Annotated in this window: 45 protein-coding genes and 1 rRNA gene (1 of these 46 cut by a window edge); 36 read left to right on the forward strand and 10 right to left on the reverse strand. The window is 62.5% G+C overall.

Annotated features, from left to right (window positions below; translation table 11 throughout):
• The 3 genes in view from priA to ACFVSJ_RS02620 are tightly spaced (at most 51 nt apart) and all read left to right on the forward strand, a layout consistent with a single transcriptional unit that may run on beyond the window.
• A protein-coding gene (gene priA, locus ACFVSJ_RS02610; protein WP_387434018.1) for a bifunctional 1-(5-phosphoribosyl)-5-((5-phosphoribosylamino)methylideneamino)imidazole-4-carboxamide isomerase/phosphoribosylanthranilate isomerase PriA crosses the window boundary here: on the forward strand, positions 1-417 show its 3' portion. Its footprint begins 327 nt before the window's first position; only the last 417 of its 744 coding nucleotides appear in the window; the start codon falls outside the window, past its left edge; the stop codon is at positions 415-417.
• Positions 417-1,304, forward strand: a complete 888-nt coding sequence (locus ACFVSJ_RS02615; RefSeq protein WP_387434021.1) for an SseB family protein — start codon at positions 417-419, stop codon at positions 1,302-1,304. Before priA ends, ACFVSJ_RS02615 begins: the two co-directional genes overlap by 1 nt.
• Positions 1,305-1,355: 51 nt before the next feature.
• Positions 1,356-2,657 (forward strand): MFS transporter, encoded by a 1,302-nt coding sequence (locus ACFVSJ_RS02620; RefSeq protein ID WP_387434024.1) that lies wholly within the window; start codon positions 1,356-1,358, stop codon positions 2,655-2,657.
• Positions 2,658-2,739: 82 nt separating this feature from the next.
• Here the strand turns inward: ACFVSJ_RS02620 and ACFVSJ_RS02625 are convergent, their stop codons facing one another.
• On the reverse strand, positions 2,740-3,129 hold the full coding sequence (locus ACFVSJ_RS02625) for a DUF1844 domain-containing protein (protein WP_387434026.1): 390 nt from the start codon (positions 3,127-3,129) through the stop codon (positions 2,740-2,742).
• 376 nt (positions 3,130-3,505) lie between these two features.
• On the opposite strand from ACFVSJ_RS02625, the gene infC reads away from it, so the two are divergent.
• The 5 genes from infC (at position 3,506) to ACFVSJ_RS02650 (ending at position 7,580) form a co-directional block, all read left to right on the forward strand.
• The gene (gene infC / locus ACFVSJ_RS02630; RefSeq protein WP_387434029.1) at positions 3,506-4,501 is read left to right on the forward strand and encodes a translation initiation factor IF-3; all 996 of its coding nucleotides are present in this window, start codon (positions 3,506-3,508) and stop codon (positions 4,499-4,501) included.
• 117 nt (positions 4,502-4,618) lie between these two features.
• Positions 4,619-4,813, forward strand: coding sequence for a 50S ribosomal protein L35 (gene rpmI / locus ACFVSJ_RS02635; protein ID WP_059387794.1), 195 nt, complete (start codon positions 4,619-4,621; stop codon positions 4,811-4,813).
• 119 nt (positions 4,814-4,932) lie between these two features.
• Positions 4,933-5,607, forward strand: a complete 675-nt coding sequence (rplT, locus tag ACFVSJ_RS02640; protein ID WP_387434032.1) for a 50S ribosomal protein L20 — start codon at positions 4,933-4,935, stop codon at positions 5,605-5,607.
• 26 nt (positions 5,608-5,633) lie between these two features.
• Positions 5,634-6,563, forward strand: coding sequence for a TrmH family RNA methyltransferase (locus ACFVSJ_RS02645; protein ID WP_387434034.1), 930 nt, complete (start codon positions 5,634-5,636; stop codon positions 6,561-6,563).
• A 96-nt stretch (positions 6,564-6,659) separates the two neighbouring features.
• Positions 6,660-7,580, forward strand: coding sequence for a cation diffusion facilitator family transporter (locus ACFVSJ_RS02650; protein WP_387434037.1), 921 nt, complete (start codon positions 6,660-6,662; stop codon positions 7,578-7,580).
• A 63-nt stretch (positions 7,581-7,643) separates the two neighbouring features.
• Here ACFVSJ_RS02650 and ACFVSJ_RS02655 read toward each other — a convergent pair whose 3' ends face one another.
• On the reverse strand, positions 7,644-8,846 hold the full coding sequence (locus tag ACFVSJ_RS02655) for an MFS transporter (protein ID WP_387434040.1): 1,203 nt from the start codon (positions 8,844-8,846) through the stop codon (positions 7,644-7,646).
• Positions 8,847-8,977: 131 nt separating this feature from the next.
• On the opposite strand from ACFVSJ_RS02655, the gene ACFVSJ_RS02660 reads away from it, so the two are divergent.
• Positions 8,978-9,412: a (deoxy)nucleoside triphosphate pyrophosphohydrolase gene (locus tag ACFVSJ_RS02660; RefSeq protein WP_387434043.1), complete on the forward strand. Its 435-nt coding sequence runs from the start codon at positions 8,978-8,980 to the stop codon at positions 9,410-9,412.
• Here the strand turns inward: ACFVSJ_RS02660 and ACFVSJ_RS02665 are convergent.
• Positions 9,409-10,506: an Rv2578c family radical SAM protein gene (locus ACFVSJ_RS02665; RefSeq protein ID WP_387434046.1), complete on the reverse strand. Its 1,098-nt coding sequence runs from the start codon at positions 10,504-10,506 to the stop codon at positions 9,409-9,411. The genes ACFVSJ_RS02660 and ACFVSJ_RS02665 overlap by 4 nt on opposite strands.
• 76 nt (positions 10,507-10,582) lie before the next feature.
• Here ACFVSJ_RS02665 and pcp point away from each other — a divergent pair, with 76 nt between their 5' ends.
• Positions 10,583-11,224 (forward strand): pyroglutamyl-peptidase I, encoded by a 642-nt coding sequence (gene pcp / locus ACFVSJ_RS02670; protein ID WP_387434048.1) that lies wholly within the window; start codon positions 10,583-10,585, stop codon positions 11,222-11,224.
• A gap of 7 nt (positions 11,225-11,231) precedes the next feature.
• Here the strand turns inward: pcp and ACFVSJ_RS02675 are convergent, their stop codons facing one another.
• Together ACFVSJ_RS02675 and ACFVSJ_RS02680 are read right to left on the reverse strand one after the other, a co-directional pair.
• Positions 11,232-11,864, reverse strand: coding sequence for an SIMPL domain-containing protein (locus ACFVSJ_RS02675; RefSeq protein WP_387434051.1), 633 nt, complete (start codon positions 11,862-11,864; stop codon positions 11,232-11,234).
• Positions 11,861-12,304, reverse strand: coding sequence for a hypothetical protein (locus ACFVSJ_RS02680; protein ID WP_387434054.1), 444 nt, complete (start codon positions 12,302-12,304; stop codon positions 11,861-11,863). Before ACFVSJ_RS02680 ends, ACFVSJ_RS02675 begins: the two co-directional genes overlap by 4 nt.
• Before the next feature lie 99 nt (positions 12,305-12,403).
• Between ACFVSJ_RS02680 and ACFVSJ_RS02685 the strand changes: the two genes are divergently transcribed.
• From ACFVSJ_RS02685 to ACFVSJ_RS02745, 13 genes are all read left to right on the forward strand, one after another.
• On the forward strand, positions 12,404-13,237 hold the full coding sequence (locus ACFVSJ_RS02685) for an LppM family (lipo)protein (RefSeq protein WP_387434057.1): 834 nt from the start codon (positions 12,404-12,406) through the stop codon (positions 13,235-13,237).
• A gap of 118 nt (positions 13,238-13,355) precedes the next feature.
• Positions 13,356-14,417, forward strand: coding sequence for a phenylalanine--tRNA ligase subunit alpha (gene pheS, locus ACFVSJ_RS02690; protein ID WP_387434060.1), 1,062 nt, complete (start codon positions 13,356-13,358; stop codon positions 14,415-14,417).
• Positions 14,418-14,419: 2 nt separating this feature from the next.
• On the forward strand, positions 14,420-16,963 hold the full coding sequence (gene pheT, locus ACFVSJ_RS02695; RefSeq protein ID WP_387434063.1) for a phenylalanine--tRNA ligase subunit beta: 2,544 nt from the start codon (positions 14,420-14,422) through the stop codon (positions 16,961-16,963).
• Between the two features lie 649 nt (positions 16,964-17,612).
• Positions 17,613-18,623, forward strand: a complete 1,011-nt coding sequence (sbnA, locus tag ACFVSJ_RS02700) for a 2,3-diaminopropionate biosynthesis protein SbnA (RefSeq protein ID WP_387434066.1) — start codon at positions 17,613-17,615, stop codon at positions 18,621-18,623.
• Positions 18,616-19,608, forward strand: coding sequence for a 2,3-diaminopropionate biosynthesis protein SbnB (sbnB, locus tag ACFVSJ_RS02705; RefSeq protein ID WP_387434069.1), 993 nt, complete (start codon positions 18,616-18,618; stop codon positions 19,606-19,608). Before sbnA ends, sbnB begins: the two co-directional genes overlap by 8 nt.
• A gap of 9 nt (positions 19,609-19,617) precedes the next feature.
• Positions 19,618-22,974 (forward strand): AMP-binding protein, encoded by a 3,357-nt coding sequence (locus tag ACFVSJ_RS02710; RefSeq protein WP_387434072.1) that lies wholly within the window; start codon positions 19,618-19,620, stop codon positions 22,972-22,974.
• Complete coding sequence (locus ACFVSJ_RS02715) at positions 22,958-24,730, forward strand: non-ribosomal peptide synthetase (protein ID WP_387434075.1); 1,773 nt, start codon at positions 22,958-22,960, stop codon at positions 24,728-24,730. Before ACFVSJ_RS02710 ends, ACFVSJ_RS02715 begins: the two co-directional genes overlap by 17 nt.
• Positions 24,731-24,791: 61 nt before the next feature.
• On the forward strand, positions 24,792-25,442 hold the full coding sequence (locus ACFVSJ_RS02720) for a thioesterase II family protein (RefSeq protein ID WP_387434078.1): 651 nt from the start codon (positions 24,792-24,794) through the stop codon (positions 25,440-25,442).
• Positions 25,443-25,569: 127 nt separating this feature from the next.
• The gene (locus tag ACFVSJ_RS02725; RefSeq protein ID WP_387434081.1) at positions 25,570-26,742 is read left to right on the forward strand and encodes an acetyl-CoA carboxylase biotin carboxylase subunit family protein; all 1,173 of its coding nucleotides are present in this window, start codon (positions 25,570-25,572) and stop codon (positions 26,740-26,742) included.
• Positions 26,739-27,986: an ATP-grasp domain-containing protein gene (locus ACFVSJ_RS02730; RefSeq protein ID WP_387434084.1), complete on the forward strand. Its 1,248-nt coding sequence runs from the start codon at positions 26,739-26,741 to the stop codon at positions 27,984-27,986. The genes ACFVSJ_RS02725 and ACFVSJ_RS02730 overlap by 4 nt, the downstream gene beginning before the upstream one ends.
• A 2-nt stretch (positions 27,987-27,988) precedes the next feature.
• Positions 27,989-29,227 carry an MFS transporter gene (locus ACFVSJ_RS02735; RefSeq protein WP_387434179.1) on the forward strand — a complete coding sequence of 413 codons (1,239 nt, stop codon included), beginning with the start codon at positions 27,989-27,991 and terminating at the stop codon, positions 29,225-29,227.
• 420 nt (positions 29,228-29,647) lie between these two features.
• Positions 29,648-30,064, forward strand: coding sequence for a GNAT family N-acetyltransferase (locus ACFVSJ_RS02740; protein WP_387434087.1), 417 nt, complete (start codon positions 29,648-29,650; stop codon positions 30,062-30,064).
• 563 nt (positions 30,065-30,627) lie between these two features.
• Positions 30,628-31,134, forward strand: coding sequence for a 4'-phosphopantetheinyl transferase family protein (locus ACFVSJ_RS02745; RefSeq protein WP_387434089.1), 507 nt, complete (start codon positions 30,628-30,630; stop codon positions 31,132-31,134).
• 18 nt (positions 31,135-31,152) lie between these two features.
• Here ACFVSJ_RS02745 and ACFVSJ_RS02750 read toward each other — a convergent pair whose 3' ends face one another.
• From ACFVSJ_RS02750 to ACFVSJ_RS02765, 4 genes are all read right to left on the reverse strand, one after another.
• Positions 31,153-32,478: a M1 family metallopeptidase gene (locus tag ACFVSJ_RS02750; protein ID WP_387434091.1), complete on the reverse strand. Its 1,326-nt coding sequence runs from the start codon at positions 32,476-32,478 to the stop codon at positions 31,153-31,155.
• Positions 32,479-32,529: 51 nt separating this feature from the next.
• A complete protein-coding gene (locus ACFVSJ_RS02755) occupies positions 32,530-36,486 on the reverse strand; it encodes a Pls/PosA family non-ribosomal peptide synthetase (protein ID WP_387434093.1) in 3,957 nt (1,318 codons plus the stop codon).
• A gap of 107 nt (positions 36,487-36,593) precedes the next feature.
• Positions 36,594-37,559, reverse strand: coding sequence for a quinone oxidoreductase family protein (locus ACFVSJ_RS02760; protein ID WP_387434096.1), 966 nt, complete (start codon positions 37,557-37,559; stop codon positions 36,594-36,596).
• An 85-nt stretch (positions 37,560-37,644) separates the two neighbouring features.
• Positions 37,645-38,733, reverse strand: coding sequence for a fatty acid desaturase family protein (locus ACFVSJ_RS02765; RefSeq protein WP_387434099.1), 1,089 nt, complete (start codon positions 38,731-38,733; stop codon positions 37,645-37,647).
• 161 nt (positions 38,734-38,894) lie between these two features.
• Between ACFVSJ_RS02765 and argC the strand changes: the two genes are divergently transcribed.
• From argC to ACFVSJ_RS02810, 9 genes are all read left to right on the forward strand, one after another.
• Positions 38,895-39,926 (forward strand): N-acetyl-gamma-glutamyl-phosphate reductase, encoded by a 1,032-nt coding sequence (argC, locus tag ACFVSJ_RS02770; protein ID WP_387434102.1) that lies wholly within the window; start codon positions 38,895-38,897, stop codon positions 39,924-39,926.
• Positions 39,923-41,089 (forward strand): bifunctional glutamate N-acetyltransferase/amino-acid acetyltransferase ArgJ, encoded by a 1,167-nt coding sequence (argJ, locus tag ACFVSJ_RS02775; protein ID WP_387434105.1) that lies wholly within the window; start codon positions 39,923-39,925, stop codon positions 41,087-41,089. Before argC ends, argJ begins: the two co-directional genes overlap by 4 nt.
• 11 nt (positions 41,090-41,100) lie before the next feature.
• The gene (gene argB / locus ACFVSJ_RS02780) at positions 41,101-42,042 is read left to right on the forward strand and encodes an acetylglutamate kinase (protein WP_387434108.1); all 942 of its coding nucleotides are present in this window, start codon (positions 41,101-41,103) and stop codon (positions 42,040-42,042) included.
• Complete coding sequence (locus ACFVSJ_RS02785; RefSeq protein WP_387434111.1) at positions 42,039-43,307, forward strand: acetylornithine transaminase; 1,269 nt, start codon at positions 42,039-42,041, stop codon at positions 43,305-43,307. Before argB ends, ACFVSJ_RS02785 begins: the two co-directional genes overlap by 4 nt.
• A complete protein-coding gene (gene argF, locus ACFVSJ_RS02790; RefSeq protein WP_387434113.1) occupies positions 43,304-44,311 on the forward strand; it encodes an ornithine carbamoyltransferase in 1,008 nt (335 codons plus the stop codon). Before ACFVSJ_RS02785 ends, argF begins: the two co-directional genes overlap by 4 nt.
• Complete coding sequence (locus ACFVSJ_RS02795) at positions 44,311-44,847, forward strand: arginine repressor (RefSeq protein WP_387434116.1); 537 nt, start codon at positions 44,311-44,313, stop codon at positions 44,845-44,847. The genes argF and ACFVSJ_RS02795 overlap by 1 nt, the downstream gene beginning before the upstream one ends.
• A 53-nt stretch (positions 44,848-44,900) precedes the next feature.
• Positions 44,901-46,106 (forward strand): argininosuccinate synthase, encoded by a 1,206-nt coding sequence (locus ACFVSJ_RS02800; protein WP_387434119.1) that lies wholly within the window; start codon positions 44,901-44,903, stop codon positions 46,104-46,106.
• The gene (gene argH, locus ACFVSJ_RS02805) at positions 46,106-47,521 is read left to right on the forward strand and encodes an argininosuccinate lyase (protein ID WP_387434121.1); all 1,416 of its coding nucleotides are present in this window, start codon (positions 46,106-46,108) and stop codon (positions 47,519-47,521) included. The genes ACFVSJ_RS02800 and argH overlap by 1 nt, the downstream gene beginning before the upstream one ends.
• 77 nt (positions 47,522-47,598) lie before the next feature.
• Positions 47,599-48,345, forward strand: coding sequence for a maleylpyruvate isomerase family mycothiol-dependent enzyme (locus tag ACFVSJ_RS02810; protein WP_387434123.1), 747 nt, complete (start codon positions 47,599-47,601; stop codon positions 48,343-48,345).
• A 256-nt stretch (positions 48,346-48,601) separates the two neighbouring features.
• Here ACFVSJ_RS02810 and ACFVSJ_RS02815 read toward each other — a convergent pair whose 3' ends face one another.
• Positions 48,602-50,089: a DNA-3-methyladenine glycosylase 2 family protein gene (locus ACFVSJ_RS02815; protein ID WP_387434126.1), complete on the reverse strand. Its 1,488-nt coding sequence runs from the start codon at positions 50,087-50,089 to the stop codon at positions 48,602-48,604.
• An 81-nt stretch (positions 50,090-50,170) separates the two neighbouring features.
• Here ACFVSJ_RS02815 and ACFVSJ_RS02820 point away from each other — a divergent pair, with 81 nt between their 5' ends.
• From ACFVSJ_RS02820 to ACFVSJ_RS02835, 4 genes are all read left to right on the forward strand, one after another.
• Complete coding sequence (locus tag ACFVSJ_RS02820) at positions 50,171-50,821, forward strand: DNA-3-methyladenine glycosylase (RefSeq protein ID WP_387434128.1); 651 nt, start codon at positions 50,171-50,173, stop codon at positions 50,819-50,821.
• A 119-nt stretch (positions 50,822-50,940) separates the two neighbouring features.
• Positions 50,941-53,169, forward strand: a complete 2,229-nt coding sequence (locus ACFVSJ_RS02825; protein ID WP_387434130.1) for an AAA family ATPase — start codon at positions 50,941-50,943, stop codon at positions 53,167-53,169.
• A 37-nt stretch (positions 53,170-53,206) separates the two neighbouring features.
• The gene (tyrS, locus tag ACFVSJ_RS02830) at positions 53,207-54,517 is read left to right on the forward strand and encodes a tyrosine--tRNA ligase (RefSeq protein WP_387434132.1); all 1,311 of its coding nucleotides are present in this window, start codon (positions 53,207-53,209) and stop codon (positions 54,515-54,517) included.
• Positions 54,518-55,093: 576 nt separating this feature from the next.
• Positions 55,094-56,621: ribosomal RNA gene (locus tag ACFVSJ_RS02835) — 16S ribosomal RNA — on the forward strand.
• Positions 56,622-56,961 lie beyond the last annotated feature (340 nt).

The raw sequence follows: 56,961 nt of genomic DNA on the forward strand, positions 1-56,961 counted from the left end.
ACGGCCGCACTGGAAAACCCGGAGTGGACCCGCCGTGCCATTGAGCGCTTCGGCGACAAGATCGCCGTCGGGCTTGACGTCCGCGGAACCACGCTGGCCGGCCGCGGGTGGACCAAAGAAGGTGGCGACCTCTGGGAGGTCCTGGCCCGCCTGGAGGACGCCGGCTGTGCCCGCTACGTGGTCACTGACGTGACCAAGGACGGCACGCTGCAGGGTCCCAACGTTGACCTGCTCCGCCAGATGGTGGAGAAGACCGGCAAGCCCGTGGTTGCATCCGGTGGTATTTCCAGCCTCGAGGATCTGCGGGTCCTCCGCGAGTTGGTCCCGCTGGGCGTTGAAGGTGCGATTGTGGGCAAGGCGCTGTACGCCGGTGCCTTCACGCTTCCCGAAGCGCTGGACGTCGCCGGCCGCCGCTGATGGCCGGACACCAGGAACACCGCCGCGAGCTTCCCGGGCACATTGCCGCCGCCTTGGCCGGAGCGGGCGGTGCCACTGACTCTGCCGGGCAGCCCTGGGCGGGACGCAGCCTGAGCGGCGAGGCTGCAAAGATCCACAACTTCGAGGACGACGACGGCTCGGCCGATTCCGGTTACCTGGCTGCAGTCGCGGCCCTCCTTGCCGGCGCGGGAAGCGAAGCCGGGGTAGTGGCGTCGCTTGCCACGGCCCGGGTATTTGTGCCGGTGGTCGCGACGCTCGCCGAAGAAGCCGACGGCGTGGATGGCCTCCACGCGGACAAGCAGGCCGATATGGCGTTGGTCACGCTCAAGGCCCCTGATGGGCGCACGGCCATGCCGGTCTTTACATCCTCGGCCGCTCTGGAGAGGTGGCATCCGGAAGCCCGTCCTGTGGCTGTATACGCGGCCCGGGCGGCGCTTTCCGCGGTGTCCGAGGGCGCACAACTGCTGGTCTTGGACCCGGGCTCCGATTTCACCTTCGTGGTGCGGCGGCCGGCCATGTGGGCGCTTGCCCGGCAGCAGGACTGGACGCCGTCCTACCTGGATGATCAACTGGAGGCTGCTCTCGCTTCCACGGTTTCCGGTTTCCGCTCGGTCCGCAGGCTTGAGACGCAGCCCGGTGGCGGCGTCGCATCCCTGACGGCCGATGGTCGCCAGGTGCCGGGCGGCGGAGCGGGGCCGGAGTTGCGCGTCGTGCTGTTCCTTGAGGACGGGCTTGACGCGGCGGCGGTGCAAGCGCTCGTGGCCCAACTGAACGACGCCTGGGCAAGGATGGATTCCTTTGCCGAGTGCGTTGATTCCATTGAAGTGAAACTGCAGCGTGCAGCACAGGAGCCCGCGCAGCATTGACGGCGGTACCCGTTCCCCGGGGCTGCCTTGGGGAACAAGAGGAAACTGGCTGTGAATTTCGCTCTCTACAAAGAGATGCTGTCCATCCGCCCTGTGCGGCGGCTGTTGTTGGTGGGCATGATTGCCCGCATACCGCATTCGGCGGCGGGCGTCCTTCTGACGTTGCACATTGTGCTGACGCTGGGGGAGGGGTACGCGGCAGCTGGAGCTGCCGCTGCCATCATGACCATCGGGATCGCCCTGGGTGCTCCCTGGCGCGGCCGCCGAGTGGACATGGTGGGCCTCCGGAAGGCACTGATTCCTTCCGTCATTTCCGAGACCGTGATCTGGTCGGTGGTGCCGCACGTCTCGTACCAGTGGCTGCTTCCGTTGGTTTTCGTGGGCGGCCTGTTCACGCTGCCCATCTTCAGCGTGGTCCGGCAATCGCTGGGTGTCATGGTGGATGGGGAACAGCGTCGCGGCGCCTTCGCCCTGGACTCGATCGCCACCGAACTCGTCTTCATGATCGGTCCGGCCATCGGTGCAATCGTGGCCACGAGTGGATTCTCCGCACTTGGCCTGACGGCCGTGGGCGTCTCGGTGTCCGTGGCCGGCCTCTTCCTGATCTGGTTCAATCCGCCGACGCGCAGCGTGGATCCCTGTTCGGCTGAGGAATCCGCTGAACGTGCGGCAGACGATCTCTCCGCGGCGGAGGCGGCCATGGTTGCCTCGGCGCCCGGCCATGTCCAGGAGGCCGCTTCCGAAATGGCGCCGTCCGCTTCCAAGCGTGGACTAAGGAACCGGGTGGCACGCAACTTTACGTGGTTCACGGTCTCCGTGGCCGCGCTCTTCGCGGTGGCCGCAGGTTCCGGAATGGTGCTGAGTGGTTCGGATGTCAGCATCGTTGGCCTGCTGGAACGGGGCGGACACCAGAACCAGATCGGCATCGTGTTCTTCTTCTGGTGTGCTGCCTCGGTTGTTGGTGGACTCATCTACGGTGCCATGAACCGTCCTGTCTCGCCCATGCTCCTCCTGTTGGGCATGGCTGCGTTGACCATTCCCATGGGCTTTGCCCGGGACACCTGGACCTTGGCTTTCCTGTCGATTTTGCCCGGACTGCTGTGTGCGCCCGTGTTGTCCGCGTCCTCGGAGAAGGTGGCCGATCTGGTGGACGAGGAGCGACGCGGCGAAGCCATGGGTTGGTATGGCTCGGCCTTGACGGCCGGTGTGGCGCTGGGGTCCCCACTCGCCGGGGTCTTCATTGACACCGTGGGACCGTCCGGTGGCTTCGCGGCGGTGGGCACCGCCGGCGTCGTTTTGTGCGTTGCCGGTTTCGTCCTGATGTCGCTGCGGCGTCGCGCCGCCCGCGTCTGACGCGGCCTGCCGGTTAAACGACGACGGCGACCCTCACCAGCAGGCGAGGGTCGCCGTCGTCGTTTGCCGTCCGGGCGGGACGCTAGTTCACGGGGCCGGTGAACTTTTCGCCCGGGCCCTTGCCCGGTGCGTCCGGGATGAGGGAAGCCTCGCGGAAAGCCAACTGAAGGGATCGCAGGCCATCGCGCAAGGGGCCGGCGTGCTGGGACCCGATCTCCGGCGCGGCCGCGGTAACCAGGCCGGCCAGGGCGGTGATGAGCTTGCGGGCCTCGTCCAGGTCCTTGAGGTCTTCCGCGTTGGGGTCGTCTGCCAGGCCAACCTTGACCGCCGCAGCACTCATGAGGTGCACGGCGCCGGTGGTAATAACCTCGACGGCGGGAACTTCGGCGATGTCGCGGATCTGCTGGGAGACTCCGGTGTCGGCCGCATCTCCGCCGAAGGAGTTACGGTGATTGCTGTCTTCAGTGCTCATACTGGTAAGCTTGTCACAGACCGACTGGAAGTCGTTATTTCTACGTTTAGTGGAACTGCAGTCCGTGCCCGCCGTGCGAATGTGCGCTTGGCGGGTTATTTCTGTAGAATTGATTTTCAGTTTGCAAGCGGAGTTCTCTCCCACCCGCGTCAGCCGTTTCCCTCACGGGACTTGAAGGTTGCCGGGTAACCTGGTCGGACGCTGGCGGCATTGCCGGAAGTGTTGTTGGTCCCTGTGTGGGGCTGCTCCGATCTTTGAGGCCTTCGATTGCACCAGCAATTGGAGGCCTTCTCTATTTGCCGGTGAAACTCACCACAACCACAGGAGCTTTAACATTAGCGAGCCAAGAATCAATGAGCGTATCCGCGTCCCCGAGGTGCGGCTGGTCGGCCCTGCCGGCGAACAGGTAGGAATTGTCCGCATTGAGGACGCCCTGCGTCTTGCTGCCGAATCCGATCTCGATCTCGTTGAAGTTGCCCCGCAGGCTAAGCCTCCTGTTTGCAAGTTGATGGACTTCGGCAAGTACAAGTACGAGGCCGCAGTCAAGGCGCGCGAGGCCCGCAAGAACCAGACCAACACGGTTCTGAAGGAAATCCGCTTCCGCCTCAAGATCGACAAGCACGACTACGAAACCAAGCGCGGACACGCACTGCGCTTCCTCGGTGCCGGTGACAAGGTCAAGGCCATGATCCAGTTCCGTGGCCGCGAGCAGCAGCGTCCCGAAATGGGTATCCGCCTCCTGCAGCGCTTTGCTGAAGACGTTGCCGAGGTTGGCGTTGTTGAATCCAGCCCGCGCATCGATGGCCGCAACATGGTCATGGTGATTGGTCCGCTCAAGAACAAGGCCGAGGCCAAGGCTGAAGCCCGTCGCGCAGCACAGCGTGCAGAAGCCAAGGCCCAGAACGAGGCCAAGGCGGCGGCACGCGTGGACACTTCGGGCGAGCAGGGTCCCATGACCCAGTCCCTCGCGGACCTCCTTCCCGCCGGCCTCACGGTTGCCGAGGAAGAGTCCACGCAGGAAACCGCCGCTCCCGTAGTCGAGGAAGCCACGCCGGCGGCAGCCGAGGAAGCTCCCGCCAGCGAAGCCCCCGCGGTATCGGAGGCTCCGGAGGAAACGCCGGTGGCTGAGGAAACGCCGGTGGCTGAGGAAGCACCTGTTGCCGAGGAAGCTCCCGCTCCCGCAGCGGCACCAGTGCAGGAAGCCCCGAAGCCGGCAGTCCAGACCGCTCCGAAGCCCGTAGTTCCGGCGGCTCCCAAGCCCGTAGTTCCGGCGGCTCCGAAGCCTATGGCAAAGCCTGCGGCTCCCAAGCCGGGCGCACGGCCGGCGGCCCCCAAGGCCACGCCGAAGCCTGCATCACGCAAGACCAACTAGTTCGACGCCCAAGGAGCTTTGCTCCGAACGGCAAGCAACCAGCACGCCGGCCCACGTAGGCCGGCTGCACGAAAGAACTGCGGACATGTCCGCGGATACGTAAGGAGATCGGTTCCCATGCCGAAGATGAAGACCCACAGCGGTGCTAAGAAGCGCTTCAAGCTGACCGGTACCGGCAAGCTGAAGCGCCAGCAGGCCAACCGCCGCCACTACCTGGAGCACAAGTCCTCCACGCTGACCCGTCGCCTCGCTGGCGACAAGATCGTCTTCAAGGGCGATGCCAAGGTCATCAAGAAGATGCTCGGCGTCTAAGTTCCAAGTTTTTTGGTGGCTGCCAACCGGTAGTTGCCGACTACACCAAAAGCCTTCTCAGGCCGGCCGGACATCCGGCAGTAGCAGCTTGGGATAAAGATTTCTGAAGGAGTACGCACGTGGCACGTGTGAAGCGGGCGGTCAACGCCCACAAGAAGCGCCGGGTTGTCCTCGAACGCGCCAAGGGTTACCGCGGTCAGCGTTCGCGCCTGTACCGCAAGGCAAAAGAACAGCTGCTGCACTCGTTTGTGTACAGCTACGGCGACCGCCGTAAGCGCAAGGGTGACTTCCGTCGCCTGTGGATCCAGCGCATCAACGCTGCATCCCGCGCCAACGGCCTCACCTACAACCGCCTCATCCAGGGCCTCAAGGCCGCTGAGGTTGAGGTTGACCGCCGCATGCTCGCCGAGCTGGCTGTTTCCGACGCCAACGCTTTCACCGCCCTGGTGAACGTTGCCAAGGCTGCCCTGCCGGCCGACACGTCCGCTCCGGCCAAGGCTGAGGCTGCTCCGAAGGCTGCCAAGGTCGCCTCCGCTGCCGCCACCGCCACGGCTGTCAAGGCTGTTGTCTCCGAGAAGCCCGCCATCGACGGTGCCATCGCCGCCGTTGAGGGTGAAGGTGCTCCGGAAGGCCACGCCATCAAGGGCAACGCCGAGTCCAAGAAATACCACGTTCCGGGTTCCACCTGGTACGAGAACACCATTGCCGAGTACTGGTTCTCCACGGTCGAGGCTGCAAAGGCTGCAGGCTTCGAGCCGGCCGGTGGCGAAGCCCGCCAGCAGATCAAGAACTAGTCGCAACTGCCACTAAAGTTCTTTATATGAACGAAACCGGGCGCCCGCAAGAAGTAACGATGACCAACCCCCGAGCTGATCGGGTAAGGGATGTCGCAAAACTTGCCGGGCGCCCGGCGCGTTTAAAGCGCGGCCGGTTCCTGGCTGAAGGACCGCAGGCCGTGCGGGAGGCACTGACCCTCCACCGTGAGCGGCTGGCGGCAGGAGGTGCCGCCGTCGTTCATGAAGTCTTCGCAAGCGAAGCCTGCCTGGACAGGCTCCCTGAACTTGCCGACCTGGCACGCGGCACGCAGCTCCGGCTTGCCAGCGATGACGTGCTTGCAGCCATGGCGGACACGGTCAATCCGCAGGGCATTGTTGCCGTGTGCAGCTTCGTGGACGTCAGCCTTGACAGCGTGCTCGACGCCGGTCCCCGCCTCCTGGCCGTCATGTGCCAGGTGCGGGATCCCGGCAACGCGGGAACCGTGCTGCGGGCCGCGGACGCCGCGGGGGCCGATGCTGTGGTGCTGACGGGCAGCAGTGTGGATATCTACAACCCCAAAGCCGTGCGCTCCACAGCCGGTTCCCTTTTCCACCTCCCGGTTGTTCTCGGCGTCGATGTTGATGAACTGGTTTCCCGTTGCAAGGCGCGGGGGATTGGTGTCCTCGCGGCCGACGGCTATGGCACGGTGAACCTGGACAAACTGCAGGACGAGAACGCGGCACGGCGGCTTGGCAATGACGACGTTGCCTCTCAGTATGCGCTCGAAGCGCCGACAGCCTGGTTGTTCGGCAACGAAGCGCAGGGGCTCTCCGACGCGGAGCTCGCGCTGGCAGACCATCGGGTGGCTGTGCCCGTTTATGGTTCTGCGGAAAGCCTCAACCTGGGAACGGCGGCAACCGTATGCCTCTACGCCAGCGCGCGCTCCCAGCAAGGGGCGGTTTTCGCCAGCGCGCCGGCAGTTGGAAATGCATAAGTAGTCCCTGTCCGGGTACGGTATTGCTGGCAAGGTCAGGCAACGACTTGTCCTGGCCCACTCCATCACTCCCGAACCCAAAGAGGTGAAGCTTTCGTGGCTGCAAGCGGCGGTACCAAAGCGATCGTGGCGGCCCTTGCCGCCAACCTGACCATCGCTGTACTGAAGTTCCTTGCCTTCATCCTGACGTTGTCATCGTCCATGCTGGCCGAAGCCATCCACTCCGTGGCTGATTCCGGCAACCAGATCCTTCTGCTGGTTGGTGGCAAGCGCGCGAAGCGGGCCGCCGACTCGGAGCACCCGTTCGGTTACGGACGTGAGCGCTACATCTACGCGTTCATCGTCTCGATTGTGCTCTTCAGCGTCGGTGGCTTGTTTGCCCTGTACGAGGCGTGGGAGAAGTTCCATGACCCCCATGGCATTGAGGGCGCCTTCTGGTGGGTTCCCCTGGCTGTCCTGGTAGGCGCGATCATTGCCGAGGGTTTCTCCTTCCGCACGGCCATCATTGAATCGAACCACCTGCGTGGCACGCAAAGCTGGGTCAAATTCATCCGCAACGCCAAGCAGCCCGAATTGCCCGTCATTTTGTTGGAAGACTTTGGCGCGCTCCTGGGACTGGTCTTCGCCCTCTTTGGCGTGAGTATGACGCTCGCCACCGGAAACGGCGTCTGGGACGCTTTCGGCACCGCCATGATCGGCCTGCTGTTGGTAGCCATTGCCGTTGTTTTGGCTTTGGAAACCAAGTCGCTGCTGTTGGGCGAGTCCGCCACCAAGGAGGATGTTTCCCGGATCACCGAAGCGCTCCAAGCCGACGGCACGCGGATCATCCACCTCAAGACGATGCACCTCGGCCCCGAGGAGTTGCTGGTGGCTGCCAAGATCACCATGGGTGCGGCCGACACAGGCCAAGCGATCGCCAAGGTGATTGACGACGCCGAACAGCGGATCCGGGCGGCCGTTCCGATTGCGCGGGTCATCTATTTGGAACCCGATGTGGAACGCGTCCAGGCCCGTTAGGACAAAACAAAAGCGATCGGCTCCGCACAGCGGAGCCGATCGCTTTTCTCTTTGGGCCGAGTGTCAGGCCAGGGGTTTCCTGCGCTCCACCAATCCGCTGACCACAGCTACGCCCAGCCCGAGCACGGCAAGGACGGCGCCCACCAGCGCCGGCGCCACGTATCCCCACCCCCAGGCGATGACGGTGCCACCCAGGAAGGCGCCGAGGGCGTTGGCGATGTTGAGGGCAGAGTGGTTCAAGGAGGAGGCCAGCGAGGCGGCACCTGGTGCTGCGTCGAGAAGGCGGGTTTGCAGGGCGGGCGTCAGCATGGAACCGATGCCGCCCACCACGAAGGCCATCAGGAACGCGGACCAGGCCCAGTGCGCCGCAATGGCGTACACCACGAGGGCAACGGCAATTCCGGGCATCACCAGGTAGATGGTTCCCATGACGGAGCGGTCGGCGATCCGGCCGCCAATGATGTTGCCCACCACCATGCCAACGCCGTACAGGGCGACGACCGCCGGAATGAGGCCCTCGGGGATGCCTGCGACGCTGGTCATGGTGTGGGCGATGTAGGTGTAGACGGCAAAGAATCCGCCGAAGCCAATGATGCCGATGAGGAGGGCCAACCAAACCTGCAGCCGCTTGAGTGCCCCCAGTTCGCGCCTGATGCTGGCCTCCGGGTGGACCGGCTCGAAGGGTACGAATTTCCACACCATTGTCACGGTGACAAGGCCGATGGCTCCGACGATCACGAACAGGAGCCGCCATCCGAAAGTCTGCCCGACCCAGGTGGCCAGCGGGACACCGATGACGTTCGAAACGGTGAGTCCGGCCATGACCATGGAGATGGCCCAGCCGCGTTTGGTGGGCGCTACCAGGCTCGCCGCGATCACGGCGGCAACACCAAAGAAGGCGCCGTGGGGGAGTCCGGACGCGAAACGGGAAAGCAACATGAGGCCGTAATCAGGGGCTATGAAGGACGTCAGGTTGGCGATCGACAGGAACAACATCAGGCCCAGGGCCAGGTGTTTGCGAGGGAGTTTGGCGCCGAAGGCCGCGAAGACCGGAGCGCCGATCACCACCCCCAGAGCGTAGGCCGAGATCAGGTTTCCGGCTTCCGGGGTGCTGATGCGGAGCCCTTCCTCCACTTCCTTGAGCAGGCCCATCATGGCGAACTCGGTAGTGCCGATCGCAAACCCACCCATTGCCAGCGACAGGATGGCCAAACCAAGGTGGCGCCGCGTGGGACGGGAGGTGGGTGGGGACATGGTGGTAGTCATAAGCCTGCTTCTGGAGATGCCTTGTGGGCCGGGAAAAGTGGAGAAAGTCCGGGATTAAGTTTAGTTGCCCGCGGGCTTCGGGTCCCTGTTTTGTGACGATGCCCATGGCCCCTCCGCCCTAGACTTGTCCAGTGACTGCATTGATCAACGTGGTGGGCGCAGCTGTCGTCGACTCGCTCCCGGCCCCTGCCCGTCTCCTTGCCGCGCGACGCACAGCGCCTCCGCAGTTCGCCGGAATGTGGGAATTCCCCGGCGGCAAAGTAGAAGCCGGGGAGTCCGCAGAGTCCGCACTTCACCGGGAGCTCAAGGAGGAACTCGGCGTCACGGTCCGGCTGGGCCTGGAGCTGGAATCCGGCCAACCGGGTGGCTGGGTACTCAACGAACGCGCTGCAATGCGGGTCTGGTTCGCCGAATTGACCGGAGGAGAGCCCCGTCCGCTGGAGGACCACGACGAACTGCGGTGGGTGTCCCTCGAGGGGGACGAGGCGTTGGGGCTTGCGTGGATCCCCGCAGACTTGCCCATCGTGCGGGCTTTGCTGGAATGTGTGGCAGCTACGGCACGCTAGAACAAGGGCTGCTGCCCCGACTCCGTGGCCGCGACGGGAAGTGCGGCGCGGTGCAGGGACTCTGCGGTTTTTGGCCGGGCGTTTCTGTGGCTGAACCCCTGCGTTCCCGTGAATCCATATTTGGCCTTGAAGTGGTTGACCCTCCCGGCCAGCCAGGCACGGTATTCCTTCGACGCATAAGAGCCTTTGCCGTAGAGGCGGCGGTACCGGCCGACGAGTCCAGGGTTGTGCTGGGCCAGCCATTCCATGTACCACTCGCGGGTTCCCGGTTTGAGGTAGAGAGCGCCGGCGGTCACCCCCGTGGCTCCTGCCGAGGCCAACTCGGAGAACAACGAGTCCAGCGCATCATCCGAATCGGTGAGCCACGGCAGGATCGGCATGGCCATGACGCCACAGCCGAGCCCGGCATCCCGAAGCCGCGCAATAAGTTTCAACCGGGCCTTGGGGGAAGGCGTTCCCGGTTCCATGAGCTCCGCCAGGTCCTGGTTGGTCATGGCCAGCGAGATGCCAAGGTCCACCGGGACCATGGAGGCTGCGTGCTTGAGCAGCGGGATATCCCTGGACAACAGCGTGCCTTTGGTCAGGATGGAGAACGGCGTTCCGGAATCGGCCAGGGCCCGGATGATGCCTGGCATGAGGGCGTAGCGTCCCTCCGCGCGTTGATAAGGGTCCGTATTGGTGCCGAGCGCAACCTGGTGGTGCTGCCATGACGGCTTGGCCAACTCTTTGCGCAGGACTTCGGCGGCGTTGATCTTGACCACCACTTGGGAGTCGAAGTCGCGGCCGGCGTCGAAGTCCAGGTACGTGTGGGTTTTCCTGGCGAAGCAGTAAACGCAAGCATGGCTGCAACCGCGGTAGGGGTTCACGGTCCACTCGAAAGGCATGTTTGAACCCGAAGGCACCTTGTTGAGCACTGACTTGGCGGTGACCTCATGAAAGGTGACTCCGGAGAATTCGGGTGTTGAGATGGAACGCACCAAACCGGAAAGCGGCAGCAACGCGTCCACGACCGGGGCAGGGCCGGGAGCTGTGCCGCCACTGGATCCGGGTGCGCGCTCACGGCTTGGCGAAAGTGCTTGTGCGTCCCATCTCATGAACTCCATTCGAAGTTATGTTCGAATTTAAGTCAAGTGCTTCGAAGCCCGTTCCGGGCGTTGCTAAGGTGGGCTCATGATCCTGCTGACCGGCTTCGAACCCTTCGGTGGTGACTCCACCAACCCTTCGTGGACCGCGGTGGTTCAAGCCGCAGGGATACTCCGCGCCGAGGGCGTGCACGTGGAGGCCGTGCAACTGCCCTGTGTGTTCGGTGAATCGGTTGAGGTGTTGTCGCGGGCCATTGACGCGTACCAGCCTGACGTGGTGCTCAGTGTTGGCCTGGCTGGTGGCAGGAGCAGGCTCTCCCTGGAGCGGGTAGCCATCAACTGTGACGACGCCCGCATTCCGGACAACAAGGGGCAACGTCCAATCGACCAGGAAGTTGTACCCGGCGGACCCGCGGCGTACTTCACCACCCTGCCCATCAAAGCGGCCCTCCGGAATCTCCAGATTGAGGGGATCAGGGCGGAGGTCTCCCAGTCCGCGGGCACGTATGTGTGCAACCACGTCTTCTATGCACTCATGCACGCGGTGCAGGCCCGGAGCGGGGCCAGGGGCGGATTTGTCCACGTTCCCTATGCATCCGAGCAGGTTCCTCCGGGCAGCGACACCCCATCCATGCCCCTTGAATCGATGGCGAGGGGCATCGCCGTCGTCATTCGCACCGCAGTCCACAACAGCGTCGACGCGAACCTGTCCGCTGGCGCCATCCACTGAGCGCGGTTCACCCAGCCAGCAGCTCCCACTCGACCGTAACGCTCGCCGTCACCGATGACTCTCCCGCTTCCACCGGCATGGCGTCGGCAGCCAGGGCCCGCACCATTCCGCCCACCGGGACCGGTGCGCCCGGCGCTGGCTGCTGGGATACGGCCACCACACTGCCCAAGCGGGCTCCTGCCAACCGTGCGTACTGCTGTGCCCTGGCCTCGGCGTCGGCCCACGCGGCCTCCTGTGCTGCAGCGGTCACCCGCGAAGAATCGACGAATCCCTGCTCGATGCCATTGATCCTGATGTCGTCCCCACCGGCGGCCACCGCGGCGGCGATCGCGGCAGGGGCATTGGACTGTGAGCGGACGGTTACCAGCAGGTTCGTCGACGCAACGTATCCCGAGACCTTCTGCCCTTGGCCTTCCACCCACATCAGGTCGGCGCGCAGGTTCAAGCCGCTGGTCCGCAGGTCAACGTCCCCCACTCCGGCCGCGCGCAGGCTGGCGGCTACGGCGCCCGCCGCGCGTCCGGCGTCGGAATAGGCCTGCGCGGCGGATTCCCGCCTGGTCTCGACACCGAGGGTGAGGGTTACCATGTCCGGCGCAGCCTTGGCGCTCGCCGTACCTGTGACAGTGATGCTTCGCTTCATGCGGCCTCGCTTCGATTGCGGGCTGGTCCCTCCAGCCCTCGGTGGTCAACGTAGCCGCCGGCCTCGAGGCCGGCTTGGCGTTCGAAGAAATTGGCCAGGCCCGGATTGCCCGTCCGCAGCATGGACCACGTGGCGGCAAGGCCGTACAGGGGAAGGAAAGGGAGGCCCAGGCACCAGGCATACTGCGTTGCGTGGCGTTCCTCGTGGCCCAGCAGCCTCTCATTGCTGCCGGCGACGCCATCCGGGGCGCGGTACAGGATGACGTTTCCCAGCGTGAACGCGCCGGCATGCGGGATCTTCCACTGGTAGCCGGATGCGATGATCAGGCCGCGGGGTCCCTTGGACAACCGTGAGCGCGAGGCCGCCGCAACCAGCAAGCCCAACGGCGTACTGAGATTAACGGCGTTGGCGAACTGTCGCAGGCGCTGCCCGGGAGTCATGAAGCCATGCTAGCCCCGGGGTGGGCTGCGTCGCGCAGGCCAAGGGTTACGCTGTTCGAGCACCCACCTGCACACATCACCAAATGGGGGAAGAGAAGAATGAAAGTTAAGCGCGCCGCGGGCGTCCTTGCCGTGCTGATCGCCGTGATGGTGGCCTTGACAGGCTGCGTCAAACTCAACATGTCCGTCAAGGTCAACAGCGAAAAGAGCGTCGACTACGAAGTGGTCTACGCGATCCAGAAGTCCGTCTTGGGAGACAAGTCCTTTGACGAGTTCATGAAGTCCAACGGTACCGGCGGCCAGGAGATGGACATCCCCGAGGGCGCCACAGTGGTGGACTACGAGGACGAGAAGTACAAGGGCAAGAAAATCACCGCTGCGAACCTCGATCCGGCAAAGCTGGCGGAGTCCTCCAGTTCCGAAAACCCCTTGGACCTGAAGAAAGAGGGCGACTTCTACGTCTTGTCCATGGGCGGCGTCACGGGCAGCGGCTCCAGCGATCCGGCTTCTGCCAGCATGGCCAGGTCCATGTTCGACGAAGCCTCCGTGCGGTTCACCTTCCCCGGGAAGGTAGTCGAGGCAAAGGGCGCCACTGTTGATGGCAACACCGCAACGTTCGACATGCTGTCCATCAGCGAATCCACCGTCCAGGTCAAAGCCGAGGCCAACACCGGATTCCCGATGTGGATCCTCTGGTTGGTAGTGGGCATCGCCGTTGTGGCCGCGGCGGTGGTGCTGCTGTTCGTGCTCCTGGGGCGTCGAAAGCCCACGCCGGTTCCCGCAGCCGCGCCGACTGTGCCGTACGGCACCCCGGCTTACGCGCCGCAGCAGGACTGGGCGGGCCAAGGATACACGCCGGGCCAGTCGCCGCAGCCAAGGAACGACGGCGGACCCACGCCGCCGCCCACCGCACCGCCCGCGCCCGGAGCCTGAAGGCCCGGCACGGCAGCTTCTACTAGACTGGAAGACAGTGTTCGCCACGGCGGGCACTGCCTCTTGTTTTGCAGGCCAGCCATGCCGGCCGTTCCCGACTCGTAGCTAAGAACAGTAGATGACTGACACTTTGCCAGGCGCTGCCATCCCGAATCCGCTGGATGAGGCCGCCATCACCGCCGCCGTTGAGGACGCCATTGCCGCCATTGCGGCCGCCTCCTCCCTCGAAGAACTCAAGGCCGTCCGCCTCGCCCACACGGGTGAGAAGTCGCCCCTGAGCCTCGCCAACCGTGAAATCGGCGGCTTGGCCAAGGAACACAAGGCTGCCGCCGGCAAGCTCATGGGTTCTTCGCGCGGCCGGGTCAACCAGGCGCTCGCAGCACGCACGCAGGTTCTCGAAGCGGAGAATGATGCCCGGATCCTCGTCGAGGAAACGGTGGACGTCACGGCCGCGCCGCGTCGCCGCCGCGCCGGTGCGCGCCACCCCCTCTCCACCCTGCAGGACCGCGTGTCCGACATCTTCGTTGGCATGGGCTGGGAAATCGCGGAAGGCCCCGAGGTGGAATCGGAGTGGTTCAACTTCGACGCCCTCAACTTCAAGCCGGACCACCCTGCCCGCGAAATGCAGGACACGTTCTTCGTGGAACCCCCCGAGGCCCACTTGCTGATGCGCACGCACACTTCACCGGTGCAGGTGCGTTCCATGCTGGAGCGCGAGGTTCCCATCTACGTCCTGTGCCCGGGCAAGGTATTCCGCACGGACGAACTGGACGCGACGCACACCCCTGTCTTCCACCAGTTCGAGGGACTGGCCATCGACAAGAACCTCAGCATGGCTGACCTCCGCGGCACCTTGGAGCACTTCGCCCGCCAGATGTTTGGCGATGAGGCTTCCATCCGCCTGCGCCCGAACTACTTCCCGTTCACGGAACCGTCCGCCGAGCTGGACATCTGGCACCCGGGCGCCAAAGGCGGCCCGCGCTGGATCGAGTGGGGTGGCTGCGGCATGGTCAACCCGAACGTCCTCCGGGCCGCCGGTATCGATCCGGACGTCTATTCAGGTTTTGCCTTCGGCATGGGCATCGAGCGGACGCTGATGTTCCGCAACGAGGTCGGCGACATGCGCGACATGATCGAGGGCGATGTACGTTTCAGCGAGCACTTCGGGATGGAGATCTAACAGTGCGTATCCCACTTTCCTGGCTGCGTGAATTCGCGCAGGTACCGGCCGACGCCACGGCCGAAGACGTTATGTCCGACCTCGTGAAGGTTGGCTTTGAAGAAGAAGCAGTCCACCGTCCGACGGATGCCCTGAAGGGCCCCGTGGTGGTGGGCCAGGTCCTGAGCCTTGTCAAGGAACCGCAGAGCAACGGCAAGACCATCAACTGGTGCCAGGTCCGCGTTGTCCCCGAAGGCCAGGAGCAGACCCTGACCGGCAAGGGCATCGATCCAACGGGCGTGCAGGGCATTATTTGCGGTGCCCACAACTTCGTTGAAGGCGACAAAGTCGTTGTGACCTTGCCCGGTGCTGTGCTGCCCGGTGATTTCCACATTTCGGCGCGGAAGACCTACGGTCACCTTTCCGCCGGCATGATTGCCTCCGTCCGCGAACTCGGCATCGGCGAGGACCACGACGGAATCCTGGTGCTCTCCAGCATCGGCCTCGACCCCGAGACCGGCACGGACGCCATGGAACTGCTGGGTCTCTACGACCAGGCAGCGGAAATCAACGTCACTCCGGACCGCGGCTACGCGTTCTCCATTCGTGGAGTGGCCCGCGAGTACGCCCACGCCACGGCAACGACGTTCACCGATCCGGCGTCGAAAGTCAACGCACCGGCCAGCCTGCAGGGCGGCTACGGCGTCAAGCTCAACGACGACGCCCCGATCTACGGCAAGCCCGGCTGCGACCGCTTCGTGGCACGTACGGTCCGTGGCGTCGATCCCTCCCGCCCCACGCCGCCGTGGATGTCCTCCCGCCTGCGCCTCGCGGGCATCCGGAGCATTTCGCTGCCGGTGGACATCTCCAACTACGTGATGCTGGAGCTCGGGCAGCCGAACCACTGCTACGACCTCGACAAGCTTTCGGGTGACATCGTGGTCCGCCGTGCCGTGGCGGGGGAGAAGATCACCACGCTGGATGACAAAGAGCGCACGCTCGACGTTGAGGATCTCCTGATCACCGACGATTCAGGTGCCATTGGCATCGCCGGCGTCATGGGCGGCGCCCACACTGAGGTCTCCGACTCCACCACCAACATCCTGGTGGAAGCGGCCCACTTCGACGAGGTCTCGATCGCCCGCTCCCGCCGCCGCCACAAGCTGCCATCCGAAGCGTCCAAGCGCTTTGAGCGGGGCGTTGACTGGCACGTGGCCAACATCGCCGCGCAGCGCGTGGTGGACCTTCTGGTCGAACTCGCCGGCGGCACCGCCGACGAGACCGGAACCGACGTCGGAACCGCACCGGACGCCGTCACCATCGAGCTGCCCGCCGACTTCGCTGCGAAGCGCATCGGCATCGACTTCACCGAAGAGCAGATCACTACCTCCCTGGTGGATCTCGGTGCTGCCGTGGAGAAGTCCGCTTCCGGCTACACGGTGACGGCCCCGAGCTGGCGCAACGACCTTGAAACCAAGGAGGACCTCTCCGAGGAGATCGCCCGCCTGGTTGGATATGACAACATTCCCGCCACCCTTCCCGTGGCGCCTCCGGGCCGTGGCCTGAGCCGCACCCAGCAGCAGAAGCGCCGGGTGGTCCAGGCGTTGGCCGATGCGGGCCTGACGGAAGTCCTGTCCTACCCGTTCGTGACCAAGGCTTCCAACGACACTTTCGGTGTTGCCGAGGAAGGCGCGCCGCGTCCAGCGCTGAAGCTCGCCAACCCGATCAGCGAGGAGCACGGCTACCTCCGTACATCCATCCTGCCGGGACTGATCGAGGTAGCCCGCCGCAACCACTCACGTGGTTTCCGGGACCTCGCCCTGTACGAAGCCGGTTCGGTCTTCCTGCCGGGAGACACGCTGGGCACTGAGTCCATCCCGCCGCTTGGCGCCAAGCCCAGCGAGGAGGTTCTTGAGGGATTGTTCGACGGCGTTCCACACCAGCCGCTGCACATCGCCGCAGTGTTCACGGGCCATGACTCACCGGCCGCTGCGACACACACGCCGCGGGCCTGGGACTGGGCTGACGGATTGGATGTCGCACGGCTCATCGCTGACGTCCTGGGCGTCGAGCTTGTGGTCAGCCAGGGCAGCCACCAGGCCTTCCATCCGGGACGTGCCGCCCAGCTCGCCCTTCGCAGTGGTGACGTTGTGGGCTACGCAGGCGAACTCCACCCGAAGCTCCTCGCTGCGCACGACATGCCTGCGCGGTCCGTGGCCATGGAGATCGACGTCGACGCCCTCTTCGAGGCTGCGGCGGACGTTATCGTGGCCAAGCACATTTCCGGATTCCCCGTGGCAACCCAGGATGTCGCCTTGGTGGTCCCTCAGGATGTTCCGGCGGATGACGTCCTTGCGGCCCTTCGCGAAGGTGCTGGAGAGCTCCTTGAGAACGTGGCGCTCTTCGACGTTTACGTGGGCCCGGGCATCGAGGACGGCAAGAAGTCCTTGGCCTTCGGATTGCGCTTCCGTGCAGCCGACCGCACGCTGACTGCGGACGAGGCCTCTGAAGCCCGCGCGGCAGCTGTGGCTGTGGCGGCCGAGCGGTTCGGTGCCGTCCAGCGCTAAGCCGCATAGAGATGATGAAGATCCCCGGGACCTGTGGTTCCGGGGATTTTCTTTTACATCCCTCTTGGAGGAGCCGCCGTAGCGTCAGAGCAGACGTCGCTGGTCGCAAGCGCGGGGCTCCAGCCTGTTGTATCCGACGCGGTGTAATAGCCGCAGGTTTCGGGTTCCGCGGCCACGCCGCTCGCGAAAGAAGATATCTCCGCGCCCTTTAAGGGGCTTGTGAATCCACGGATTCCGTCATCGGCGCAGACGACCGGGTCCGAATGACTCAGGCGCGGAAGCGGTTGCCTCTTGATGAAGCCCAGCATCAGGTACCGGCTGAGGCGGACAGATGTCGACCCCATAAGCCGCGACTCCCGAGACGGCGCCATCAACTCCTCTGGGTTCACCAACAACCGTCATCGGGATCGGGTTTCGGGATACGGCAGCAGATAGTTCGACGTGTCATCGTCCAGCCTTATCAACGACATTCCGAGCAAGTACCCTTCGACGTCAACTTGCCTGAAAGTTGGGCCAAGGTCTGCGTCACGAATGGTGGGTATCGCACACCTATTAAGTGGTTGCGCGCCAGGAGAACGGCGCTTTGGGTGGCGTAGAGTCCTTTGCCTTGCTGCGATGAAAGTATTTGCACTTATACGTTGGGGGTATTTTGATCTGTAAATCTTTAGAGGAACTTCAAGAAAATCCGCTTTTTGTTCGGCTGGAAAAGGCGTTTCCTAATCATGATCTGTACGTGAAGCTTGAAGGGTTGAATACGGCCGGATCGATCAAGTTGAAGACTGCGATTGCTCTGGTTGATAGTTTGGAGAAGGATGGCCGTCTGACCGCTGGGGGCTGGTTGGTGGAATCTTCGTCGGGTAGCCTTGGGGTCGCTTTGGCAGGAGTATGTGCCCGGCGCGGGTACAAGCTGAGTATCGTCACTGATCCAAACGCCAACCCGGCGTCAATTGTTCACATGCGTGCGCTGGGGGCAGACGTGGAGGTCGTGACTGAGCGCGATGAAGCCGGCGGTTTCCTTGGTACGCGGCTTGCGAGGATTCGAGAACTACAGGAGGCGGAGTCAGGCCCGCAGTGGCTTAATCAGTATTCCAATTCGGCGAATCCGGCAGTTCACCGCAGTAAGACTTATCCGGCAATTGTTTGTGAGTTCGGTGATCCGGACTTTATTTTCGTCGGTGCGGGCACGACAGGCACTCTAATGGGTGTCTCCCAGGGAGTTGCTGAGCGAGGGGCCAGCACCCGGCTCTATGCCATCGACAGCATCGGCTCAGTAACGTTTGGCGGAGCGCCCTCTGCAAGGCATGTACCGGGCCTAGGCGCGAGCGTTCCACCTCCGCTGTTTGACGGCTCTATTGTGCCCGAACAGCACTATGTCGGTGAATTTGACGCTGTGCGCGAATGCCGCCGCGTGGCGAGCCTCGAGGGGTTTCTACCTGGCGGCTCCACCGGTACTATTCTGGCCGGGTTTCAGGCACTCGAAGATGAAATTCCGCATGGAAGTCTCGTCGTAGTTATAGCTCCTGACATGGGCGAACGATATCTTGACACGATCTACAACGATGAGTGGGTCAGTGAAAAATTCAAGTCGAGGGAAATTGATTTTTCTGCTCAGCCAACCAGTTATGCAGCGAAGACTACGCGTGAGGAATTGAATGTCTGAGAGTGGCGGAATGCTCGTTATTGGTGCCGACCTTGTTGAGGAATTCCTCGTCGACAAAGAGGTAGAGATAATTGATCTGGTAGAGCGTGTCTACTTGATGCATCACAATGGCTTGACCGAGAACCCGGATAGCTACTTTCTTCGCTTCCCCGAGTCGCCGCGGGATCGCGTCATCGCATTGCCGGCCCATATGGATGGCTTAGACCTCCGGGCCGTCGGTATCAAATGGATCTCGAGCTTCCCTGACAACGTGGAATCTGGGCTTCAACGCGCATCAGCCGTTGTCGTACTGAATGATCCGGACACCGGCTACGCGAAGGCACTAGTTGAGGGCAGCCGGATTAGCGCGGCCCGGACTGCTGCCTCGGCAGCACTTGCGGTGCGTATCCTGCACGGCGCTCCTACAAGTGTTGGAGTGATTGGTAGCGGACCGATCGCGCAGGCGACTCTACGTTTCATCACCGCACTCTACCCACAGCCGATGACGGTTCTCGTTCACGATTTGAACAGCGACTCGGTCGCGCGCATGCTCCAGACTCAAAGCGACGAATATTCTGAGACCACCCTGGAGGGAGCTTTGTCATGTGATGTGGTCCTGTTCGCGACAAGCGCAGGTTCCCCATATGTCTCCGCATCGACCCGTTTCCGTCCAGGTCAGCTGGTCTTGAACATTTCCCTGCGAGACCTACCTCCTGAAACGCTCCGTGATGCCAATAATATTTTCGATGACGTCGAGCACTGCCTAAAGGCAAACACAACACCGCATCTTCTGGAGCAGATGGACGGCAGCCGTGACTTCGTGACGGGAACTCTGGCGGAGGTTCATGAACGTGCTGTGACGCTGGATCCTGCCTTGCCTACCGTATTCTCGCCATTCGGTCTGGGAGTGCTGGATCTTGCAGTTACACAGACGCTATACGACCGGGCGGTGGCCGATGGTTTGGGTGTCCGTGTTGACGGCTTCCACGGCAATATGGGGCGGTGACAAGTTCCGATGAATCTCACGACAAGTCTTAAAGAGAATGGTTCGGAATTGCTTCTCACGGCCGATCCGTTAGTTGGTGCAAGCCGCGAATGGCCTTTGGAGCGCACGCTTTATGCCTACGTTATGCAGTGGGCAATAGAGGCGCCGGACCGGCTAGCTGTAATCGACGTCGACGACTCCGCTTTTTCGTACGCTGAACTCCTGCAGCGGGTCAAGCATCGTGCCTGGCAGCTGCAAGAGGCAGCTGCTCATGGGCGATTTGTGCTATCGAAACGTTCGCGAAACGTCGAGTGTTATATCGATATTCTTGCTTGCAACGCCACCGGGGCAATCTATATTCCGGTAGATCCAACATGGCCGCCGGAACGACTTTCACACATCGCGTCGATTACGGATGCTGTCATGACTTTCACGGACGACGATCGTTCGGACGCGGAAAGCTTACTAGAGTTGACTGACCCGCTCCGAACAACTGTTGACGATGGCTTCAATGTGCCTAGTTATTGCCACTTCACTTCGGGCAGCACTGGCATGCCTAAGGGTGCCGTGGTAGGCCAGATGGGCATGATGAACCACCTGCACACTAAGGTCGAGTTACTGGGCTTATCTGCAGATTCCGTTGTTGCCCAAACAGCGCCGACTACGTTCGATGTGGCTATTTGGCAGTTCTGCTCAGCTCTCTTGGTCGGTGGCGCCGTCCGGGTCGTTGCGACCGACGCTGCGCAAGACCCGTATGAACTAGTCTCGCTGTTGCAGCGAGAGGCCGTAACTCACATTGAAGTAGTTCCCTCTGTGTTGCGCGAGTTCCTGCATGCAGTAGATGCCGAGGGAGAGTTCAAGGCGCTGGAATGCATGATGGTCACAGGCGAGGAACTTCCGCTTCGTTTGGGCCAGGACTGGCATCGTCGTTTTCCAGAAATACCGCTCATTAATGCATACGGGCCGACGGAATGTTCTGACGATGTGACGCATGCGCATATCAACACTGAAACTCTTGCGTTAGGGACGGTGCCTATTGGCTTGCCAATTCCCAATACGAGTCTCTACGTCCTGGATTTTATCAGCGGCATTTGGCGCCCCGTCCCTTCAGGTGCAAAGGGCGAACTATTCGTCGCAGGGCCTTGCGTCGGTCTTGGCTACGTGGGTGAAGAAACGAGGACGGCAGAAGCGTTTGGCGAGATCGAAGGATATCCCTTCCGGCTTTATCGTACTGGCGACCTCGTTCATGTGCGTCCAGATGGACAGTTAATCTATGACGGCAGGGCCGACCGTCAGGTCAAGATCAATGGTGTGCGAATTGAGCCGGGAGAGATCGAAAATCGCATTCTCCATGAAGTGCCTGAAGTCCACGCCGTGGCTGTTGTGAAATACCTCCCTCAGGTTCGTGAGCGTAGTGCGATAGTCATTCGTGAGACAACTGAATCTTTCATTCGATCGGGAGACGCGCGGCTAGCTGCGTTCTATTCACACCATGACGGGCAGCCGGTGTCTTCTTCCGAACTTGAGATTCGTGCACGGAATGTGTTGCCCGGTCCTATGCGACCATCCCGGTGGTTCAGCGTTGACCGGTTGCCGACCACGCCGAATGGGAAGGTCGATATCAAACGCCTCGAATCGTTAGCGGCCGAACAGTCGGGCATTGAGGTGCTCACCTCCAAAGTCCCGCTCCTCAGCCAGCTTCAGACAACTGACCTCCTCACGAGTGAGTCCTTTATTGCCGTCACTGAGAGTGTGCTGGGGCATGCAGTGAAGTTGGGGTCCACGTTCGTGGACGCAGGTGGGGACTCCCTCAGGGCAATTCAATTGGCGAATGTACTGCGTTCACTTGGAGGCACGGTTCGAGTCGCCGACTTGTTGTCGGGCGCCACGCTTGGAGCCCTCGCGAGTCGCTACCAGGACCAAGGGGGGAGTGGGAGCGATATCGAGCCGCAGCCCTCCATTGTCGAGTCTCAGGATGTAACAGATGCCGGGTCAGGTCGACACGTTACCTGCGAGATGAAGCCCTCGCAGAAAGGAATCTATTTCCAGTGGCTTTTGGAGCCCGAGAGCGCCTACTACAACTATCAAGTGTTGCTCGAGTGTGCACCGACGCTCGACGCTGACAAGGCACGTCATGCGATTCACCAAGCATTTCGCGCAAATCCGCAGCTTTTTGCCCGCTTCGAGGTTGATCTGAACGGAAGCTTTGTCCAGACGTTCCCAGTAAGACCGAATCGACTTGGCTGTTCGAAGGTGCACGAAGTTGAATCGGAGGCCGAAGCCCGTTGGCGGTGTCGCGAACTCGCCGCCCGACCACTCGATCTTGAAACTGGTTCTTCTCTCCAGCTGGATGAAATGCGCATTCAGGGTGGCTCGACGTGGTTCGTCTTGACCATGAGTGAAATTCTCATCGATGGCTGGGGAGCGATGAGGTTCATGGAACAGGTGGCCGACTTCTACCAAATATCGGACATTGAGATTGAAGAGTCTGTTGTGAAAAAGAGTGTCGCTTCCGTCGTTGAATATTTCTGTAACCAATCGGGTACCGAAGGTCTCTCTCCGGAGGCACGTGAGTTTTGGGCGCAGTCCTTGGAAGAAGCGAACCCCGTTTCTCCTCTGCGGGACAACTACGACGGGCAACACGATCCCTACGCGGCCTCGATCGTCGAGGTCTCTCTAGACGGGAGCACCACAGAGGCTATCCGGAAAGCGGCCCGTACGTTGGAGACAACCCCGTTTGCGCTCTTCGTCGCTGCCTACTCATTGGCTCTTGCCACGGTGTCACAGCAAGATGATTTCACCGTTGGCGCACCTGTGGCGGGTCGTCAGCAGGAACTTAGCGGCGACATTCCTACTCTCATGCTCAATATGGTGGCTATTCGAGTGCTGCTTGATCGAAATCAGAGCTGCCGTGACGCGGTGCACAGGCTTGCTACTTCAACTTCTGACGCTACGACGTTCAGCGACAGTCAATTTAGTGAGGTCGTGGCAGAGTTTGCGACTCATAACAACGACGACCCTCTGTTCAGCACGATGGTGAACATGCTCACGTATCCAGCGTCTGAAGTATGGGTAGGTTCAGACAGCCTGCGTCTGATCGAGTTGGATACCGGCTTCACGAAGTATGACGCATCCCTGTATGTTCAGCGCCACGGCGATGACTATACCCTGCAGCTGGCATACAAGCTCTCGAACGTCACGTCTAAGAGAGCTCAAGCAGTACTTGCACTGACCGCTTGGTATCTGAAAGCTGACTGGCTCTCCACCGAGACCACCATTGACGAAATGATTGGTTCTGCCCTCGACGAGCTCGAAGTGTCGCATATAACCACGCTGCCTGTGGTGACAGTATCCGCGAAGGGAGACGAACGTGTACGCGCCCTATGAACTGATGAATGACGTATCGAAGGTGAACACCACGAATCTCACGGAGACCTGCCTCGTGACGCCGGATGGCAATGGCTACACGTGGGGGCAATTTGGTGCTTGTGTTCGTGCCTGGCGCGACTGGATGGGTAGCGATGAGGTTGCAAAACGAGTATTGGTTGCTCGGCTAGACCTTTCTCTGTCCTCCCTCTCGTTGATGGTTGCGGCCGTTGAGGAACCTGTTCGTATCGCCTGGCTACCGTTGGGGCTGCCGGCAGCTCGGGAGCTGGAAATGATCGCTGAGCTGAGTGAAGCTGCGATGCTAGGTCAAAACGTGATGCTGGTTGACGAGGCTCTTGCCGAACGGGTCGCAGGCAGCCCGCAGAAGCATGGTGTCGAATACGAGGACACACGTGTCGGCATCGACTTTACTTGGAATAACGATGCCAAGTTCATCTACTTCACGTCGGGCTCGGAAGGGACTCCGAAGGCTGTCCAGGTTGGTATGAGGGCTATCCGCAACCGAATTGAATGGATGTGGGATCAGTATCCCTATGAACCACTCGACCGGGTTGTGATTCAAAAGCCGCTCTCGTTCGTTGCCTCGTACTGGGAAGTATTAGGATCACTGCTCCAAGGGGTCACTGGTATTCTCGTTAGCTCTGCAGAGCGGAGCCGGCCGGATCGATTCTTCGATGCAGTTGCCGATACGGCCGCTACGCATCTTTTTGCCACCCCTGCCGCGCTACTGGGGCTCGCGGAGATCGCGACTGACCAGGGCACTACCCTAACTGCTCTCAAGTTGGTGTGTAGCAGTGCTGACCGGCTTACTGGGGATGTCGCGCAACGGTTTTTGGAGGCCGCGCCTAGGGCGCAGTTGCTCAATCTCTATGGCGCGACAGAAACCACGGCGAACACCACCGTATTCGAGGTACCACGGGCCAAGACGTTGCACGACCAACTTCCGCTTGGTCGTCCCATCGCAAATACAAAAATTGTGATTCGCGACGCCCAAGGACACGCAGAAGAAGCCGGGCAAGAGGGGCTTATCTGTGTTCAAGGGGCTCCGGTAGCTGAAGGGTACGTGGTTGGCGGCCACGTTACTGACGGTGGCGTTTTCTTCGGTTCGGAAGGCGCTGACCGGGAGATCCGGACTGGTGACTTGGGATATGTAGAGAGCGGGTTACTTTATCTGACAGGTCGTGCCGATAACGCGGTGAACATCTCCGGTTATAAAATCCATCTGGAGGAGATCGAAAATGCGGCTCGGAAGCTCGCAGGTGTATCTGGACAGTGCGGAGCGCTATACCGCAATGATTCGAGCGGCGAGTATCTCGCTCTGGTGATTCCACTGGAGTGGGAGCCTCACGTGACATCTCAGAAATTGTCCGAGCTTTTACCGCCCTATATGGTTCCGCAGCGGATCGTGCCGGTTGCATCTGTGCCGACAGTGCGGACAGGCAAAGTTGATCGTTCTGCCTGTTTGGCGCTGACTCTTGAGGGACAGTCTCCTGCCCAGGAGGAGAAGCCCTCCGGGGCAGCGGGTCGACTTCATGCGAGTGTTGAGAAACTTTGGTGTGCAGCGCTGGGGCAGGGCTCCCAACTGTCAACCGGCGATTTCTTCGCGGCTGGCGGTGATTCGCTCCGAGCCGTGCGGTTGCTTGCCTCACTACGGCAGGAATTTGGGGTCCGTATCCCCCTACGGGGGTTCTACTCAGATCCAACGCTCACATATCTTGTTGAGTTGCTCGGCGTAGACCTGAGCGGGGCTGAGTGAGTTGATATCTGATATTTGGCACAGGATCAGCGAAGCTACTCCCGAGCGGGGGACTGTATTGGTGTTTCCGCCGACGGGTGCTGGTGCGCCATCATTTCGATCGATGGCGGCATTGCAAGGCGAACAATCCGTGTGGGCCTATTGCCCTCCCGGGCGAGGTCGACGGTTATTCGAACCCGGTATTCGTGACATCAACGAGTTTGTTACTAGCGTGATAGCCGCGATGGAGGCCCCACGAGGCCCATTGGTAGTGGCGGGCGTTAGCTTTGGCGCGGCGCTTGCTTTCAATATTTGCGGCGCCTTGGAGGCACGAGGTGTAGAGGTATCAAAACTCGTGGCTATCTGCGGTCTCAGCCCAAGTAGTTACGTCCAAGGACAAGAAGAATGGGATATGGATTCCGCGCGGAATCGGATGGTCGAGTACGGTCTTACGCCATCGGCAGTGCTCGAGCTCGAGGATGCTGACGACTTATTCGTTCGTCCCACGTTAGATGACCTCTTGCTCGCCGAGTCGTACGGCGGGGCACACGCACCGCCGATCACCGCCCCGATTGTTTGCGTGGCGGCAATAGATGATGAGCTTGTCCCCCAAGTGGAAGCAGACCGGTGGAGCCGGGCAACGCAATCCACGTTCAAGGTGGTGCACGTAAGGGGTGGCCACTATGCGCACGTCGAATTCGGCAGAGATGAGTGGCTAAATGTTCTCGCGTAACAACGCACCCGTACTCCAGGGATGGGCGGTTGTTGTCGGTGTCACAACCTCTGGATCGAGCGCATCGCACAGCTGGTTCCAGAGATTCCTCAAGGCGTGTCGACAGCGGAACTTGAAGATCTGCGGCGTGGAATTTGAGGAGTCTTTGGCTACAAAGGTTCCACCGATACCGCTGGATCATATGATCATAATCCCCGGCTCCTACAGTCGAAAATTGCCTGAAGAAACACTCGACAGCATCGTCCACGAACTGCGTCTTCGTGAACTTGGCGACCTCGTTTTGGCGACTGCCTTGCGCGAGAACTATCAATTGGTATGCAGCCAGTTGGTAGAGGCGTTGGCTCTGGTGGGCAATTCTGTCCAGTGCGTCGAGCTGATTCAAGACAAGCCTGCGTGTAGAGATGCATTGCGTAGTGCGGGTGTTTTCCAACCGCAAAGTCTTCGTATCGCTGGGGTGGATCCTGACGGAAGAGTCCGCGTCCTTGGAGGATTAGGTGCCGGTACTGCGGACGTCTTGACTTCAAGATCTGGATGGATTGTGAAACCCGCTACCGGCATGGGTAGTTCTGGAGTGACCTACATCGCTGGGATCGATGAGCTACAGGGGCTAGGCCCGGAAGTCTTCGCCGGTGGCTACTGCTTGGAAGAGTACGTTCTGGGCGAAGAATTCTCAGCAGAAGGCATCACGGTGGGCGGCCAAGTGAGATTGTACGGAGCCACAACCAAGACGAAGAATGAGAACTTCGTAGAGATTGGGCATCGACATCCAGCTGCTCCCCAGGGATTCCCGACCTTAGAGGATCTGTCCCTTCAGCTGCAGGAATGTCTCGCTGCCTTAGGGATCCAGTGGGGCCATCTGCACGTCGAATTCTGGGTGGGCCCGGACGGCAGCGTCGTGTGGGGCGAGTTTCATGTGCGCCAGGCGGGCGGCTTCATTGCCCCGGATCTGGTAGAAGCTGCACGACCCGGGCTGGACATCTATGGAGAATTGATCGATTCGCTGCGTGGGCTCCCATTGGATGAGTTGCCCTCGTTGACTGCATGTGCGGGGGTGGAGTTTATTGAAGCGGCTCCGGGGCGCGTTATGGCGACAGCGATTGAGGATGAGGTCCCTGCTGACGCGCAAATCTACTGGGAGTGCAAGCCTGGTGACTACTTGATGGCTGTCAATGGGCTGCGATCTCATGTCGCCGTAGTTGTCGCGCAGTCACATGACTCTGAGGCGCTCGAGTCTCTCCTCGGTATTGCATCGAAGGCCTGCAACTACCGCATCGACTTGTTGGAAGGAAGCAACAAATGACTCGTCGGACGGCAATGGTGGGCGTTAATCGTAACGCCACCCAACAATTACAATCGTCGGGTTCCAGCCCGTTGCTCTTCTGCGAAGAGCAAGAGATATGGGAGGCTAAACGGCTCACAACGTGGCTTGATGAGGCTGGAGTCACCGGTGCTATACCCGTGTGGTTCGAGTATCAGCACGATCCGTTGATCGTTTCGGACGCCGTCTTGGAGTCGCTTCTCAGGGAGAAGGTTGACGGCGTGTTGCCGGGCCTTGAATACGCCGTTGAAGGTGCGGCCCTGCTCGCGTCGTCGTTGGGGTTGCCCGGCGCGGGCGTGGAGGCAGCACGCATTCTGCGCAACAAAGCACTCCTTCGGCAGTCGACCTCGACGTTCGAGTGGGGAGCAGTCTCGTTCCATCTCGCTACTTCTGCCGATGACCTCGCCATTTTCCTGACTAACGAGTCAAATGAGGTCATAGTGAAGCCCGTTGATCGGCAGGGGAGTCTCGGCGTCACCCGTCTTGGTATCGGCGCAGATGTTCAGAAGGCGTGGGCTGACATCATCGGAGGGTACGAGAAGAATCAGACCATCGAAGGATGGCATGGAACGAACCACGCCCTCATCGAGGAATTCCTCGTAGGTGATGAGTGCAGTGTTGAAGCGCTTGTGAGCGATGGCGCAGTGCAATGGGTCAATCTCACAGCCAAGCAAGTACTCGAGGGCCCTCATCGAGTAGAAATTGGCCACGAGATAATTGCAGTCGAGGACTGGTGTTGGCAAACCATGCAGGAATTGGCGGGGGCTATCGGCTTCCAGTATGGGCTGTTGCATGCCGAATTCATGCGGACACCGCGTGGTCCCAAACTTATTGAATGCGCAGGGCGCCCGCCCGGTGATCAGATACTCAATATTATCGAGCATGCGTGGGGATTCTCGCCGACTGCCGCATGGAGCGCCGTCTTGTGTGGTGACAAGCCCACGTTCCCAAGCGAAGCGGAGGCCCGGGCGGCAGTGGCTTTCGTCTATGCCGACGGTGACGGCGTTGTGGAGACGGTGCCGGATCGTTCGATGATTCCACCACAAGCCGTTGTTTCGTATTCGGCGTTGCCACATCAGAAGGTATTCCGGCCCCGATCGTCTTGGGACCGCCTGGGCTACGTTATGACGTCCAGCAACGTGGGCTTGCGGGGAGACTACGGTGAGTGTCGAGAGTTCGCTGATCTCCTGCGGCCGCACCTCTCGGAACTGCGGTGCGACGGGTGAGCGTGCAGGAGCAACCTAGTGCGCAATTGAGCAAACCCCGCCTCCACGCGCGTGTATTTGCTCTTATCGCATCGGATCAAGTCTTAAGTCAAACTGCCTACTTTGCTCTAATGCCAGTGTTGCCCTTGCTACTGACGCTGAAGTTGGGCAGTGCCCAGGAGCAATGGGCGGCCTTGGCGATCGGCGCTCTGACGTTGATGACGCGTGGCGGCAGCCTCTTTGTCGCACCTTTCCTGCATAAGTTATCCGTACGAGGGTGTCTTCGATTCGCACTGGGTCTTATTGCTGTCTCCTACGCGGTCGTCGCTGTCAGTGGTAACCCATGGGTTCTGGTTATCGCCTTGGGGTTCGCTGGTATCGGATTCAGCTCGAATGGGACAGGTGTTCGGAGTTTTGTAGTGTTATCGACCTCAGATAAATCACTACAAAACCGAGGGTTTGCCGTCATTCAAGTTGTCGCAAATTGTTGCGCCGCTCTGGGGCCGGTGCTAGGAACCTTTGTTCTTGATGGAGGCCTGTATACTCCATTTCTTCTCAGCGTTAGTGCGGTTTTCGTTGTGGCCGCGGTCTTCGCGCCTCTTGCTGCGCCCGCGGGGGTGATGCTGAATCAGGGGTCGCTTCGACCGCCCCTTACTCTGGGTATAGTACGAGAGTTGTTCAATTCTCCCAGCGCCCGCCGAATAACGCTTGTGGCGATGCTCGGGAGTATCTTAATGGGCCAGTTTTTCTCCAGCTTCTCCCTCGTGTTTGCGGGTGTGGCGGATGAACCAATGATTCGTGCCTTGTTTTACACGTTGAATGGCGTGCTCGTGGTAATCGTTCAAATACCGGTGTCCTACCTTGTGGAACGGAGACTCCAGAGAGGCACCTCAGCGCTGTCCATCTTGGTGTTCGGCGTCTGCATCCTCGGACTCTCGATGCCGCTTTTTGCGGCGCGAGAGGGCGTGGCAGGAATCGTGCTCGTTTGTCTGGGAGTCGTTCTGTTCACAGTGGGTGAGACTATTTTCACGCCAATTCTCAATGTTGCCTATGCCAATACAGCGGAAGGGCGGCCAGTTGTTGAATCAATGAACATGCGTCAACTCACCTCGGCCGTCGGAGAGGGTGTGGGGGCATGGGCAGGCCTCTCGGTGTTTGTTTCATTGTCCGGAAGCCAGTTCGGCCTTGTCTACTGGCTAGGGCTCCTAGTTTTGTCTGCTCTAACTTTGTTCGCCCTAGTTCCTCGCCGTATGGGAAACTAGTAAGTCAGGTGGCACTCTTTGCTTTTCGAATGAACGGAAACTGTGGTGTTTTAGTTACCGCGTTCGGAATAAGAGAAGAGCGCGTGTCTTTCTGGCAGGCCCTGCAGCGTATGAAACCCGTTGCAAACTCTTGTTCGGCGGTGGCAGCGGATCTCCTCGACGCCGCGTCCGTTCTGGCCCGCCCAACGGCGCAGGAAAGGGCTATTTTGGGCTGGATCAACGGGATGCCCATATGACGGTTTGAATACCGGTGCCGTTGGTCCAGACGGAGGGGTCGACGCGCAAGAAATGTGTTACATTGCGCTTTATTTGGGTTGGAGCTTCCATATTCCTCAATATAAGGGGAACCGATCCGAGATTCGGACGAACGTTGGTTCCTTTACTTCGAACGGTTTCGTCCCGTTCCCTTAGGATATTGTCATGACTGATACCTACTTTCTCTCCGCCGAAGCGGAGAGAATCGATCGTGGCAGAGTACTACGTTGGCTTAGTGAGGAGTCCTATCGGGCGCAAGGCCGGGTTCGAGAAAAACAAGAAGCTGCCATCGACGCTTCCCGAAACTACGGGGTCTATGAAACATCGACTGGAGCGCAAGTGGCTTACGGCCGCGTTGTGACCGATAGCGCTACTTTCGCATGGCTCTGCGACGTGTTCGTCGCTGCGGAAGTCCGCGGTCGAGGCATTGGCAAGATGCTCGCGGCTGGTGTCGTAGCGGACCTTGAACCCCTGGGCCTGAAGCGGGTTTTGTTGTCGACAGGAGATGCTCACGGACTCTACGCCCAACTCGGCTTCACCGAATTAACAGAGGCTTCAAAGATGATGGCCCTCACCCGTTGACCTACGCTCAAGTGGTCAACTGTGAAGCTAAGCGCATGGTTCTCGTGCACGCGGTCGTCCCTGTCCGTTCGGCAGAGAGTCTCATTCCTTCGGGGCAACTTCAGCTAAGAAAATCATAAGCACCCCACCAGTCTTCGGGCGTCTTGTGCCATCTGGTTGCTCAACGCCGAGATCGACCCGAATATAACGCGAGTTGATCCTGGAAACGCCGTCCATCCACTCGTCCGCGCATGTGCGCGGAGGAACTCTCACTCAGGATTGGCGGGACACCTGGCTTTTCCCCTAACGGCCCGTATTAGGACGGCTGCACACGTGTGAGGCTCTGGCCGTCGAAAGTTGCCTCGCTCGCGGACCGGAGCACATCAAACTTTGCTAGATGCACTCACCGTAGGGCATCATTTCCCAGCGGACCAGCTTTGAGGGAGGTTATTGTGGACAGTGCGGGGTATGAGCTGCTGAAGCTAGCTGATGTGCCTGTTTCTGGCCCAAGTCACCTAGACCTTGATTGGCCAGCCCAGCTCCGTGCCACCAGATTCACCCATCCCAAAGATCGGGAAGAGTTCATGGCAGGTCGGCTTGCAGCGCTACACTTTGCCGCCAAGCTGCTCGACGTCGATGCGTCCAGGCTCACCGCGGACTACGATTGCCCGCAGTGCGGACACGGCCAGGACCATGGCCGCCCGGGTTTCCTGCTCGACGGCGGCCCGGCGCCTTTGCTGCTCAGCGCCTCCCGGGCGTCGGGCTGGGTGCTGCTTGCCGGCGTCGTACATCCAGCGCAAGGCCTCCGGCTGGGAGTGGACCTTGAGGCGGTGGCTCAAACCCGCTTCGCGGGGTTTGACGACGTGGCATTGACCGCCAGGGAACGGAGCTCCGTGAACCGGTTGCCGGATGGCCAGCGGGACAACGAGCGTGCACGGCTGTGGGCCCGCAAGGAGGCGTGGCTGAAGATGACCGGCGAAGGGCTCCGAAGGAACCCGGCCGGGCTGGATGTGCTGGATCGCGAAGGCCTGATGGACCTGGACCTGGCCGAGGGACCCCCGGGACTCGTGGCCGCCCTCGCCCTCGCATAACGGCCCGCCCCGGCCCCGTCAGGGGAGCGGGGGAAGCACTGCCTCGTACAGCCATGGACGCAGGACAGAACCGGCGTCCAAACCCGGAACGAAGGCATTGCCGGCCTCGATGAAGGCGTCCGTGGAGACGGAACCGTGCCGATTGGCCGAGGTCCAATGCTGGAGGAATCCGAAGAAGGCTTCGTCCCCTAACCGCACCCGAAGGGCATGCACGGCCAGGGCGCCACGCTTGTAGACCCTGTCGTCGAACATCAACTCGGGGCCGGGATCGCCCACCAGCAGGTCCTGCGGACCCGCGGCCAGCCGCTTCCAGGCCGCCAGGGCCCGGGCGCCCACGCCCATGGTTCCCGATTCCTCGGACCACAGCCACTCGGCGTAGCATGCGAACCCCTCATGCAGCCAGATGTCTTTCCAGTTGCTAACGGTCAGGGAATTCCCAAACCACTGGTGGGACAGCTCGTGCGCGATGAGGCGCTGCGCTTCCCAGGTATCCCGCATGTGGTTGCGGCCAAAGATTGAGAGGGTCTGCGCCTCGAGGGGAATCTCCAACTCGTCCTCGGTGACCACCGAGGTGTAGTCGGCAAACGGGTAGGGACCAAAGCAGCCCTCAAAGGTCCGCATCATGTCCGGCTGCCGCCGCAGTCCGTTCCGGGCCTCCTCAGCCAGGCCCGGCGTAACGGCCGCAAATTGCGGGACCCGGTGGTGGGTATCGTTGCCGTTCAGCGGGATGAGGCCATATCGCCCGATCTGCACCGTGGCCAAGTACGTGGCCATGGGCTCGGCGTGCTCGTAGACCCACGTCTCGCGGCTCGATTTCCGGGTCCGGGACACCAACCGGCCGTTGCAGACGGGACGGTAGTTGTCGTCCGTGGTGACGGAGATGAGGTAGCTCGACTTGCTTCGGGGATGGTCGTTGCAGGGAAACCAGGACGCGGCGCCGTTCGGCTGGCCTGCGACGAGAACGCCGTCGGTGAGTTCTTCCCAGCCGACTTCCCCCCACAGCCCGCGCCGCGGTTGGGGGTTGCCCTCATATCGGATGTCCAGGACGAACTGTTGTCCGGCCCTGAGCTCCGCGGGGGGAGTGACCACCAGGTGCTCGCTGCGCTGGTTGAACTTCTGCACCTTCTTACCGTCCAACTGGATCTTGGACGCTCGAAGCCCCACCAGATCCAGGACGACCTGGCCCACGGATTCCAAAGCCGTGCACCGCAGGATTGCCCGTCCGATCAACCTGTTGCTGCCCAGCCGCACATCGAGGTCGAGTTCGTACCTGTCCACGCGGTAACTCGTGCTGCCGTGATCCAGGGTGTAGGGATCGGCCGTGTTCGTGGTCGCTGCGGTCATAAAGTCCGGTGGCCTCAATCCTGGTTGTTTCGCTCTTACGGTCTGCCCAATCTACTTGAGTCCGGCGGCCGGGGCGGCCGGACCCTCCCAAGGGCTGACCGGATTTCCCATCCAATAGGTTCCGGCCGGCACGGTCTCGCCCCTCATGACCAACGACGCCGGTCCAACAGTTCCACCGTCGCCGACGCTTGCGGCCGGGAGGATGACGCCGTGCGGACCCATGGTGGCACCGGCACCAAGCGTGACGGTATCGATGCTCATGACGCGGTCATGAAACAAGTGCGTTTGGACGACGCAGCCACGGTTGACCGTGGAGTTCTCGCCGAGGGTCACGAGGTCGGCCTCGGGCAACCAATAGCTTTCACACCATGTACCGCTGCCAATCTTGGCGCCGAGGCCACGCAACCACCATACGAGTGCCGGGGTGCCGGCGGCAGAGCGGGCAAACCATGGGGCGCTGACCATTTCAATGAAGGTATCAACTACCTCGTTCCGCCAAATGAAGGAACTCCACAGGGGGTGTTCACCTACCCGGATGGCGCCTACCAGCACCCACTTGGCCACGATCGAGCTCAGGGCGGCCACGGCTCCGGCTGCCAGCATTACCACTCCGCCTAGCAGCGCTGCGACCCAGTAGCCCCACGTGCCCGCGATGACGTCGAAGGCCAGCATGGCGCCCACGGGTATGGCCACCGTCAGGATGACCGGGACAACCCGGCACAGCTCCCAGAGGGCGCGGGCCAGTTTGAGCTTGAGCGGTGGTTGGAAGGTGCGGCTCTGGTCGGCGTCGACGGCGGTGCGGCGCAACCGGACGGGCGGACTTCCCAGCCAGGAGGTTCCGGACTTCGCCTTGGCCGGGGTAGCCGACAGTACCGCCACCAAAGAGTTCTTGGGTACGTTCCGGCCGGCGGCGGTCATTCCGGAGTTGCCCAGGAAGGACCGCTTTCCGATCTTGGCAGGGGCGATCTTCATCCAGCCGCCACCAAGTTCATAGGACGCCACCATGGTGTCGTCAGCCAGGAAGGCGCCGTCGCCAATCGTGGTCATGCGGGGGACCAGAAGGACTGTGGACGCTTCCACGTTCTTGCCCACTTTGGCGCCGAGCATGCGCAGCCAGACCGGCGTGAACAGGCTCGCGTAGATGGGGAACAGGAGGTCCCTTGCCATATCGAGCAGGCGTTCGGTGGCCCAGACCTGCCAACCAACGCGGCTGCGCACCCGGTAGTAGCCCTCCTTGAGGCCAAGTCCCAGCAGCCGGGCCACGATCAGGATGAGGACCAGGTTCGTGAGGAACCAGGCCAGCGCGGCAAGGGGGAGTGCTGCCAGGATCTGCGGAGCGGCGCTTTCGAGGGACTCGTGGCCCCGGATGAAAGCGAGGATCACCAGGGCTCCGACGAAAGCCGAGACATAGGGGATCAAAGCCAAGAGGGCGGAGGCTCCAGCAAATGCGGTGAACCAGAGACGGCCGCCCAGGGTCCGCTGGTACACCACGTCGGGCCATTCGTGTTTGGCCTTGCCCCGGCGCTCAGCCGGCGAACCGGCTACGAGGTGCCCGGACTTGACCTTGCCGAAGACCGCAGATCCAGCTTCAACGTGGGCGCCGGCTCCGATGGTGGCTCCGGGCATGAGGGTGCTTCGGGAGCCCACCACAGCACCTGCGCCCACATGGACCTGGCCGATGTGGACTGAGTCCCCGTCCACCCACCAGCCGGACAAATCAACTTCGGGTTCAATGTTCGCGCCGCTGCCGAGGGACAACAGGCCAGTCACAGGAGGAAGCGAATGCAGGTGGACGTCGCGTCCGATCCTCGCGCCCAGTGCCCGCGCATAGTAGGGAACGAACGGTGCACTGGCCAGGCCAATAGCTCCGGACAGGTCCTGGATTTGCTCCGCAAGCCAAAGGCGCAAATGGGTTTTCCCGGAGCGCGGGTAGGTGCCCGGCTGGATACCCCGAAGCAGGAGGCGGGCGGCAACCACGGAAATCGCCATGCGGCCCAAGGGGCTGACGAAGACGAGCCAGGATGCGGCGATCCACCACCACGAAACCACCGGCGCGGCAGTGAAGCCCGCGAAGTCGGCAAGGAGCCTGTTGGCAGCCATGAGGTAGGTCAGCCAGCGCATGCCCACGAGGATGTGCAGCGGCACGCCCGTAAGGACCTGGAAGATTTGCGACTTCAGGGCCGTGGGACGCACGGTGCGCTGGGCTGCGGGACCGGACACGCCGCCGTCGGGAACCGACTGCCGGGCCGCGTCGATCAGCGCGCCGACGCGCGGTGTGGCGTAGATGTCGGCAACAGTGATGGTGGGATAACGCACGCGCAGCGCTGAGACCAGCTGCGCGGCAGCGAGGGAGCCACCACCGTAAGCGAAGAAGTCCGCATCGAGTGAGCCCACGGAGCTGCCGAGGACAGACTCCCACTGCTCCACCACCCAGCGCGCGTCGTCGGGCAGGTTCAAGGGAGCTTCGCCCGCCTGGGCTGCGGCGACACCGACCAGCGGCCAGGGGAGGGCGTGGCGGTCAACCTTGCCACTGGTCTTTGTGGGAAGTGTTTCCACCGTGGTGAGCAGCGGAATCAACGCTGCAGGCAGGCTTTCGCCGAGGAGCTTCCGCGCTTCGTCCAGGTCCAGGCTTGAATCGTCGGAGGGTGCGACGTAGCCCACCAGGATCTGGTTGCCGGCGGCCGTCGTCTGCACGGCCGCTGCTGCACCGGCCACACCGGGGAGTGCTTGGAGGGCTGCATCAACTTCGCCGAGTTCGATCCGCCGGCCACCGAGTTTGACCTGCTCGTCGGCCCGGCCCATGAAGATCAGGCCCTCGGTCTCGAAGCGGACCAGGTCACCCGATCGGTAGGCACGCTCCCAGCCGAGGGTATGCATCGGCGCGTATTTCTCAGCGTCCTTGGCCGGATCCAGGTACCTTGCCAGGCCGACGCCGCCGATGATCAACTCGCCCACCTCGCCCTCGGCCACGGGAACCCCCGCAGGATCCACCACAGCGAGGTCCCACCCGTCCAAGGGCAGGCCGATCCGGACCGGACCCGGCCCGCCCAAGGGAGCTGCGCAGGCCACCACAGTGGCTTCCGTGGGCCCGTAGGTGTTCCATACCTCGCGCCCGTCGACGGCGAGCCGTTCGGCCAGCTCGGGCGGGCAGGCTTCGCCGCCGAAGATGAGGAGGCGGACGTTCTCCAGCGCTTCGGCGGGCCACAACGCCGCAAGCGTGGGAACGGTGGAGACGACGGTGATGCCGTGGTTGATGAGCCATGGCCCCAGGTCCATGCCAGTCCGAACCAAGGCGCGGGGTGCCGGGACCAGGCAGGCCCCGTGCCGCCAAGCGAGCCACATTTCCTCGCAGGAGGCGTCGAAGGCCACGGAGAGCCCTGCCAGGACCCTGTCCTGTGGGCCGATCGGTTCAGCCTCCAGAAAAATACGGGCTTCCGCGTCCACAAAGGCGGCGGAGGAGCGGTGCTTCACGGCGACGCCTTTGGGCGTGCCCGTGGAACCGGACGTGAAGATGATCCACGAGTCGTCGTCCAGTGCGGGCTTGTTTCCGCCCCGAATGGGTGCAAGCCCGGGATTCGTCGCCCCGACGGACAAGCCTGCGCCGATGACGGCACCCACCTTGGCTTCGCCGAACACCAACCTTGCGCGCTCGTCGGGGTCGTCAGCATCCACCGGAACATAGGCGGCGCCAGCCATGAGGATGCCCAGGATGGCGATGTACAGCTCGTTGGTGCCCGAGGGGATCCGGACGCCGATCTTGTCTCCGCGGCCGAGTCCTGCAGTGTTCAGGAGCCGGGAGAACGCACGGACGGCGGCCAGAAGCTCGGTGTAGCTCAATGATTTCTGGCCGTCGTCCAATGCGGAGGACTCAGGGAAGGACCGTGCGGTCTCTTCCAGGATGTCCACGAGGGTACGTTCGTCGGGTGCTGCCGAAGACCCCGGAAACTGGGGGCGGAAGGCGGCCAGGGCATGCGTATCCGCGGCCGCGCCAGGTTGATCGATGCTCACATGCCCAGCCTTACCCAGAAAGGTGAACAATAGGTGTCTGGCGTTTCCTGCTCGTCACAATTTGTTGCACAGCTGTTCGCCTGGCAGTTACCCCTTGTTGCCTGGAATCAGGGAAGCAACAGCACCTTGCCCGTGGTCTTCCTGCCCTCCAGGTCGCGGTGCGCCTGCGCCGCTTCGGCCAGGGGGTAGGTGGCGCCAACGCGAACGGAGAGGGTCCCGTTCGCGGCGGCTTCGAAGATTTCCGTGGAGCGCCACCTGCGCTCGTGGGTGTTCTGGACAAAGTGGCCCATGCTGGGCCGCGTGATGGAGAGTGATCCGCCCGAGTTCAGGCGCTGTGGGTCGAACGGCGGTACGGGGCCGGAAGCGGCTCCGAAGAGAACCAATGAACCGCGGATGCGCAGGCTCTTGAGGGAATCGTCGAACGTGTCCTTCCCGACGCCGTCGTAAACGACGTTGACGCCCTCACCATCGGTGAGTTCACGCACTTTGTCCGCGAAACCGTCGTATCGCAGGACTTCGTCGGCCCCGGCCAGCGCCGAAAGGTCGGCCTTGTCGTCCGATGAGACAGTGGTGATCACCCTGGCGCCCCGGGCCTTCAGGAGTTGGGTCAGGAGCAGGCCCACTCCGCCTGCTCCAGCGTGCAGCAGAACTGTGTGACCTGGCTCCACCCGGAAGGAGGAGTTCATGAGGTAGTGGGCGGTGATGCCTTGGAGGGGGAGTGCGGCTGCCGTGTGGTCGTCCACCTTGTCCGGAACGGGCAGCGCCTTGGCTGCGTCAACCAGCGCGTATTCCGCGTAGGTCCGGGAGGCCTCCGCGGTGGCCACGCGGTTTCCAACGGCGAAGTCCTCCACGCCGTCGCCGACGGCCTCCACTGTTCCGGCAGCTTCTGCTCCCGGCGTGAAAGGGTACTCAACCTTGTAGATACCGCTTCGCTGGTAGGTCTCGATGAAGTTGACCCCCGCGGCGGCAACTTTGATGAGCAGCTGTCCGGGGCCGGGTTTCGGCGGCTCGACGGAGGCGTATTCAAGGACTTCAGGTCCTCCGGGCTGCTGGGCAACGATCGCGTGCGTCATAGTGGCTCCTTACTCCGGGGCGGTCCTTCCGGTGCCCGGTTCCGGTTTCCATCCTAGGGAGAAGGCAGCCGCCGCCGTGAAACCCTCAGCGCCGTCCGTGCGTCGAAGCTACAGGGCAATCGAAGCCGCGGCCGGCGGCGAGGCCCACTTCGTTGAGGTAGCTGACCACGATCCCGTACGACTGCAGCAACGTGGTTTCTGTGTAGGGAATTGAGTGCTTGGCGCAGAATTCACGCACGATATCAGCCGCCTTGTGAAGGTGTGGCCGTGCCATATCAGGGAACAAGTGATGCTCCACCTGACGGTTGAGTCCACCAAGGAGGAAGTCCATGAAGCGGCCGCCGGAGATGTTGCGGGAGGTCAGGATCTGGCGGTTGAGGAAGTCTACGCGGCTGTCCTTGGGCAGGACGGGCATGCCCTTGTGGTTGGGTGCGAAAGAAGCTCCCATGTAGAAGCCGTACACCATGATCTGGACGCCAAGGAAGGCAAACGCCATGCCGATGGGCAGGAAAGTGAAGGCCAGGACAGGGAGGGCAGCAAGTCTCGCTACCAGGATGGGGGTCTCTACCCAGCGGTGGCGTACCTTCTGCTTGCCGAAGACAAAGCGGAGGGAGTCGAACTGCAGGCTCAGGCCCAGGAGGGTCAGCAGGGGGAAGAAGAACCAGCCCTGCCGCCGGGTGAGGAAGGCGAGTCTGCCCTTGCGCTCAGCTGCTGCGTCTTCGTGGAACACCAGGGCGTTGTTCCGAATATCCGGGTCCTTGGAAATGACATTGGGGTGGTTGTGGTGGGCTCCATGTTTCTGTTCCCACCAGGAGTAGCTGATGCCGGCAACGCCGGTGGCCAGCAGCCGCGCAGACCAGTCGTTGGCGCGGCGGGAGGCAAAGATCTGCTTGTGCCCGGCTTCATGGGCGAGGAAGCTCAATTGCGTGCAGAGAATGCCCACGGCAGCGGCAATCAGGAGCTGGTACCAGGATTCTCCGATCAGGGCGAACCCCAGCCAGGTTCCCGCCATAAGGAGGACCAGGGCCACGAAGACCCAGATGTAGAAGCCGCTGCGCCGTTCGAGGAGTCCGGCCGCCTTAACGCCTTTCAGGAGTTCCGAATAACTTTGGACAACCGGGTTGGGTTGGATCGCACGCGCCTTGGGGCGATCGGAAATGGATGTGGGTGCCATGAAGGTGTGCCCCGTATCGCTCACGGGCAACGCTGCAGCCGACGTTCGGACTGCACGGTCTGGATCACCCTCCGTTAAGCATACGTGCCTTGTCCACCGCGACGACTCGATGCATGCATAAATATCAGCAACCATGAATAGTTTTGCTGTATGGTGGTGACATGACTATTTCTGTTGCCGTCTCCGGTGCCAGTGGCTATGCCGGGGGAGAAGTGCTGCGCCTGCTGGCGAACCATCCCAACGTCACCATCGGCGCGATCACCGCGCACAGCAACGCCGGTTCAAGACTAGGGGAGTTGCAGCCGCATCTCCATGGTTTGGCCAGCCGGATTCTCGAAGACACAACCGTTGAGAACCTGTCCGGGCACGACGTCGTTTTCCTGGCGTTGCCGCACGGCGCGTCGGCCGAGATCGCCGCGCAGCTGCCCGAGGGCACGGTAGTCATCGACGCCGGGGCGGACCACCGCTTGGAGGACCCCGCTGCGTGGGAAAAGTTCTACGGCTCCGCCCACGCGGGGACGTGGCCCTACGGCTTGCCCGAATTGCCGGGACAGCGTGACGCCCTCAAGGGTGCCAAGCGCATTGCCGTCCCCGGTTGCTACCCGACGTCGGCCCTGCTCGCGCTGACGCCCGGCTTCGCCAACAACCTGCTGCTGGCGGACGACGTCGTTATTGTTTCCGCCTCAGGCACCTCGGGCGCCGGCAAGGCGGCCAAGGTCAACCTCATCGGCTCCGAGGTCATGGGTTCCATGAGCCCCTACGGCGTGGGTGGCGGCCATCGCCACACGCCGGAAATCGAGCAGGGATTGTCCAACGCGGCCGGCGAGCCGGTAACAGTCTCCTTCACCCCTACCTTGGCGCCGATGAGCCGCGGAATCCTCACGACGGCGACTGCCAAGGTTGGGCACGGCGTAACAGTCTCCGAACTGCGCCAAGCCTGGGCCGACGCCTACGACGACGAGCCGTTCGTGCACCTCCTTCCCGAGGGCCAGTGGCCCACCACCAAATCCGTCCAGGGCTCCAACCATGCAGTGATGCAGTTGGCCTTCGACGCCCACACCGGTCGCGTGATCGTTACCTGCGCCATCGATAACCTCACCAAGGGAACTGCAGGCGGCGCCGTGCAGTCCATGAACATTGCCCTCGGCCTGGATGAAACCGCCGGCCTGAACCTGCAGGGAGTTGCACCGTGACCATTACCGCCCCCAAGGGATTCCGGGCCGCAGGCATCAAAGCCGGCATCAAGGCCTCCGGCAACCCGGACCTCGCCCTCGTCGTCAATGACGGCCCGCTTAAGGCCGCCGCTGCGGTGTTCACGTCCAACCGGGTGGCCGCGGCTCCCGTGCACTGGTCCCGCCAGGTGGTCAGCGATGGCCGGGTGGACGCAGTCGTCCTGAACTCCGGTGGCGCCAACGCCTGCACCGGCCCGCAAGGCTTCCAGAACACCCACGCTACCGCCGAAAAGGTGGCGGACGTGCTGGGAGTCTCAGCTTCCGACGTCGTGGTTTGCTCCACCGGCCTGATCGGCGAGCAACTGCCCATGGACAAGATCCTGCCGGGCGTTGAGGCTGCTTTCAAAGAGCTCGCGGAAGACGGCGGAAGTGCTGCGGCAACTGCCATCATGACCACGGACAGCGTGTCCAAGGAGGCCGTCTTTACCGGGACGGACGCCGAAGGCAAGACGTTCACGGTGGGCGGCATCGCCAAGGGTGCCGGCATGCTGGCTCCCGGCCTGGCAACCATGCTGGTGGTCCTCACCACCGACGCCGAGGTGCCGGCCAACGAGCTCGACGTCGTCCTCCGCGATGCCACGCGCGTCACCTTCGACCGTGCAGACTCGGACGGCTGCATGTCCACCAACGACACCGTGGTACTGCTGGCCTCCGGCGCCTCCGAAGCACTGCCGTCCGCAGAGCAGTTGAGCGAGGCAGTCACCTCCGTCTGCGCCGAGCTGGCCCGGAAGCTGATTGGCGACGCCGAGGGCGCCAGCCACGACATCGCCATCCGCACCTTCAATGCAGCCAGCGAACGCGACGCCGAAATTGTGGGCCGTTCCGTGGCCCGCTCCAACCTGTTCAAGGCGGCCATCTTCGGCAAGGACCCCAACTGGGGCCGTGTCCTGTCCGCAGTTGGCACCACTGACGCCGTGTTCGAAGCCGACCAGCTCAACGTCTCCATGAACGGCGTCCAGATCTGCCGCAACGGGAGCATCGGCGACGACCGCAACCTCGTGGACCTCGAACCGCGCGAAGTGCTCGTGGAAATCGACCTGCAGGCCGGCGATTCCGAGGCGACCATCTGGACCAACGACCTCACGCACGATTACGTGCATGAGAACAGCGCCTACTCGAGCTGAGCGGAGTGACCATGACGGCGCACACGCGCGAAACTACGTCCATGAGCGACGCCCAGGACAAAGCCGGGACCTTGATCGAAGCCCTGCCGTGGATCCAGCGCTTCGCCGGAACCACCATGGTGATCAAATACGGCGGCAACGCGATGGTGAACGATGAGCTTCGCCGCGCTTTCGCCGAGGACATCGTGTTCCTCCACCACGTCGGCATCCACCCGGTGGTTGTCCATGGTGGCGGACCGCAAATCAACTCCATGCTGGGACGGCTCGGCATCGAGTCCGAGTTCAAGGGCGGCCTCAGGGTCACCACTCCCGAAGCGATGGACGTGGTGCGCATGGTCCTCACCGGCCAGGTAGGCCGCGAGCTCGTTGGCCTGATCAACTCCCACGGGCCGTACGCCGTGGGCATGTCCGGTGAAGACGGCGGGCTGCTGCGCGCCGTTCGCACCGGCACCGTGGTTGACGGCGAGGAAGTGGACCTCGGCTTGGTGGGCGAAGTGGTTGGCGTTGATCCCGCGGGGATCAAGGACATCCTCGACGCCGGACGGATCCCCGTGATCTCCACGGTGGCACCCGAAATCACTGACGAGGGCAACGGTTTCCAGACCACCGGCCAGGTACTGAACGTCAACGCCGATACAGCCGCGGCTGCCGTGGCTTCGGCCTTGGGAGCCTCCAAGCTGGTGATCCTGACCGATGTTGAGGGGCTGTACGCCAACTGGCCGGACAAGTCATCGCTGATTTCGTCCCTGACGGCCACCGAGCTCCGTGAGATGCTGCCGCGGCTGGAGTCCGGAATGATCCCAAAGATGGCTGCCTGCCTGAAGGCAATCGACGAAGGCGTGGAGCGCGCGCACATCGTGGACGGCCGCCTGCCGCACTCCATGTTGTTGGAGACTTTCACGACGGCGGGCATCGGCACCCAAGTAGTACCTGACGAGGAAGTGAACGCATGAGCTCCAACAATGCAGAACTGGTAGAGACCCCGGCGGACGCCATCGTGGGGCACAGCAGCGGTGCGGACTGGCTTGCCCGCTACTCGTCCTCCCTCATGGGCGTCTTCGGAACCCCGCAGCGCGTCCTGGTCCGCGGCGCCGGCTCCCTGGTCTGGGATGCCGACGGGAAGGAGTACCTCGACCTCCTGGGCGGCATCGCCGTGAACGCGCTGGGCCACGCCCACCCGTTCGTCACCTCGGTGATTGCGAGCCAGTTGGCAACCCTGGGGCACGTCTCCAACTTCTTCACCAGCCCCACGCAGGTGGCGCTCGCCGAGAAGCTGCTGGCTATCAGCAACGCTCCGGCAGGTTCCAAGGTCTTCTTCGCCAACTCCGGTACGGAAGCCAATGAGGCAGCCTTCAAACTCGCGCGCCGGAACAACGGCGACGGCAAGCGGACAAAGATCATTGCCCTTGAGGGCGCTTTCCACGGTCGCACCATGGGCGCCCTGGCGCTGACGGCCAAGGAGGCGTACCGTGCACCATTCGAGCCGCTTCCCGGTGGCGTGGTCCACATCCCGTTCGGCGACATCGAGGCCCTGCGTGCCGCCGTCGACGATTCCACTGCAGCAGTCTTCCTGGAGCCCATCCAGGGCGAAGCGGGCGTGCGTCCGCTCAGCACCGAATACCTGCAGGCAGCCCGGGAGGTGACCACCGCCGCCGGCGCGCTCCTCATCCTGGACGAAGTCCAGACGGGCATCGGCCGGACCGGAAAATGGCTCGCCAGCGAGGACGCGGGAATCGTTCCGGATGCTGTGACCCTCGCCAAGGGACTGGGTGGCGGCTTCCCGATCGGCGCGCTGCTGACGTTCGGAAGTACGACGTCGGCCCTGCTCACCGCCGGGCAACACGGCACCACCTTCGGTGGAAATCCGGTGGCCACTGCCGCCGCCCTGGCCACCCTGCACGCCATAGAAAGCCAGGGTGTGCTGCAGAATGTTCAGACAGTCGGCGAGTACTTGCGGCAGGGGATTGCCGCAGTCGATGGCGTTACCGAAGTCCGTGGCGAGGGATTGCTCATTGGGTTTGACGTCGCTGCCGACATCGCCCCCGCCATGGTGACTGCCGGCCTCGACGCGGGCTTCATCGTCAACAGCCCCGGTCCCCGGACCCTCCGCCTGGCGCCGCCGCTCATCCTGACCACCGAACAGGCTGACCGCTTCCTGGCAGCCTTGCCCACCCTGATCGCTACGGCTACCGCCACCACCGTTAAGGACGCACAGTGACTACATCCGCCAGCACCCGGCACTTCCTCAAGGACACGGACCTGACCCCGGCCGAGCAAGCCGAGGTTTTGGAACTCGCGGTCCGGATGAAAGCCGCTCCCTACAGCGTGCAGCCGTTCGCCGGAGAAGGAAACGGGCGCAAGACCGTTGCCGTGATCTTCGACAAGACATCCACCCGGACCCGTGTCTCGTTTGCGACGGGCATTGCCGACATGGGCGGAAATGCGCTGATCATCAACCCGGGCGAAGCACAGATCGGCCACAAGGAGTCCGTAGAGGACACAGCGAAGGTCCTTGAGCGCATGGTGTCCACCATCGTGTGGCGCACCGGCGCCCACTCGGGACTGGTGGCAATGGCGGAAAACTCCAAGGTCCCCGTCATCAACGCGCTGTGCGACGACTACCACCCATGCCAACTCCTGGCCGACCTCCTCACGGTCAAGGAACACAAGGGTGAGCTGGCTGGATTGACCATGGCCTACCTTGGCGACGCCGCCAACAACATGGCGAACTCGTACCTGTTGGCCGGCGTGACCGCAGGGATGCACGTTCGGATTTCCGGTCCGGAGGGCTACCTGCCCGCCGCGGAGATCGTCGCTGCCGCGGAAGAGCGTGCCGGCCAGACAGGTGGCTCGGTGGTTATTACCAGTGACGCTGCCGAGGCCCTCAAGGGAGCCGATGTCGTTGCCACGGACACGTGGGTGTCCATGGGCCAGGAATCCGAGAAGGAAGCACGCCTGCAGTTGTTCCGCGACTACTCCGTGGACGAGGCCGCCATGGCCCAGGCAGCCCCGGACGCCGTGGTGCTGCACTGCCTCCCGGCCTACCGCGGCTACGAAATCTCGGCGGGAGTGATCGATGGGCCGCAGTCCATCGTTTGGGACGAGGCAGAGAACCGACTGCACGCCCAGAAGGCACTCATGGCCTGGCTCATGCACCGATCCGGCCTGGCCTTCGTCGACGGACTTGCCCCCGTCGAAGGAACCGGCGAAAGCACGTTCTAGTGTCCACCAATCCTTCGGTGCCGAGTGCGAGCCCGGCCACCAAGACCGCCCGCCAGGCCCGCATCACGGCGATCCTGACCGGCGAGTCCGTCCGGTCCCAGGCAGAGCTCGCGGCCCTGCTGGCCGACGACGGCGTCCAGGTTACCCAGGCCACTTTGTCCCGCGACCTGGTGGAACTTGGCGCTGTCCGGGTACGCGGAAAGGACGGCGCGCTGGTCTACGCGGTCCCCGGCGAAGGTGGAGACCGCAATGCCAAGAGCGGTGTCACCCAGGAAATCCTGGACGCCCGCCTGACCCGGCTGTGCGGGGAATTGCTGGTAACGGCGGAGGCCTCGGGCAACATTGCGGTGCTCCGGACACCTCCGGGTGCCGCGAACTTCCTGGCGCTGGCGATCGATCACTCCGTGATTCCGTCCGTATTGGGTACGATCGCAGGCGACGACACTGTGATGTTGGTGTCCCGTGATCCTGACGGCGGGGCGGAGCTGGCTGCCCGCTTCCTGCGGTTGGCCGAAGAAGCCGGACCGGCCAACTAACTGATTTTCTTCAAGCATTAGATACAACAAGCAACACACAAAGGAGCACTCTCGTGACTGAGCGCATTGTTCTGGCCTACTCCGGTGGCCTCGATACGTCCGTAGCCATCGGCTGGATCGGTGAAGCCACCGGCGCCGAGGTCATCGCCGTTGCTGTGGATGTTGGACAGGGCGGCGAGTCCCTGGAGACCATCCGCCAGCGCGCCCTGGGCTGCGGCGCCGTCGAAGCGTACGTTGCGGATGCCCGCGACGAGTTCGCCAACGAATACGCCATGCCCACCCTCAAGGCGAACGCCCTCTACCAGGGCCACTACCCGTTGGTCTCGGCCATCTCGCGTCCTGTCATCGTGAAGCACCTCGTGAAGGCGGCCCGCGAATTTGGCGCCACCACGGTTGCCCACGGCTGCACCGGCAAGGGCAACGACCAGGTCCGCTTCGAAGTCGGCATCCAGACCCTCGGCCCGGACCTGAAGTGCATCGCACCCGTCCGCGACCTCGCCCTGACCCGCGATAAGGCCATCGCCTTCGCCGAGGAAAAGGGTCTGCCGATCGAGACCACCAAGAAGAACCCGTACTCGATCGACCAGAACGTCTGGGGACGCGCCGTCGAGACCGGTTACCTCGAGGACATCTGGAACGCTCCTACCAAGGACATCTACGACTACACCGCGACTCCGGAATTCCCGCCGGCACCGGATGAGGTCATCATTTCCTTCGAGGCAGGTATTCCGGTGGCCATCGACGGCGTCAAGGTCACGCCGCTGCAGGCCATCCAGGAACTGAACCGCCGTGCAGGCGCGCAGGGCGTTGGCCGGATCGACGTCGTCGAGGACCGTCTGGTGGGCATCAAGTCCCGCGAGATCTACGAGGCCCCGGGCGCCATGGCGCTGATCACCGCCCACAAGCACCTCGAAGACGTCACGATCGAGCGCGAACAGGCCCGCTTCAAGGCCACGGTCGGCCAGCGCTGGTCCGAACTTGTGTACGACGGACAGTGGTTCTCCCCGCTCAAGCGCTCCCTTGACGCCTTCATCGAGGACACCCAGAAGTACGTCTCCGGCGACATCCGCATGGTCCTCCACGGTGGCCAGGCCATCGTCAACGGCCGCCGCTCGGACACCTCGCTGTACGACTTCGACCTCGCCACCTACGACACCGGCGACACCTTCGACCAGTCCATGGCCCGTGGTTTCATCGAACTGTGGGGCATGTCCTCCAAGGTTGCCTCGGGCCGTGACCTCCGGGTTGCTGGACAGTAATGACGTCGGCAACTAACGAAGGCGCGCTGTGGGGAGGCCGGTTCGCCGGCGGCCCCGCGGACGCGCTGGCCGCACTGAGCAAGTCCACGCACTTTGACTGGCGGCTTGCCCGCTACGACATTGCCGGTTCAAAGGCGCACGCCCGGGTGCTGGCCAAGGCCGGGCTGTTGGACGACGCCGAGCTTGAGGGCATGCTGGCCGCCCTCACCCAGTTGGACGAGGACGTCGCGAGCGGCGCCTACCTTCCGGCCGAGAGCGACGAGGACGTGCACGGTTCGCTGGAACGCGGCCTCATCGAGCGCGCCGGTACCCAGTTGGGTGGCAAACTCCGTGCAGGCCGTTCGCGCAACGATCAAGTGGCGACGCTCGGCCGCATGTTCCTTCGCGACCACGCCCGGATCATCGCGCAGGGCGTCCTCGCGACCATCGACGCGTTGGTTGAGCAGGCCAAGGCCCACCACGGCGTGGCCATGCCCGGCCGTACGCACCTGCAGCATGCGCAGCCGGTCCTCCTGAGCCATCACTTGCTGGCTCACGCCTGGGCACTGCTGCGCGATGTGCAGCGCCTCCAGGATTGGGACAAGCGCGCGGGCGTTTCGCCGTACGGCTCCGGTGCCCTGGCCGGTTCCTCGCTGGGCCTTGATCCTGAAGCTGTCGCTGCGGACCTTGGCTTCTACTCGGCAGTCCACAACTCCATCGATGGCACCGCTTCCCGCGATGTCTTTGCCGAGTTCGCCTGGGTGTGCTCCATGATCGGCGTGGATTTGTCCCGGATCTCCGAGGAAGTCATTTTCTGGGCCACCAAGGAGTTCTCCTTCGTCACGCTGCACGACTCGTACTCCACTGGGTCCTCGATCATGCCGCAGAAGAAGAACCCGGACGTGGCTGAGCTCGCCCGCGGCAAGGCGGGACGCCTCATCGGCAACCTGACCGGTCTGCTGGCCACGCTCAAGGGTCTTCCGCTCGCGTACAACCGCGATCTCCAGGAGGACAAGGAACCGGTGTTCGACGCCGCGGACACCTTGGAGCTGCTGCTCCCGGCAGTGTCCGGCATGATCGCCACGCTCACGTTCAACCGTGAGCGCCTGGAATCGCTGGCACCGCAGGGCTTCGCACTGGCAACGGACATTGCCGAATGGCTTGTCCGCCAGGGCGTGCCTTTCCGCGAGGCACACGAGCTCTCCGGGGCTGCGGTCAAGCAGGCCGAAAGTCGCGGCGTGGAGCTGTGGGACCTGACGGACGAAGAGTATGCAGCGATTTCGGAGCACCTGACTCCTGAAGTCCGCACAGTGCTGAGTACCGAAGGTTCGCTCAACAGCCGTAACTCGCAGGGCGGAACGGCACCGGCCGCCGTCGAACGCCAGCTTGTAGCACTTGAAGCGGAACTTGAGGCTGCGCGCTCCTACGCGTCGTAGCATCCAATGAGCAAGAGCGGGACGGTGCCCTCCGGCACTGTCCTGCTCTTGCTTTAACCGTGCGTTAGCATGGCGCTATGACCCCAATCACAGCTGAGACGCTGCCCGCAGAGCTTCACAAAGCCGCCGGCAACGTCACTCGTCTCCTGACCAAAATGGACGAATCGTCCGTCACCGAGCCGTCTGAACTCCCCGGCTGGACGCGCGGACACGTACTGGCACACCTCACCGGCATTGCCAACGCCATGGCACGGCAGCTGGAGTATGCCCAACGGGGCGAAAAGATCGAACTGTACGACGGCGGCATGGAAGGCCGCACGAAGGCGATCAACCTCGCCGCGGGACACAGCCTTGCCGACCATACGTCCTCGGTCACCGCCGCGGTCGATTCTGCGGTTTCGGCGTTCGACGCCCTGGAACAGGACGGCTGGCAGGCACCCATCACCTACCGCGACGGAACAGTGTTCGACGGCGGCCTGGCGCTTTGGCGGGAACTCACCATCCATGCCGCCGACCTTGGCCTGGGTTACGGCCCGGAGACGTGGAGCCGGCCTTTTTGCGAGCACCTGTTCGACTTCCTGACCGCAAGGGTCCCGGCGGAGAACAAGTTCGTGCTGCAGCCTACCGGCCTGCCGCCGCGGACACTCGGCAGTGGAGGAACGTCCATCGCGATCACAGGCATGATCACTGACATCGCGGCGTGGCTGGCTGGCCGGGAACCCAGCCTGGGCTCGCTTCGCGCCACCGCAGCGGCCGATGGAGTGGACCTGCCGGCACTGCTGCCCTGGCCCTCCGGTGTTCCCGCGCAGCCCCCGGCCCACTGACCCCCACCCACCCGGACGCTCTCTCACGTATCACCCCCTTCAGGCGGACGCTCTCTCACGTATCACCCCCTTGACCCGGATCCTCTCTCACGTATCACCCCCTTGACCCGGATCCTCTCTCACGTATCACCCCCTTGACCCGGATCCTCTCTCTCGTATCACCCCCTTGACCCGGATCCTCTCTCCCTTGCTTCACGCCAGTGAGAGAGCGTCCGGCGGGAAGGGGCGGTTTGGTGAGAGAGCGTCCGGGGGAGGGTCAGCGCTTCACAGCCGCCGCGCGCCAGAGGTGCATGACGGCATAAGAACGCCACGGGCTGACTTCCCGGAAGTCGGTGCTCAAGGCCGGGCCGGTCGCCAGGGACTTCAGGCCGTTGCGCACGGCGGCGTCGTTGCCAAGGAAGACATCGGGCGCCCCGAGTACGCGCATGGCCATGTAGCCCACTGTCCACGGACCCACCCCGGGAAGCGGTAGAAGCTTCCGTGACAGGCTTTCGTGGTCGTCGCCGTAACCGAATTCAAGGCTTCCGTCGGCCATGGCGCTGGCTGCGGCGATCACGGAATCGATGCGCCGCTGTGGTCCCCGAAGGAGTTCCCTGCCGTGATCGGCGAGTTGTGCCGCCGTCGGGAACAAGCGCTCCAACCCGCCATCGCCGTTCTTGAGTGGTGCTCCAAGGACAGCGAGCTGCGTAAGCGCCGTCCGGGCAGCGGCAACGGTGATCTGTTGGCCGATCATGGCACGGACCAGCAACTCCTGCGGATCGACGGCCCCCGGGAGCCGGATCCCCGGCACGGCAAAGACGCTGGCTTGGAGCCGGGGATCCTCGGCAAGGGCCTCATCGATGGCGACGGGGTCGGCGTCGAGGTCAAACAACCTGCGGACGCGGCTCAGCAGGACGGGCAAGTCGTGCAGGTCGGCGACGGTTGCCGTGAGTTGCAATCGTGGCTTACCAGCGGGAGAGACAGGAACAGGATCGCAGGACACCGTGAATACGGCCTGTCCGCGGGGGAGTTGCAGTGTTCTGGAGTACCTTCGACCCCCGTCTGGTTCCGGCTCCGAGGTCTCGATTCCGGGCACCGCCCTCACCGCCAGGAAGTCGAAGATGCCGGGGTCGAAGGGCTCCCGGAATGGAAGATTCAACGTCAACGTTGCCGGGGCAACGGCTCCATCTCCGTGCCGCCGGGCCAAGCGTGGCGCACTGGCGCGTACCGCCGTCGGGGTCATGGCGAAGACTTCGCCGATGGTGTCGTTGAATTGCCGCACGCTGTTGAAGCCAGCCGCAAACGCGACGTCGGCAAGCAGCATGTCGGTGGAGACCAACAGCGTCCGGGCCGTTTGCGCGCGGCTGGCCCGCGCCAGGGACAGGGGGCCGGCACCGAGTTCGTGGCCAAGGATCCGGTTCAGTTGGCGGGAGGAGTAGCCCAAACGGCGTGCCAGACCGTCCACGCCCTCGCGGCTGATGACACCGTCGTTGATGAGCCGCATGGCCCGGGCCGCCACATCCGATCGCTGGTTCCACGCCGGCGTCCCGGGAACGGCCTCGGGAAGGCAACGCTTGCAGGCCCGGTAGCCCGCTTCGTGCGCGGCGGCGGACGTTTCGTAGAACGTGACGTTCTCGGCTTTCGGCGTCCTGGCTGGGCAGGACGGACGGCAATAGATGCCGGTGGAACGGACGGCCGTGAAGAATTGACCGTCGAAGCGGGGGTCGCGCGCATCGATCGCCCGGTAGCGCTGCCAGAAGTCCATGCCTTCATCCTGCCAGCCGGCACGAACCGCTGCTAGCGGAAATCGGACATGACCGCACAACGTGTTGCTAAGGTCTGAGTCATGACAGCCACCGATGCTCGCGGCGTCCGCGACTTCCTGTCCGGAGACCCTCGGACCCTGGCGCCACTTGTCCTCGGGGCAGTGCTGACGCACCACTCGGAATCCGGTCCGGTGTCGGTGAGGCTCACCGAAGTGGAGGCCTACATGGGACCGCGCGACTCGGATCATCCCGACCCTGGTTCGCATACCTACGGCGGCTTAACGGCCCGGAATGCGCCCATGTTCGGTCCACCTGGATTTCTCTACGTCTATTTCACGTATGGCATGCACTACTGCGCCAACATCGTCTGTGGTCCCGAGGGCGCCCCCTCGGCATTGCTCCTGCGCGCCGGCGAGATCGTAGAAGGCGAAGAGCTGGCCGCGCTGCGTCGTCCGGCATCCAAAGCGCACAAAGACCTCGCCAGCGGACCCGCGCGCCTCGCCTCCGCGTTGGGACTCACGACGGCGGACACCGGCCGCGATGCGCTCGCCGCACCGTTTGCGCTGTGGTTGCCTGAGTCACCGCCGGCTGCCGTGGCGAGCGGACCCCGCGTTGGCGTGGCCGGGCCGGGTGGGACCACGGAGTACCCGTGGCGTTTCTGGATCGAAGATGATCCCACGGTTTCCAGGTACAAGGCGGCACGTCCCAGGGGTCGATCCCGTCAGGCCTGACGCGTCGTCATCGAGGCCGTTGGCGCGCCACGGTCCGGCATGCGGCTTGTACCCCACGCGTTTACCAAAATCGCTGTAGAATGGACGGTCTGTCTTTTGCGATAGGGGTTACGGTTTCGATGCACGACGCTGATTTGGTTCACGAGCAGGAATACGTTGCCGGGTTGTACGCCCGGCTCGATGAGCTGCGCGAAGAGAAGCGCACCCAACTGGCGCAGGTGCGCAAGGCCGGTGCCGTGGGAACCATGCAGAACGTTTCGGAACGTGACGCGTTCGCCGCACTGTACGAGGACCGCCTGGCCCAGCTCGACGCCGTCGACGATCGACTGGTTTTTGGCCGCCTCGACCTGGACTCCGGCGAGGCGCAGTACATTGGCCGCATCGGGCTGTCCACCGCTGACCTGCAGCGGCTCATGGTGGACTGGCGTGCTCCCGAAGCCGGCCACTTCTACCAAGCCACGGCGTTCGACCGCCAAGGCGTGCGCCGCCGTCGTCACCTGATCCTGCAGGGCCGCGACGTCAAGGCGATCGAGGACGATGTCCTTGACGCGGACATGTTGGCGGACGACGATTCCCTGCAGGGCGAGGGTGCCCTGCTCGCTGCACTGAACTCCAAGCGCACCGGCCGCATGTCGGACATCGTTGGCACCATCCAGTCCGAGCAGGACCGGATCATCCGTTCCTCGATCTCCGGCGCACTGGTGGTCCAGGGCGGCCCCGGAACAGGCAAGACAGCAGTTGCGCTGCACCGCGCGGCCTATCTGCTCTACACCCACCGCGACCGCCTCAAGAGCGCAGGCGTCCTTCTGGTGGGCCCGTCGTCGTCGTTCATGCACTACATCGAGCGCGTTCTTCCCTCCCTCGGTGAAACCGGAGTGGTCATGGCGAGCCTGGGCCGCCTCATGCCGGGCATCCACGCTGTCCCGGAGGAGAACCCGGACATCGCTGCGCTCAAGGGCAAGCTGGACATGGCGGCCGTGGTAGCGAACGCCGTCGCGAACCGGCAGCGGACGCCGGGCAAGGACCGTGTCCTGGAAGTGGATTCGCGGAAGCTCACCCTGACTGAGCGGCAAGTCCGTCGCGCCCGCGATAAGGCGCGTGCCACGGGCAAGCCGCACAACGAAGCCCGGCTGACCTTCATCAAGATCCTGCTCCGCGAACTCACCGAGCAGTTGACGGATCAGGTGGAGGAAGCGAACATCGGCAACAACGCCGACCGCGCCTACCTCGCGGAAGATGTCCGGACTGCCCGCGACGTCCGCATCATGCTGAACCTGTGCTGGATGCCCATGACGCCGGAGAAACTCATTTCCGAGCTCTTCAGCAAACCGCAGATCCTCGAGGCCTGCACCCCGCACCTCACCCCCGAGCAGCGTGCTTTGCTGCAGCGGCCAGCGGATGCGCCGTGGACCGAAGCGGACGTTCCGCTCCTGGACGAGGCCGCCGAATTGCTCGGCGAACTGGATCCGGCAGCAGGCAGGGGACTGGCGCAGCAGGAAGCCGACCGCGCCCGCGATCTGGCCAACGCCAAGCAGACCCTGGCCAACATGGAAGCCATGGGCGTGGATGTCCTCATGACCGCTGAGGAATTGGCCGAGCAGAACCAGGAACGGGAAAGCCGCCTGACCGCGGCCGAACGCGCCACCAGCGATCGATCGTGGGCCTTCGGCCACATCGTGGTTGACGAGGCCCAGGAACTCTCGCCCATGCAGTGGCGGCTCCTGGTGCGCCGCTGCCCACTGAAGTCGTTCACGATCGTCGGCGACATCGCCCAGACGAGTGCCGCGGCTGGTGCCAATTCGTGGCAAAGCGCACTGGCGCCGTCGTTCGGAGACCGCTGGACGCTGGAAGAGCTGACGGTGAACTACCGTACGCCGTCCCAGATCGCCGAAGCCGCCGTGCGCATGGCCAATCGTGCCGGACTGGTCGTCTCGGCGCCGAAGGCCGTCCGTGAGGGTAAATGGTCGCCGATCGTGGACCGCGTGGATGCTGACGGAATTGTTTCGCGACTCGTGGATGTCCTCCCCGAGGAAATCGACGCGATCGACGGCGGCCTGCTCGCCGTTATTGCCGACGGTCCGCTGCTTCCACAAGCCATGGCGGCCCTCCGGGAAATCTACGGGCGACGCATCGGCACAGGTGCAGGCAGCTATGAGCAGGACATCGTTGTCATCAGTCCAAAGGAGGCCAAGGGCCTCGAATTCGACGGCGTTGTGGTGCTGGAACCGGCGGCCATGCTCAACCATGAGCACGGCAAGGTTGGCGATCTTTACGTCGCCATGACCAGGCCCACCCAGCGCCTCCGCCTTATCACCGCTGCGCCCCTTCCGGCCGGCATTGAACGGTAGGAATATCCGCGTGGGCAATCCTGCTAACTTAGAACTCGTGTCACACGTAAATAGCCTCGAGTCCCAACACAACGATCCCGCCTTTGCCAACGTATGGCAGGAGCTCAAATGGCGCGGCCTGGTTCACGTTTCCACCGACGAAACCGAACTGGAAAAGCTGCTCGCGGGGGACCCGATCACGTATTACTGTGGCTTCGATCCCACGGCGCCCTCCCTGCACCTCGGCAACCTCGTTCAGTTGCTGGTCATGCGCCGCCTGCAGCTTGCCGGCCACAAGCCCCTGGGGCTCGTGGGCGGATCCACAGGCCTGATTGGCGACCCGCGTCCGACGGCGGAACGCACCTTGAACACCAAGGACACCGTTGCTGAGTGGGTTGGCTACCTCCAGGGCCAGGTGCGGCGCTTCCTGAGCTTCGAAGGCGACAACCCCGCCCGCATGGTCAACAACCTGGACTGGACCGCGCCGCTGAGCGCCATCGACTTCCTGCGCGAAATCGGCAAACACTTCCGGGTGGGCACCATGCTCCGCAAGGATGCCGTGGCCTCGCGGCTCAACTCCGACGAGGGCATCAGCTACACCGAGTTCAGCTACCAGATCCTACAGGGCATGGACTACCTCCAGCTCTTCCGGGATTACGGATGTGCGCTGCAGACCGGTGGTTCGGACCAGTGGGGCAACCTGACCAGCGGCACCGAACTCATCCGCAAAGTGGAAGGCAAGAGCGTCCACGCTTTGGGTACGCCGCTCATCACCAACTCGGACGGCACCAAGTTCGGCAAGAGCGAGGGCAACGCCATCTGGCTCGACCCCGAGATGTGCAGCCCGTACACCTTCTACCAGTTCTGGCTGAACACGGCCGACGCCGATGTCGTGGATCGCCTCAAGGTCTTCACGTTCCTGACGCGCGCCGAGATCGAGGAGTTGGGCGCGGCTGTGGCCGAACGGCCGTTCGCCCGCGAGGGCCAGAAGAAGCTCGCCTTCGAAGTCACCTCCTTGGTCCACGGTGTCGAAGCAACGGAAAAGGTCATCGCGGCCTCGGCAGCTGTCTTCGGCAACGGCGACCTCTCTGTGCTCGATGAACCGACCCTCGCGGCTGCGACCGCCGAGCTTCCGTCGGCGAAGATCGGCGCTGATGGCTTGGGAATCATCGATCTGCTCGTTGCCTCAGGGCTTTCGGACAGCAAATCGGCCGCCCGTCGCACCGTCGGTGAAGGTGGGGCGTACGTGAATAACACCAAGGTGTCCGATCCCGACGCCGTGATTGGCCAGGACCAGCTCCTCCACGGCCGGTACCTGCTGCTGCGCCGCGGTAAGAAGAATCTGGCGACGGTAGAGATTTCCGCCTAGACCCCATACCCAAGGGCCGGTAACCGTTGGTTGCCGGCCCTTTGGCGTTTAACCCGGCCTCTTCTTCGGACGCTCTCTCACGTAAGTGCTCTTTCGGGGCGGATGCTCTCTCGCGTGGATGCCTTTAGGGTGTGATGGGGTTCATGGGGTGTGGATTTGTGTGTCGGGTTGGGGCTGTGTAAAGTTATTCGAGTTGCCGCCGCTGATGCGGAATGAATGGTGACAATCTCCCTTTCAAATGGCCGGTTTCCGGTGGTGCTTTGGTGTGCTGCTGGGTGTTGGTGGGGGTTCGGGCTGGTTTGCTTTGTGCGGCTGGTTCGGGTAAGTTTGAAAAGTTGCTCCGGAGCGATCCGTTGGCCCTGTTGGGTTGGTGGTGGTGCCGGTAGTGTCTGTTGTTTGAGAACTCAATAGTGTGCCAAGTTTGTTGATACCGATTGTTTTACCAATTGGTTGAAATTTATTGCCGAATTATCGCGCACCCCCGTGTGTGGTGGTTTGGTTTTCAGCTGGTTTCAGATTTGCAGCCGTTTTTGCCGTGATTTCCGGTGGGGGTGGTTGTGTTTCGTTTTTTGTTTTTGAACGGAGAGTTTGATCCTGGCTCAGGATGAACGCTGGCGGCGTGCTTAACACATGCAAGTCGAACGATGATCTGGTGCTTGCACCGGGGATTAGTGGCGAACGGGTGAGTAACACGTGAGTAACCTGCCCTTGACTCTGGGATAAGCCTGGGAAACTGGGTCTAATACCGGATATGACTCCTCATCGCATGGTGGGGGGTGGAAAGCTTTTGTGGTTTTGGATGGACTCGCGGCCTATCAGCTTGTTGGTGGGGTAATGGCCTACCAAGGCGACGACGGGTAGCCGGCCTGAGAGGGTGACCGGCCACACTGGGACTGAGACACGGCCCAGACTCCTACGGGAGGCAGCAGTGGGGAATATTGCACAATGGGCGCAAGCCTGATGCAGCGACGCCGCGTGAGGGATGACGGCCTTCGGGTTGTAAACCTCTTTCAGTAGGGAAGAAGCCCTCTTTGGGGGTGACGGTACTTGCAGAAGAAGCGCCGGCTAACTACGTGCCAGCAGCCGCGGTAATACGTAGGGCGCAAGCGTTATCCGGAATTATTGGGCGTAAAGAGCTCGTAGGCGGTTTGTCGCGTCTGCTGTGAAAGACCGGGGCTCAACTCCGGTTCTGCAGTGGGTACGGGCAGACTAGAGTGCAGTAGGGGAGACTGGAATTCCTGGTGTAGCGGTGAAATGCGCAGATATCAGGAGGAACACCGATGGCGAAGGCAGGTCTCTGGGCTGTAACTGACGCTGAGGAGCGAAAGCATGGGGAGCGAACAGGATTAGATACCCTGGTAGTCCATGCCGTAAACGTTGGGCACTAGGTGTGGGGGACATTCCACGTTTTCCGCGCCGTAGCTAACGCATTAAGTGCCCCGCCTGGGGAGTACGGCCGCAAGGCTAAAACTCAAAGGAATTGACGGGGGCCCGCACAAGCGGCGGAGCATGCGGATTAATTCGATGCAACGCGAAGAACCTTACCAAGGCTTGACATGAACCGGAAAGACCTGGAAACAGGTGCCCCGCTTGCGGTCGGTTTACAGGTGGTGCATGGTTGTCGTCAGCTCGTGTCGTGAGATGTTGGGTTAAGTCCCGCAACGAGCGCAACCCTCGTTCTATGTTGCCAGCGGTTCGGCCGGGGACTCATAGGAGACTGCCGGGGTCAACTCGGAGGAAGGTGGGGACGACGTCAAATCATCATGCCCCTTATGTCTTGGGCTTCACGCATGCTACAATGGCCGGTACAAAGGGTTGCGATACTGTGAGGTGGAGCTAATCCCAAAAAGCCGGTCTCAGTTCGGATTGGGGTCTGCAACTCGACCCCATGAAGTCGGAGTCGCTAGTAATCGCAGATCAGCAACGCTGCGGTGAATACGTTCCCGGGCCTTGTACACACCGCCCGTCAAGTCACGAAAGTTGGTAACACCCGAAGCCGGTGGCCTAACCCTTGTGGGGGGAGCCGTCGAAGGTGGGACCGGCGATTGGGACTAAGTCGTAACAAGGTAGCCGTACCGGAAGGTGCGGCTGGATCACCTCCTTTCTAAGGAGCTGCTAACAACTGCCGGTGTCCGTGCATGCGGTCATGGTGTGGTTGTCAGTGTTGCCCATTGCGCAGGCGGATGTTCTGCGGTGGGTGCTCATGGGTGGAATATCAACAAATCAAATCTTTTTTTGGCATGGCCGTCATGGTTGTGTCCTGGTGCCAGTACGGCAACCGAGTCCTTTGGGGTGTGGTTGTTGGGAACGTGTCCGGGGTGCGGGGTGTGGTGGTTGTGTTTGGTGCACTGTTGGGTCCTGAGGCAACAGGACCTTCACGCAGCTTTTGCGGGGAGACATGTTTCTGGTGTTTCTTTGTTTCCTGCGACTGGCTTCCTGCCGCA

This window comes from Paenarthrobacter sp. NPDC058040, from assembly GCF_042885775.1.
GTDB lineage: Bacteria > Actinomycetota > Actinomycetes > Actinomycetales > Micrococcaceae > Arthrobacter.

Coding starts and splice junctions, on each gene's coding strand:
- ACFVSJ_RS02615 (WP_387434021.1), top strand. CDS start 417: ATGGCCGGACACCAGGAACACCGCCGCGAGCTTCCCGGGCACATTGCC.
- ACFVSJ_RS02625 (WP_387434026.1), bottom strand. CDS start 3,129: ATGAGCACTGAAGACAGCAATCACCGTAACTCCTTCGGCGGAGATGCG.
- rpmI (WP_059387794.1), top strand. CDS start 4,619: ATGCCGAAGATGAAGACCCACAGCGGTGCTAAGAAGCGCTTCAAGCTG.
- ACFVSJ_RS02645 (WP_387434034.1), top strand. CDS start 5,634: ATGAACGAAACCGGGCGCCCGCAAGAAGTAACGATGACCAACCCCCGA.
- ACFVSJ_RS02655 (WP_387434040.1), bottom strand. CDS start 8,846: ATGACTACCACCATGTCCCCACCCACCTCCCGTCCCACGCGGCGCCAC.
- ACFVSJ_RS02665 (WP_387434046.1), bottom strand. CDS start 10,506: ATGAGATGGGACGCACAAGCACTTTCGCCAAGCCGTGAGCGCGCACCC.
- pcp (WP_387434048.1), top strand. CDS start 10,583: ATGATCCTGCTGACCGGCTTCGAACCCTTCGGTGGTGACTCCACCAAC.
- ACFVSJ_RS02675 (WP_387434051.1), bottom strand. CDS start 11,864: ATGAAGCGAAGCATCACTGTCACAGGTACGGCGAGCGCCAAGGCTGCG.
- ACFVSJ_RS02680 (WP_387434054.1), bottom strand. CDS start 12,304: ATGACTCCCGGGCAGCGCCTGCGACAGTTCGCCAACGCCGTTAATCTC.
- ACFVSJ_RS02685 (WP_387434057.1), top strand. CDS start 12,404: ATGAAAGTTAAGCGCGCCGCGGGCGTCCTTGCCGTGCTGATCGCCGTG.
- pheS (WP_387434060.1), top strand. CDS start 13,356: ATGACTGACACTTTGCCAGGCGCTGCCATCCCGAATCCGCTGGATGAG.
- sbnB (WP_387434069.1), top strand. CDS start 18,616: ATGTCTGAGAGTGGCGGAATGCTCGTTATTGGTGCCGACCTTGTTGAG.
- ACFVSJ_RS02710 (WP_387434072.1), top strand. CDS start 19,618: ATGAATCTCACGACAAGTCTTAAAGAGAATGGTTCGGAATTGCTTCTC.
- ACFVSJ_RS02730 (WP_387434084.1), top strand. CDS start 26,739: ATGACTCGTCGGACGGCAATGGTGGGCGTTAATCGTAACGCCACCCAA.
- ACFVSJ_RS02740 (WP_387434087.1), top strand. CDS start 29,648: ATGACTGATACCTACTTTCTCTCCGCCGAAGCGGAGAGAATCGATCGT.
- ACFVSJ_RS02745 (WP_387434089.1), top strand. CDS start 30,628: ATGGCAGGTCGGCTTGCAGCGCTACACTTTGCCGCCAAGCTGCTCGAC.
- ACFVSJ_RS02750 (WP_387434091.1), bottom strand. CDS start 32,478: ATGACCGCAGCGACCACGAACACGGCCGATCCCTACACCCTGGATCAC.
- ACFVSJ_RS02760 (WP_387434096.1), bottom strand. CDS start 37,559: ATGACGCACGCGATCGTTGCCCAGCAGCCCGGAGGACCTGAAGTCCTT.
- ACFVSJ_RS02765 (WP_387434099.1), bottom strand. CDS start 38,733: ATGGCACCCACATCCATTTCCGATCGCCCCAAGGCGCGTGCGATCCAA.
- argC (WP_387434102.1), top strand. CDS start 38,895: ATGACTATTTCTGTTGCCGTCTCCGGTGCCAGTGGCTATGCCGGGGGA.
- argB (WP_387434108.1), top strand. CDS start 41,101: ATGACGGCGCACACGCGCGAAACTACGTCCATGAGCGACGCCCAGGAC.
- ACFVSJ_RS02785 (WP_387434111.1), top strand. CDS start 42,039: ATGAGCTCCAACAATGCAGAACTGGTAGAGACCCCGGCGGACGCCATC.
- argH (WP_387434121.1), top strand. CDS start 46,106: ATGACGTCGGCAACTAACGAAGGCGCGCTGTGGGGAGGCCGGTTCGCC.
- ACFVSJ_RS02810 (WP_387434123.1), top strand. CDS start 47,599: ATGACCCCAATCACAGCTGAGACGCTGCCCGCAGAGCTTCACAAAGCC.
- ACFVSJ_RS02815 (WP_387434126.1), bottom strand. CDS start 50,089: ATGGACTTCTGGCAGCGCTACCGGGCGATCGATGCGCGCGACCCCCGC.
- ACFVSJ_RS02820 (WP_387434128.1), top strand. CDS start 50,171: ATGACAGCCACCGATGCTCGCGGCGTCCGCGACTTCCTGTCCGGAGAC.
- ACFVSJ_RS02825 (WP_387434130.1), top strand. CDS start 50,941: ATGCACGACGCTGATTTGGTTCACGAGCAGGAATACGTTGCCGGGTTG.